Source organism: Mucilaginibacter panaciglaebae (assembly GCF_039539265.1).
GTDB lineage: Bacteria > Bacteroidota > Bacteroidia > Sphingobacteriales > Sphingobacteriaceae > Mucilaginibacter > Mucilaginibacter panaciglaebae.
Window position 1 is genome coordinate 1 of the sequence record NZ_BAABCV010000009.1, and the last position, 56,937, is coordinate 56,937.

The 56,937-nt window shown below is 43.5% G+C and carries 61 protein-coding genes (1 of these 61 only partly in view); 25 read left to right on the plus strand and 36 right to left on the minus strand.

Annotated features, from left to right (window positions below):
- The 5 genes from ABD772_RS12795 to ABD772_RS12815 all read left to right on the plus strand — a co-directional run.
- On the plus strand, window positions 1–1,103 hold a 1,103-nt coding region (locus ABD772_RS12795), incomplete at its 5' end, for an RHS repeat-associated core domain-containing protein (RefSeq protein WP_345104992.1).
- Entirely contained in the window at window positions 1,081–1,629 is a 549-nt protein-coding gene (locus tag ABD772_RS12800) for a PH domain-containing protein (protein WP_345104995.1), read from the plus strand. The genes ABD772_RS12795 and ABD772_RS12800, both read left to right, overlap by 23 nt.
- 246 nt (window positions 1,630–1,875) lie before the next feature.
- Entirely contained in the window at window positions 1,876–2,214 is a 339-nt protein-coding gene (locus tag ABD772_RS12805) for a hypothetical protein (RefSeq protein ID WP_345104997.1), read from the plus strand.
- A 470-nt stretch (window positions 2,215–2,684) separates the two neighbouring features.
- Entirely contained in the window at window positions 2,685–3,560 is an 876-nt protein-coding gene (locus tag ABD772_RS12810; RefSeq protein ID WP_345105000.1) for an AraC family transcriptional regulator, read from the plus strand.
- Window positions 3,553–3,999 (plus strand): DUF983 domain-containing protein, encoded by a 447-nt coding sequence (locus ABD772_RS12815; RefSeq protein WP_345105003.1) that lies wholly within the window; start codon window positions 3,553–3,555, stop codon window positions 3,997–3,999. The genes ABD772_RS12810 and ABD772_RS12815 overlap by 8 nt, the downstream gene beginning before the upstream one ends.
- On the opposite strand, the gene ABD772_RS12820 is transcribed toward ABD772_RS12815, so the two are convergent.
- From ABD772_RS12820 to ABD772_RS12830, 3 genes are read right to left on the minus strand one after another with little or no spacing between them, the layout of a single operon-like run.
- A complete protein-coding gene (locus tag ABD772_RS12820) occupies window positions 3,984–4,769 on the minus strand; it encodes a molybdopterin-dependent oxidoreductase (RefSeq protein WP_345105005.1) in 786 nt (261 codons plus the stop codon). The two genes, ABD772_RS12815 and ABD772_RS12820, sit on opposite strands and share 16 nt — an antisense overlap.
- Window positions 4,750–5,439, minus strand: coding sequence for a cytochrome b/b6 domain-containing protein (locus ABD772_RS12825; RefSeq protein ID WP_345105008.1), 690 nt, complete (start codon window positions 5,437–5,439; stop codon window positions 4,750–4,752). The genes ABD772_RS12820 and ABD772_RS12825 overlap by 20 nt, the downstream gene beginning before the upstream one ends.
- A complete protein-coding gene (locus tag ABD772_RS12830; protein ID WP_345105010.1) occupies window positions 5,436–6,197 on the minus strand; it encodes a DUF1223 domain-containing protein in 762 nt (253 codons plus the stop codon). The genes ABD772_RS12825 and ABD772_RS12830 overlap by 4 nt, the downstream gene beginning before the upstream one ends.
- A 124-nt stretch (window positions 6,198–6,321) precedes the next feature.
- Between ABD772_RS12830 and ABD772_RS12835 the strand changes: the two genes are divergently transcribed.
- From ABD772_RS12835 to ABD772_RS12850, 4 genes are all read left to right on the plus strand, one after another.
- Entirely contained in the window at window positions 6,322–6,900 is a 579-nt protein-coding gene (locus ABD772_RS12835; protein WP_345105013.1) for a sigma-70 family RNA polymerase sigma factor, read from the plus strand.
- The gene (locus ABD772_RS12840; protein WP_345105016.1) at window positions 6,901–7,176 is read left to right on the plus strand and encodes a hypothetical protein; all 276 of its coding nucleotides are present in this window, start codon (window positions 6,901–6,903) and stop codon (window positions 7,174–7,176) included. It begins immediately after the preceding gene.
- A gap of 68 nt (window positions 7,177–7,244) precedes the next feature.
- Window positions 7,245–7,457, plus strand: a complete 213-nt coding sequence (locus ABD772_RS12845) for a hypothetical protein (RefSeq protein ID WP_345105018.1) — start codon at window positions 7,245–7,247, stop codon at window positions 7,455–7,457.
- 54 nt (window positions 7,458–7,511) lie between these two features.
- Window positions 7,512–8,090 (plus strand): peroxiredoxin-like family protein, encoded by a 579-nt coding sequence (locus ABD772_RS12850; protein WP_345105021.1) that lies wholly within the window; start codon window positions 7,512–7,514, stop codon window positions 8,088–8,090.
- 41 nt (window positions 8,091–8,131) lie between these two features.
- Here ABD772_RS12850 and ABD772_RS12855 read toward each other — a convergent pair whose 3' ends face one another.
- The 6 genes from ABD772_RS12855 to ABD772_RS12880 all read right to left on the minus strand — a co-directional run bounded on the left by ABD772_RS12855 (window position 8,132) and on the right by ABD772_RS12880 (window position 13,258).
- Window positions 8,132–8,749 carry an ATP-binding cassette domain-containing protein gene (locus ABD772_RS12855; RefSeq protein ID WP_345105024.1) on the minus strand — a complete coding sequence of 206 codons (618 nt, stop codon included), beginning with the start codon at window positions 8,747–8,749 and terminating at the stop codon, window positions 8,132–8,134.
- The gene (gene modB, locus ABD772_RS12860) at window positions 8,746–9,417 is read right to left on the minus strand and encodes a molybdate ABC transporter permease subunit (protein WP_345105027.1); all 672 of its coding nucleotides are present in this window, start codon (window positions 9,415–9,417) and stop codon (window positions 8,746–8,748) included. Before modB ends, ABD772_RS12855 begins: the two co-directional genes overlap by 4 nt.
- Before the next feature lie 14 nt (window positions 9,418–9,431).
- Window positions 9,432–10,205 (minus strand): molybdate ABC transporter substrate-binding protein, encoded by a 774-nt coding sequence (gene modA / locus ABD772_RS12865; RefSeq protein ID WP_345105029.1) that lies wholly within the window; start codon window positions 10,203–10,205, stop codon window positions 9,432–9,434.
- Window positions 10,206–10,348: 143 nt separating this feature from the next.
- Window positions 10,349–11,431 carry a DUF6515 family protein gene (locus ABD772_RS12870; RefSeq protein WP_345105031.1) on the minus strand — a complete coding sequence of 361 codons (1,083 nt, stop codon included), beginning with the start codon at window positions 11,429–11,431 and terminating at the stop codon, window positions 10,349–10,351.
- A 129-nt stretch (window positions 11,432–11,560) separates the two neighbouring features.
- Complete coding sequence (locus ABD772_RS12875; RefSeq protein ID WP_345105033.1) at window positions 11,561–12,130, minus strand: thiamine diphosphokinase; 570 nt, start codon at window positions 12,128–12,130, stop codon at window positions 11,561–11,563.
- A 42-nt stretch (window positions 12,131–12,172) separates the two neighbouring features.
- A complete protein-coding gene (locus ABD772_RS12880; protein ID WP_345105035.1) occupies window positions 12,173–13,258 on the minus strand; it encodes a metallophosphoesterase in 1,086 nt (361 codons plus the stop codon).
- A gap of 145 nt (window positions 13,259–13,403) precedes the next feature.
- Between ABD772_RS12880 and ABD772_RS12885 the strand changes: the two genes are divergently transcribed.
- Window positions 13,404–14,474 (plus strand): PA0069 family radical SAM protein, encoded by a 1,071-nt coding sequence (locus ABD772_RS12885; RefSeq protein WP_345105038.1) that lies wholly within the window; start codon window positions 13,404–13,406, stop codon window positions 14,472–14,474.
- A gap of 23 nt (window positions 14,475–14,497) precedes the next feature.
- On the opposite strand, the gene ABD772_RS12890 is transcribed toward ABD772_RS12885, so the two are convergent.
- From ABD772_RS12890 to ABD772_RS12915, 6 genes are all read right to left on the minus strand, one after another.
- On the minus strand, window positions 14,498–14,896 hold the full coding sequence (locus ABD772_RS12890; RefSeq protein ID WP_345105041.1) for a ribosomal maturation YjgA family protein: 399 nt from the start codon (window positions 14,894–14,896) through the stop codon (window positions 14,498–14,500).
- A 92-nt stretch (window positions 14,897–14,988) separates the two neighbouring features.
- Entirely contained in the window at window positions 14,989–15,738 is a 750-nt protein-coding gene (locus ABD772_RS12895; RefSeq protein WP_345105044.1) for a zinc ribbon domain-containing protein, read from the minus strand.
- Between the two features lie 135 nt (window positions 15,739–15,873).
- Window positions 15,874–16,971, minus strand: a complete 1,098-nt coding sequence (locus tag ABD772_RS12900; protein WP_345105047.1) for a Nif3-like dinuclear metal center hexameric protein — start codon at window positions 16,969–16,971, stop codon at window positions 15,874–15,876.
- Window positions 16,972–17,127: 156 nt separating this feature from the next.
- The gene (locus ABD772_RS12905; protein ID WP_345105050.1) at window positions 17,128–17,490 is read right to left on the minus strand and encodes a TM2 domain-containing protein; all 363 of its coding nucleotides are present in this window, start codon (window positions 17,488–17,490) and stop codon (window positions 17,128–17,130) included.
- 182 nt (window positions 17,491–17,672) lie between these two features.
- Window positions 17,673–17,972 (minus strand): DUF2752 domain-containing protein, encoded by a 300-nt coding sequence (locus ABD772_RS12910; protein WP_345105053.1) that lies wholly within the window; start codon window positions 17,970–17,972, stop codon window positions 17,673–17,675.
- The gene (locus ABD772_RS12915) at window positions 17,965–18,375 is read right to left on the minus strand and encodes a DUF4199 domain-containing protein (RefSeq protein WP_345105056.1); all 411 of its coding nucleotides are present in this window, start codon (window positions 18,373–18,375) and stop codon (window positions 17,965–17,967) included. Before ABD772_RS12915 ends, ABD772_RS12910 begins: the two co-directional genes overlap by 8 nt.
- A 245-nt stretch (window positions 18,376–18,620) precedes the next feature.
- Between ABD772_RS12915 and mfd the strand changes: the two genes are divergently transcribed.
- Window positions 18,621–21,971, plus strand: a complete 3,351-nt coding sequence (mfd, locus tag ABD772_RS12920; protein WP_345105059.1) for a transcription-repair coupling factor — start codon at window positions 18,621–18,623, stop codon at window positions 21,969–21,971.
- A 100-nt stretch (window positions 21,972–22,071) separates the two neighbouring features.
- Here mfd and hpt read toward each other — a convergent pair whose 3' ends face one another.
- Window positions 22,072–22,611 carry a hypoxanthine phosphoribosyltransferase gene (hpt, locus tag ABD772_RS12925; RefSeq protein WP_345105062.1) on the minus strand — a complete coding sequence of 180 codons (540 nt, stop codon included), beginning with the start codon at window positions 22,609–22,611 and terminating at the stop codon, window positions 22,072–22,074.
- A gap of 132 nt (window positions 22,612–22,743) precedes the next feature.
- Here hpt and ABD772_RS12930 point away from each other — a divergent pair, with 132 nt between their 5' ends.
- Together ABD772_RS12930 and def are read left to right on the plus strand one after the other, a co-directional pair.
- Window positions 22,744–23,973 carry a M16 family metallopeptidase gene (locus tag ABD772_RS12930; RefSeq protein ID WP_345105585.1) on the plus strand — a complete coding sequence of 410 codons (1,230 nt, stop codon included), beginning with the start codon at window positions 22,744–22,746 and terminating at the stop codon, window positions 23,971–23,973.
- Window positions 23,974–24,092: 119 nt separating this feature from the next.
- Entirely contained in the window at window positions 24,093–24,665 is a 573-nt protein-coding gene (gene def, locus ABD772_RS12935; RefSeq protein WP_345105064.1) for a peptide deformylase, read from the plus strand.
- A gap of 76 nt (window positions 24,666–24,741) precedes the next feature.
- On the opposite strand, the gene ABD772_RS12940 is transcribed toward def, so the two are convergent.
- The 4 genes from ABD772_RS12940 to ABD772_RS12955 all read right to left on the minus strand — a co-directional run bounded on the left by ABD772_RS12940 (window position 24,742) and on the right by ABD772_RS12955 (window position 28,555).
- On the minus strand, window positions 24,742–25,371 hold the full coding sequence (locus tag ABD772_RS12940) for a peptidase associated/transthyretin-like domain-containing protein (protein WP_345105067.1): 630 nt from the start codon (window positions 25,369–25,371) through the stop codon (window positions 24,742–24,744).
- Window positions 25,372–25,481: 110 nt separating this feature from the next.
- Window positions 25,482–25,760: a NifU family protein gene (locus ABD772_RS12945; RefSeq protein WP_345105069.1), complete on the minus strand. Its 279-nt coding sequence runs from the start codon at window positions 25,758–25,760 to the stop codon at window positions 25,482–25,484.
- Between the two features lie 24 nt (window positions 25,761–25,784).
- Window positions 25,785–26,873, minus strand: coding sequence for an Mrp/NBP35 family ATP-binding protein (locus tag ABD772_RS12950; protein WP_345105072.1), 1,089 nt, complete (start codon window positions 26,871–26,873; stop codon window positions 25,785–25,787).
- A 218-nt stretch (window positions 26,874–27,091) separates the two neighbouring features.
- The gene (locus tag ABD772_RS12955) at window positions 27,092–28,555 is read right to left on the minus strand and encodes a hypothetical protein (RefSeq protein WP_345105075.1); all 1,464 of its coding nucleotides are present in this window, start codon (window positions 28,553–28,555) and stop codon (window positions 27,092–27,094) included.
- Between the two features lie 276 nt (window positions 28,556–28,831).
- Here ABD772_RS12955 and ABD772_RS12960 point away from each other — a divergent pair, with 276 nt between their 5' ends.
- Window positions 28,832–29,410 (plus strand): PAS domain-containing protein, encoded by a 579-nt coding sequence (locus ABD772_RS12960; protein WP_345105077.1) that lies wholly within the window; start codon window positions 28,832–28,834, stop codon window positions 29,408–29,410.
- Between the two features lie 402 nt (window positions 29,411–29,812).
- On the opposite strand, the gene ABD772_RS12965 is transcribed toward ABD772_RS12960, so the two are convergent.
- The 4 genes from ABD772_RS12965 to ABD772_RS12980 all read right to left on the minus strand — a co-directional run bounded on the left by ABD772_RS12965 (window position 29,813) and on the right by ABD772_RS12980 (window position 32,892).
- The gene (locus tag ABD772_RS12965; RefSeq protein ID WP_345105079.1) at window positions 29,813–30,091 is read right to left on the minus strand and encodes a hypothetical protein; all 279 of its coding nucleotides are present in this window, start codon (window positions 30,089–30,091) and stop codon (window positions 29,813–29,815) included.
- Window positions 30,092–30,144: 53 nt separating this feature from the next.
- On the minus strand, window positions 30,145–30,918 hold the full coding sequence (locus tag ABD772_RS12970) for an HNH endonuclease (protein WP_345105082.1): 774 nt from the start codon (window positions 30,916–30,918) through the stop codon (window positions 30,145–30,147).
- Window positions 30,919–31,154: 236 nt separating this feature from the next.
- Window positions 31,155–32,057, minus strand: a complete 903-nt coding sequence (locus ABD772_RS12975) for a DNA-processing protein DprA (protein ID WP_345105084.1) — start codon at window positions 32,055–32,057, stop codon at window positions 31,155–31,157.
- Entirely contained in the window at window positions 32,047–32,892 is an 846-nt protein-coding gene (locus ABD772_RS12980) for a phosphoribosyltransferase (protein ID WP_345105087.1), read from the minus strand. Before ABD772_RS12980 ends, ABD772_RS12975 begins: the two co-directional genes overlap by 11 nt.
- Window positions 32,893–33,208: 316 nt before the next feature.
- On the opposite strand from ABD772_RS12980, the gene ABD772_RS12985 reads away from it, so the two are divergent.
- The gene (locus ABD772_RS12985; RefSeq protein ID WP_345105090.1) at window positions 33,209–33,580 is read left to right on the plus strand and encodes a hypothetical protein; all 372 of its coding nucleotides are present in this window, start codon (window positions 33,209–33,211) and stop codon (window positions 33,578–33,580) included.
- A gap of 131 nt (window positions 33,581–33,711) precedes the next feature.
- Here ABD772_RS12985 and ABD772_RS12990 read toward each other — a convergent pair whose 3' ends face one another.
- From ABD772_RS12990 to ABD772_RS13010, 5 genes are all read right to left on the minus strand, one after another.
- Window positions 33,712–34,842: an acyltransferase family protein gene (locus ABD772_RS12990; protein WP_345105093.1), complete on the minus strand. Its 1,131-nt coding sequence runs from the start codon at window positions 34,840–34,842 to the stop codon at window positions 33,712–33,714.
- A gap of 75 nt (window positions 34,843–34,917) precedes the next feature.
- A complete protein-coding gene (locus ABD772_RS12995) occupies window positions 34,918–35,853 on the minus strand; it encodes a hydrogen peroxide-inducible genes activator (RefSeq protein WP_345105096.1) in 936 nt (311 codons plus the stop codon).
- A 192-nt stretch (window positions 35,854–36,045) separates the two neighbouring features.
- Window positions 36,046–37,881 (minus strand): glutamine--fructose-6-phosphate transaminase (isomerizing), encoded by a 1,836-nt coding sequence (gene glmS / locus ABD772_RS13000; protein ID WP_345105099.1) that lies wholly within the window; start codon window positions 37,879–37,881, stop codon window positions 36,046–36,048.
- Between the two features lie 126 nt (window positions 37,882–38,007).
- Window positions 38,008–39,390: a DUF4270 family protein gene (locus tag ABD772_RS13005; RefSeq protein WP_345105101.1), complete on the minus strand. Its 1,383-nt coding sequence runs from the start codon at window positions 39,388–39,390 to the stop codon at window positions 38,008–38,010.
- 19 nt (window positions 39,391–39,409) lie between these two features.
- A complete protein-coding gene (locus ABD772_RS13010) occupies window positions 39,410–40,234 on the minus strand; it encodes a glycogen/starch synthase (protein WP_345105104.1) in 825 nt (274 codons plus the stop codon).
- A 150-nt stretch (window positions 40,235–40,384) separates the two neighbouring features.
- On the opposite strand from ABD772_RS13010, the gene panC reads away from it, so the two are divergent.
- The 4 genes from panC (at window position 40,385) to carB (ending at window position 45,675) form a co-directional block, all read left to right on the plus strand.
- Window positions 40,385–41,224, plus strand: coding sequence for a pantoate--beta-alanine ligase (gene panC, locus ABD772_RS13015; RefSeq protein WP_345105106.1), 840 nt, complete (start codon window positions 40,385–40,387; stop codon window positions 41,222–41,224).
- 111 nt (window positions 41,225–41,335) lie between these two features.
- Window positions 41,336–41,686 carry an aspartate 1-decarboxylase gene (panD, locus tag ABD772_RS13020; RefSeq protein WP_345105108.1) on the plus strand — a complete coding sequence of 117 codons (351 nt, stop codon included), beginning with the start codon at window positions 41,336–41,338 and terminating at the stop codon, window positions 41,684–41,686.
- Between the two features lie 155 nt (window positions 41,687–41,841).
- Window positions 41,842–42,498: a DUF4397 domain-containing protein gene (locus ABD772_RS13025; RefSeq protein WP_345105111.1), complete on the plus strand. Its 657-nt coding sequence runs from the start codon at window positions 41,842–41,844 to the stop codon at window positions 42,496–42,498.
- Between the two features lie 357 nt (window positions 42,499–42,855).
- Entirely contained in the window at window positions 42,856–45,675 is a 2,820-nt protein-coding gene (gene carB, locus ABD772_RS13030; RefSeq protein WP_345105113.1) for a carbamoyl-phosphate synthase large subunit, read from the plus strand.
- Between the two features lie 84 nt (window positions 45,676–45,759).
- Here carB and ABD772_RS13035 read toward each other — a convergent pair whose 3' ends face one another.
- Complete coding sequence (locus tag ABD772_RS13035; protein ID WP_345105115.1) at window positions 45,760–46,221, minus strand: DUF4920 domain-containing protein; 462 nt, start codon at window positions 46,219–46,221, stop codon at window positions 45,760–45,762.
- Between the two features lie 312 nt (window positions 46,222–46,533).
- Between ABD772_RS13035 and ABD772_RS13040 the strand changes: the two genes are divergently transcribed.
- Window positions 46,534–47,925 carry an NHL repeat-containing protein gene (locus ABD772_RS13040; protein ID WP_345105117.1) on the plus strand — a complete coding sequence of 464 codons (1,392 nt, stop codon included), beginning with the start codon at window positions 46,534–46,536 and terminating at the stop codon, window positions 47,923–47,925.
- A gap of 107 nt (window positions 47,926–48,032) precedes the next feature.
- On the opposite strand, the gene radA is transcribed toward ABD772_RS13040, so the two are convergent.
- Window positions 48,033–49,478, minus strand: a complete 1,446-nt coding sequence (gene radA, locus ABD772_RS13045) for a DNA repair protein RadA (protein WP_345105119.1) — start codon at window positions 49,476–49,478, stop codon at window positions 48,033–48,035.
- 215 nt (window positions 49,479–49,693) lie between these two features.
- On the opposite strand from radA, the gene ABD772_RS13050 reads away from it, so the two are divergent.
- Window positions 49,694–50,422, plus strand: coding sequence for a zinc metallopeptidase (locus tag ABD772_RS13050; RefSeq protein WP_425562831.1), 729 nt, complete (start codon window positions 49,694–49,696; stop codon window positions 50,420–50,422).
- A gap of 103 nt (window positions 50,423–50,525) precedes the next feature.
- On the opposite strand, the gene apaG is transcribed toward ABD772_RS13050, so the two are convergent.
- On the minus strand, window positions 50,526–50,912 hold the full coding sequence (gene apaG, locus ABD772_RS13055) for a Co2+/Mg2+ efflux protein ApaG (protein ID WP_345105121.1): 387 nt from the start codon (window positions 50,910–50,912) through the stop codon (window positions 50,526–50,528).
- A gap of 113 nt (window positions 50,913–51,025) precedes the next feature.
- Entirely contained in the window at window positions 51,026–52,036 is a 1,011-nt protein-coding gene (dusB, locus tag ABD772_RS13060) for a tRNA dihydrouridine synthase DusB (RefSeq protein WP_345105123.1), read from the minus strand.
- A 42-nt stretch (window positions 52,037–52,078) separates the two neighbouring features.
- Between dusB and ABD772_RS13065 the strand changes: the two genes are divergently transcribed.
- From ABD772_RS13065 to ABD772_RS13080, 4 genes are all read left to right on the plus strand, one after another.
- A complete protein-coding gene (locus ABD772_RS13065) occupies window positions 52,079–53,005 on the plus strand; it encodes a CPBP family intramembrane glutamic endopeptidase (RefSeq protein WP_345105125.1) in 927 nt (308 codons plus the stop codon).
- Complete coding sequence (locus ABD772_RS13070) at window positions 53,006–53,212, plus strand: hypothetical protein (RefSeq protein ID WP_345105127.1); 207 nt, start codon at window positions 53,006–53,008, stop codon at window positions 53,210–53,212. It begins immediately after the preceding gene.
- Window positions 53,213–53,286: 74 nt separating this feature from the next.
- Entirely contained in the window at window positions 53,287–54,096 is an 810-nt protein-coding gene (locus ABD772_RS13075) for a phosphatidate cytidylyltransferase (protein ID WP_345105130.1), read from the plus strand.
- Between the two features lie 94 nt (window positions 54,097–54,190).
- Window positions 54,191–54,853, plus strand: coding sequence for a phosphatidylserine decarboxylase family protein (locus tag ABD772_RS13080; protein WP_345105590.1), 663 nt, complete (start codon window positions 54,191–54,193; stop codon window positions 54,851–54,853).
- 63 nt (window positions 54,854–54,916) lie between these two features.
- Here the strand turns inward: ABD772_RS13080 and ABD772_RS13085 are convergent, their stop codons facing one another.
- The 3 genes from ABD772_RS13085 to rplS form a co-directional block, all read right to left on the minus strand.
- Window positions 54,917–55,591 (minus strand): bactofilin family protein, encoded by a 675-nt coding sequence (locus ABD772_RS13085; RefSeq protein ID WP_345105133.1) that lies wholly within the window; start codon window positions 55,589–55,591, stop codon window positions 54,917–54,919.
- A 20-nt stretch (window positions 55,592–55,611) separates the two neighbouring features.
- Window positions 55,612–56,631 (minus strand): ParM/StbA family protein, encoded by a 1,020-nt coding sequence (locus ABD772_RS13090; RefSeq protein WP_345105135.1) that lies wholly within the window; start codon window positions 56,629–56,631, stop codon window positions 55,612–55,614.
- Between the two features lie 241 nt (window positions 56,632–56,872).
- Window positions 56,873–56,937: the 3' portion of a 50S ribosomal protein L19 gene (gene rplS / locus ABD772_RS13095; RefSeq protein WP_345105138.1), read on the minus strand. 283 nt of this gene lie beyond the right edge of the window; 65 of the gene's 348 nt are visible here — the last part of the coding sequence; its start codon lies off the right edge, out of view — the gene reads right to left on this strand; its stop codon occupies window positions 56,873–56,875.

Here is a 56,937-nt window from a genome sequence, read left to right on the forward strand (position 1 = left end):
TTAACAACCGGGTCAACTTCCGGGTGGAGCATAACGGCACGGTGAACCTGAGCCAGGTGCAAAACTATTACCCCTTTGGGGAAACGATGGGCGACAGCACCATGAACTACACGACCACACCAGTGGATCTGTACCAATATAGCGGCAAGGAATTACAGCCCGAGCTGAGTTTAAATACCTATGACTTCGGAGCCAGGAATTATAACCCGGTTTTAGCGAGATGGCTGACTATGGACCCGCTATCCGTCACTTACGAAGATGAAACGCCTTATGGATATGTGGGGAATAATCCTTTAAATATGATCGATCCCGATGGGATGCAGTATAACGGTAACGGCATCAGCCCGGGCCAACTGGCTTCGAGTGATCTTACCATTCATAGTGGGAGTGGTGGTAGTGCGGCAGCTGGTAGTGCAGCAACCGGTAGCGGCGGTTCGTGGGGATCCTGGGGCTGGGTTGGCGCCGGCGCAAGTGCCGTAGGGCAAGGCATCAGTGCTTTTAATGCTACTAATCTGAGAACCACGACAGCCACGGATTTTAATGCCTCTAAAAATGTGCAGGGGAATGTAATAAGTCCTAATAGTCCACCATCGCAGGTTATTTCAAATAAAAGCACCTTTGCTAATAACATTGAGGGAAGATTAAATATGACTAATAATTGGTTAACTTACGCTGGCTATGGGGAAGCCGCTCTGAAAGCGACACAAATTGGAATGCTTAAATATAGGCAAACATTATCGATTACTGAAAAAGTAGGTACCTTTTCTAGGTTTAGTGGTACGTACCGGGTTGTTGGTGTAACCGGTAAAGTACTAGGTGGAGCAGCAACCTACGTTGGTGCTCCTTTAAATACGTATTTGGACTACAGATCAATGCAAAGTGGTAAAATTGGAGCCGGTAGGTTTTCTTATCGTACAGCAGTTACTGCTACAGGGATTGGTGTAGCTTCGTATTTCGGACCTATACCAGGGGCAATTGTTGGAGGACTCGGTTGGGCGGGAGAAAAATCCTATAATGGATTTATGCTTTGGCTTAATGCAACAAGTAAATACCTATCAGATTTTAATAGGGGATTATCAAATGGATGGTATCCTGGGAGATAATATTATGGAATATAAAATCACTTTTAAAAATCAATTCAAAACTTTAGAGTTCTTAATTTACGGAAGCGTATTATTTTGCGGATTAGTCTATTTTTTATACCAGACCGAAGGATTTAGCTGGGATTTACTAAAGTTTTTTTTCATTTACTATTTAATATTGTTCATCCCAACCATTCTTCTTCATTGTGAATACTATCTAATAAATAAAAATGATATCATTATAATAAACATATACCAAAAAAATATTTCGTTCAATTTTAATCCAGCAATTTATTTTTCCGAATTAGAAAAAATAACCTTGTATATGCCACCTGTTTGGTATAGGAAAAGCTTTATAAGGTTTTTACCTTTTGAAGATTATCGCTATGCAACAATAAAATTAAAGTCTGGAAATCAATACATTATAACCTGCTTGATGATGTATGATTTGGAAAAGGTTATGTCCACAATCTCAGGAGTCTCTATCGAGAAAAAGAAAAGATTTATAGCAAGCCCCTTGTTGGAACGATTGTTCTCCAATGAATAATGGAATATTGGGTCATATACCTCCCCCCCCTCACTGGTCAAAATTCCCTCTAATTCGAAGTCGAGTGCTACATTTAAACTATTAAAAAATGGCGAATATCTATTTGAAGCCACATCGCCAGGCAAAGTTCCAGGATCAAAAGCTATATATCAAAAGTGGGTTAATTCGGAGGGAGCATCGGTAAAAATGTTAAAAACTACCGTAGACCCTCAAGGTAATATATTCACGTTAAATCCAAATTATAACATGAGAGACAGAAGAGACATTTTATATGATTTGATACATTTCCATGGGCGTTTAAATGATATTTTGAAAGAAATCAGCCAATTTACATGGGATGCAGAAACGCCAGTAATTACAATGACAGATTCTGATTTTCGAACTGTTTTGGAAAAATGTATAGAAGACATAATATCTGTTCGTGATATAGAAGAATGGGCAAATGCATTAGAGTGCAGAGATGACATAGAATTTGCGGATAAAAAAATTCATGATGCAATTTTTGATTTAGCCAACCCTGAAATCAATGGAGTAATTACTAAAAAAGGATTATATGAAATAATTCGATCTTTGGAACTTCGGTAACTGCCACAGCCGTTGATGTAAGCCCAAACCGACAGCCTTCCCGTTACTGGCTAAAGTTTATAAACTTCCCCTCCCTAGTTGAAGTTTACAAACTTCGACCTAAAATGCCGCAAGTTTTCAACTTGCTGACAGGCCTCTGCATAATTTTAGCTGATCCAAAACTAACTTAGAAGTCAGGAAAAGTGATCCAAAGTGATCCAGACGAAATTGTTAGTTTTCATAAGCAATTGATTTTAAGAAACATAGGATTCCGAAGTGATCCAACTGATCCAAAGTGATACACATTCTCGCGTGGATCAGCGCGCAGATCCGCGTTAGCGATAGAAGCGGATACCGGCACTTCAAGAGCTTCGGTGCAGTCGCCGTGGCATGGTTTGCCTAAGACACAAGTGGGCACAATCAGTAAATAGTGCCATAATCGCTATAAACAGTGCCACTGGGGGTGATTAATCCTGCGTATCTTTGTATTGATGAAAGCGGCTATCCCTATATATGACATCTGCAGCCTGACCCAGCGTCAGGATGATCTGCTTATCAGTCGCTTTGCGCCTTATTTAAAAAGCCATCGCAATTTGCATCTGGCGCACAAACATTCGTTTTATCACTTGGTATTTTTTACCCAGGGTGACGGTTCGCAGACTATCGACTTCAAGCAAGTGCCGGTAAAACCGTTCCAGATCTATTTCATGATCCCCGGACAGGTACATAACTGGGCCTTTAGGGGCAAGGTGGATGGTTATATCATTAATTTCTCGGTGCCATTTTTTCAGTCGTTTTTATTGAAGGCCAATTATCTGGAAGACTTTCCATTCTTTACAGGCATCGTAGCTGATTCGGTAATCGATGTTCCGGCAGGTATGCAACAACAGATAACGGGCTTGTTCGAACAATTGATCCACGAAACGGAAGAGCCGAAACCATTGGCCGATGATATGGTGCGCTCGATCATGTTGCAATTATTTATCGCTATAGCTCGTTTAGGGTTCACATCGGTCAATAAAACGATACCGTCATACAATTATACCTTACTGCGTAGTTTCCAGAAATTGATTGAAAAGAATTACGCCACCCTGCGCTTACCGAAACAATATGCAGAGTTATTATACATCACCCCCAATCATTTAAATGCTTTGTGTAACGATGTGCTTGGTATCCCGGCCGGTGAGGTAATACGTAACCGGATAGCACTAGAGGCTAAAAGGCTGCTGATAAACAATGATTTGACCGTACAGGAAATTGCAAATCAGCTCAATTTCGCCGACAACTCCTACTTTACCAGGTTTTTCAAGAAGCAGGTAGGCAGTACTCCGGAAGAATTTAGAAAAACAACTAATAGTCATGACTAGTTCAATTATAAAACCCACAGCTATGCCAACTTCTCAATTATCAGCAGCTATACATGCCAAGTGCCCCAAATGTCGCAGAGGCGATATGTTTACCAATAACAGCTATAGCTTATTCTCACAAAAAATGAATCAGGCTTGCCCGCATTGTGGCTTTACCTTCGAGATTGAGCCGGGCTATTTTTATGTAGCTATGTTTGTAAGCTACGCTTTCAACGTAGCCCAAATGGTGGCCATGGCCGTGGGTATCTACATCCTTTTTGACAGCCGCAATCCATGGGTATATGTGGCAGCATTATTAGGAATATCTGTGGTCTTATCTCCCTTTAACTTCAGATATTCGCGGGTAGTATTATTATATTGGTTAACCCCGGGCGTTAATTATGACCCCAACCGAGATCGCGATGATTATAAAAGGCCGGGCCTTTACAAACCCGAATAATAGTCATAACCCAGCTCCGCCCAATAATCGCGCGGGCGGGTGTTGCTGAAAGTTATAGTGCCAATACGTTTAAGGTTTTTAATGCCATATTTTACCGGGATAATGAGCCGCAAGGGAGCGCCATTTTCCAGCGGTAGCGGCATGGAATTAACCTCATACGCCATAATGGTTTGCGGATGAATGGCACTGGGCATATCAACTCCTACATAGTAAGATTTATCCGGCGTTTCCATGCCGACATATTGGAACAGCGTTTGGTCGTCCAGCTTGTAATGGCGTAAGAAATCGCTAAATTTTACGCCACCCCAATGCGAAATCTGGTCCCAGCCTTCAACGCATTTAAAGTCATAAACGATTTCGGTTTTGGGTAGCATTTTCAGTTCGTCCAAACTTACTTTAAGGGTGTCGCCGTTTTGTTTTTTTACTTCAAGCATCCAGTCAGCCACATCAAATTTCTTTTCAGCTTCTATACCGATGTCACTATTCACCCGCACATTTTTGGCGGCCATATGTTTTGGGTAGGTTTTAACCAGGTGATTTTCGTTATAAAGTAACCGGCGCACCGCTATCTCTGTTTTATTAAGTGCGCGTCGCAGGGGTACGCGCTGGCCTCCTGTTATTGCTGTGGCTTCCTCCGGCGCATGATAAAGCCAGCGCCAACTCAATACGCCGCCAACGGCTGCTGCGCCAAACACGCCAAAAGAAATAAAGGTTCGGCGATTGATTTTTTGCTGTATAGTCAGCGGCTTTTTAACTTTCTTTTTCGCCATTTGTTTTTTTTATGGGCCGCGTTTCTGCTACCTCAAATCCGGTTACCACAGAACTGAAGTTTTTCCATCCTGCCAGGAAAACCTGCACCACATGTACCACAAAGAAAAAGACATAGCCGATGGTAAGTACAAAGTGAATAATGCGAGCCGAGTGGTAACCGCCGCATAGCCATGTTAAATAATAACATTGTACAGGTTTATAAATAGCCAGCCCGCTTATTACAGAACCAATGCCCATTATGATTATAGCTGTATAGGCAATCCGCTGGGCGGCATTATACTTGTTTTGTGGTGGTGCCATTTTTCGGATGTGCAGATCGTGTAACAAAACTTGCCAGGCGTCTCTGAAAGAATGCTTTTTAGGGAACAGCTCACGCCACTCGCCTGATATCAAGGTGTACAACACATAAAACACGCCATTCAGAATGAAGAACCACATGAATAGAAAATGAAACGCCATTCCTTCTGACAGCCGGTGTGTAATGTTGAAGTATTTATAGAACCCTTCGGGAAAAAACTTAAAATAAGTATGGCCAAACAAGGTGATGCTATATTCATCATCGGCCCAATAGATCAGCATTCCGCTCCAGATCATGATGCTGAGCATAGGGAAATTTACCCAATGGCACCACCGCATAGCTAACGAATGCTTTTCTTTGATCTGTTTCATGAGGCAATGGGCAAGGGCTGTTTTGTAGCTCCGGTAATTTGTCCGCAAGCGTTATCCTGCACTAAGGCGATAACTTCGATGTTTTGCGAACTAACGCCTTTTGGAAGCATTAATTGGGTTGTACCATCTTTATTACCAACTGCAAAACGCTGCATTTGACGAACAATTTGCACGTGCGACAAGATATGTCCTTTATTTTCGCCCGCCTTTACATTGGTTTGCGCCGATTTTTGTACTAATGCCAAAATCACTTCGCTGTATTTTGAAGTGCCAACGGTATGGTAATGTATGGTTATCTTCGTGCCGCTATTTATGATATTACTTAATGATATCTGCGCCGAACCAGTATTGTGTAATGCCGCTTTAATAGCGTTACGTAAAACACCGTCCTGCGAACCGACGAATTCCTTGCTGCCATTAACGACAATTTGGGGCGTATACACCGACGGAATATGCAAAGACTTGGCATATGCTTCCTGGCGTTTGGAATAATCGGCGTTGCTATAAACATCCTTCCACCCCAGGCGATTCCAATAATCTACATGAAAAGACAGGATGTAAACCGGCTCATTTTGATATTCCTTCTGCACTTTTGCTACCAGCTCATCTGCCGGCGGGCAACTTGAGCAGCCTTCGGAGGTAAATAGTTCGATGACAGCAAAGCCGCTTTTTGCCGGATTTGGCTGATTACAAAAAGCTGACAAGAAAGATCCTATCAGGCACAGTCCCGGCAATGTGATGATTTTGATATATTTCATAACGCGGTATATAAATCGATATACGGAATTGGTCGGGGGGACAGACTTGTCCTTACAATAAATTTAATAATTTTATTTCATCTGTAAGGTTTTATACGAGCGCGCGTCTAATGTGTCAACAACAATGTCAAACCAAATATTAGTTCCCCACACAATTAACCCTCACAAATGGGTGGATAATTATGCCGACTACCTGTATGCGTATGCCCTAAGCCGCATTAATGATGAAGAGCAGGCGCGCGACCTGGTTCAAGAGGTATTTCTGGCGGCCCTTGAAAAGGCCGACCACTTTGAGGGCAGAAGCAGCGAGCGTACCTGGCTAACAGCCATTTTGAAAAATAAGATCATCGACATCTACCGCAAACGGTCGCCAGGTTTAAACAATAAAACGTCAAAAACGGATGACAAAACCTATGATGATTTCTTTTATGAAGATGGTCATTGGCGCGAAGAGCATTGGCCAAAAGAGTTAGGTGTAGAGGATCAGGACCCATTACACAACAAAGAACTTAACCGGGTGCTACAGCAGTGTATGCAAAAACTACCCGCACTTTGGCTGGCCGTATTCACCATGAAGCATATGGAAGAGGAGTCATCAGAAAACATTTGTAAGCAATTAAAGGTGACATCGGCTAATTTTTGGGTAATTATCCATCGTGCTAAACTTAACCTGAGGGCCTGCCTTCAAAAAAACTGGATATAGATGGGACCGATAAAGAAAATCCAATACAACTGCAGGAAAGCGACGCTTCTTATTGAAAAGAAATTGATAAGCGGTTTAAGTATTAGCGAAAAGGTAGAGTTGCATATCCATTTGGCTGGCTGCTTGGTATGTCGTGTTTTTGAGAATCAAAGCGGCATCATCAATAAAATGGTACGGCAAATGTTTACAGATGTTGACGTGAGTAACGTTCGGTTAGATGACGATTTTAAGCAAGATCTGCAGCATCGCATTGAGGACGAATTAAACAAAAGTTAATTTGATTGTAAGGTTTGGTTTGGATGGTCGACAAAGTGCCCAAAAACACATTTAAAACCACAATCAAAATGAAGACAATTGTTTCAAAAATCCTGATCGCAGGCACGATCGCAACAACACTTTCTTTAAATCTTCAAGCCGGAGCGGTACGCCCAATGGCAGCCGATACAGGGCAAATGTCTAAAATGGACAAAAAAACGGATAAGAAGATGAGCAAAAAAATGGCGCCGAAAAAGATGACCAAAGACACCGGCAAAATGAAAAAGATGTCAAAAATGTAATAGGTGGGCCTGTGGCTCCCTTCGTTTGACATTTTTAAATTAAAGAAAATCAACATGAAAAAAGTACTACTAATAGCCTTTTTTATATTAAGTTCTGCAGCTTTATACGCACAAGCTGGTTTAAAAAAAGGCGGACAAGCCCCGGTTTTTACAGCCAAAGACAATTATGGTAAAATAATAAGTCTTAAAACCTTGCTTAAGACCCATAAGGCTGTCGTATTGTTTTTTTACCGCGGACAATGGTGTCCATACTGTAACAAACATTTACAGCAGTTACAGGACTCCTTGCAAATGCTTACCGGTAAAGGGGCATATGTGGTTGGTGTTACTCCTGAAACTGCGGAGAATATCAACAAGACAATTGGTAAAACGCATGCATCATTTTCTATCGTCCAGGATAAGGACTATAAGATCATGAAAGCGTATGACGTTAACTATGTGCTGGATGACAAAACGGTTGGTGCCTACAAAAAGTACGGTATAGACCTTGATCAAAATAATGGGAATACTGACCATGTACTTCCTGTTCCGGCCACCTACGTTATTGATAAAAGCGGCAAGCTGGTTTTTGTACATTTTGACAAAGACTATCGTAACAGGCCATCTATCCGCGCGATAGCTGATGCCATTTAATAAACTAATAAAACGGCGATGAAGTTCATCGCCGTTTTATTTTAAGCGATATACAGTTCATCGTCAGCCCAGCCGTCCAACTCCTGTGGATTGTGGCTCACAATGAGAACCGTAGGAACAATCTCCTTGAAAAGAATTTTCAGCCCGTTAATCAGTTCGCTTTTGGTCTCCGGATCGAGTGCCGAAAAAGGCTCATCCATTAATAACAATTTGGGTCGTATGGCTAAAGCCCGTAAAACAGCCAACCGCTGTTGTTGCCCGCCCGACAGATAAATGGGTTTATGATCGGCCAGTGAATCCAGCTTTCCCAGTTGTAATAATCTTTCAATCCAGGCCCGGTCTGTGCTTGCGTAAGCTAAATGCTCAGCAACAGTCATGTTTGGAAACAGGGCATAATCCTGAAAAACGAAGCCGGGCATACGTTTTTGTGGCGTCAAATTGATTCCGGCCGTAGTATCCAGCCAGGTTTCCTTGCCGGCTATTATCTTACCTTGTTCGGGGTGGATTAATCCGGCAATGATTTTTAAGAGCGTGGTTTTCCCGGCGCCTGATGGTCCGTATATTTTGGTAACGCTACCAGGGGCAAATTGATAATTAACCTTCAGGATGTGCCGCCCTCTGTAAACTTTCAGTTCTTTCTCTATTGCTACGCTGATCATTCTAAAGGAGATTTAGCCTGGTGCTTATTAAAAATAAACACACCGGTCACCAAAACAAACGTAATGGCAAAGAGGATTATTGAATAGCTATTGGCGGCCGCGTAGTCCATTTGCTCAACCGAATCGTAAACAGCGATTGATGCTACCCGGGTGATGTTTGGGATACTGCCGCCTATCATCAGCACTACGCCAAACTCGCCCAATGTATGAGCGAAGGTCAGTACAGCGGCAGTGAGCAACGATGGCTTAATATTAGGCACCAGCACGCTTTTAAACGTCTGCCAGCGCGTTTTGCCGAGTGTATAAGATGCTTGTGCCAGTGAGGTGGGTAATTGCTGCAGGGCCGATTTAATAGGCCCTGTCATAAAGGGCATGCTATAAATAAAAGATGCCAGCACTAAGCCGTTAAATGAAAAAACAAACTGGATATCGAAAACGTCGTGAAGCCATTTTCCCAAGCCGTGCTGCGGACTAAAAGCCAGCAGCAAATAAAATCCGAGTACCGAAGGCGGCAAAACCAGCGGCATAGTGATTATAGCTTCCACAATGGTTTTAAAGAAGGACCGTCGGCCCGATAACCACCAGGCTAAAGGTAGCCCGGTTATAAAGAGCAACGAAGTGGTTATCGTTGACAGTTTTAAGCTAAGCCAGATCGGTGACAAGTCCATAGTTACTGTGGCTGCTAAATGCGGTAGCCGTATTTTACAAATATCTTTTTAGCATTGGCACTCAAAAGATATTTGTAAAATTTTTCTGCGTTTGAGTTGCCTGCGGCATGTTTTAAAATTACCATTCCCTGTTTAATGGGCGAATAACTTTTAGGATCAATAATTTTCCAATATATGATGGTTTTATTGGCCTGGTCTTTCAACAGGGCTTGTGTAGTAAAACCTACTTCAACCACAGCTGTAGTGATATAAGTATTTACCTGCGAAATGCTTTCGCCATAAACCATTTTATTTTGAACGTTGTCAAAAACACCCTTTTGTTGCAGAACTTCTTTGGCTGCTTCGCCATACGGCGCAACCGCCGGATTAGCGATAGCGATTTTTTTGATGCGGGGAGTAAGCAATGTACGCTCCCAGTTTTCAAAACCAATGTTTTTTGTACTGCAAATAATCAGGCTACCATAAGCATAAACCACAGGTGGCCTGGTGGAAAAGCCCTCTTTGTACAAAGATTCAGGTAAAGTCATATCTGCCGATAAGAAAACGTCAAAAGGAGCACCATTTTTGATCTGAGCTGCCAGTTTGCCTGACGAACTGATTATAGGTTGAATAGTGATATGAGTTTTTTGCTTAAAGTCTTTTTGCAAAACCTTGATGACAGATTGCAGATTGGCGGCGGCAGCTACCCTTAAAACCTGCGCGAATGATGACCCGCACAACAGCAGGTTAAGGATGATGACTAAGGCAATAGGTTTAGTTAATGCGGCAATAACTTTTCTCCGGTACATGTTACAAGCTAAAGATGTAAAGATAAAACGAATTATTATAAACAATAGTGCCAGCTCATGTATGCTATTTAAAGATGATCTCGCAATAAAAAGGGGCGATAGTTCCAAACCATCGCCCCTCATTCTATATAATTCGACTTTTTTTAATTTTCAGGCTCCTCGTCCGGTGTGCCTACAATTTTAAATACCTTGTCGCCATTGGTATCAACTGCGTCCTGGAAGTAATACCCTTCTTCAGATACATAATATTTCTGGCCGTTCAGTCGCAAAATTTTGCAGCCCTCAGGCAGCGTATCTACCAGGTCGCCCACTTGCGGCAGGTCTTCCTGCGAGCCACCCGCATCGTCGACATTTAACTCGCCATCTTTGCCGGCTATCTGGTAAACCAGTGTGCCATCGTCGCGGGTTACCGGCTGATAGTAAACGCCATTAAGCTCATAATACTGCATACCGTTTATAACAATTGACTGTGCATTAGAAGGTAACTTTTCAATAGTAGCACCAACTGGCGGTTCAACTACAGTATAGTTATTGTCTTCCATCTGACGATAGTATAAGCCCTCGCTATAGTAATATTGATAAGGCCCGTAATAAAATGGGTAATAATCTCTTGGTAAAATGTTTATACTAAAACCAAGCCGTGGTGTATAGTAGGTTCTGTAATAGCCGCGGTTTCGGTAATAAAACCCTCTTGGGCGCGGTGATACATAGTTTCGGCCGAAGCGCAAACCTGGATAACTACGGTAGCCACTACGTGATGAACTACCATATCCGCGTGGGGTGTAGGTGCCGTTAGATCTTGGTGTGCCACCAATGGTGGGGTAACGGCGGGTACCCGGATTGTTCGGTGTAAACGAGCCAATCTGTCTGTGCTGGATACCCCGCGGATCGCTGCCCGGTGTGCTGGTCGCATTATTACGCTGACCGCCAAAGCCATTGTTTTGGCTACTGCGCTGCATTTGTGGTTGCGACTGTTGCGGCTGCGGATTGCTGCGCTGGGATTGTGGGTTGGTGCGCTGAATCTGCTGTTGTGGCGGCGGGCTACTTCGTTGAACCTGAGGCTGGGGCGAAGGGGGCGGCTGTGAAGGGGGCGGAGTAGAACCACCGCCAGAGCTTTTGCCATCGCTATGCTGTATACCGCGCTGAGAATAGGCCGGCATGCTCAAGCCAACGCACAATAGCGCTATTAAGCCCGTTCCGATTAGGTTGTTATATCTTTTCTTCATGTTTCAGTTTGCATTATACCGCTGCCGGTTATTTAATTTATAGACTAACAAATGTACAAACGGTTTAATCAATATATCATAACGTTTAAGCACTTATTGAAGTATAACAAATTGCTTTATAGGCTGTATTTATAAATCTTCTGCTATAAATAGCGGCCCATTATCAAAGTGAAGGCCGAAAAAGCCATCGGCAATAGTTACATAGACATTTTCGGCTATTTGTTGCAGGCCGTGTGTTTTTAAATTTTTTACCTGCGATATGATTCGGATAACATCGCCCCCCGGTTTCCATTTGCTGAATCCCGATTCGATTCTATATATTTTTTGCTGCTGATAAAATATTACCAGGGTTATTTTATCGGCATATGGTTGGTATTGCTCCAGGTTAAACTCGTCAGTTACTATATTTACGGCCGGGTATCCTTTTTCCACCAAGTAGTCAAGCGCCGCAGCGTTTGCTTGTTTGTTGTTAGTTGATAGATATTTGATATCTGATTGCAAATTATTGGCGACGTCATCGGTGATAATCCAGTCTATCTTGATACCAAAGGCATGCAACTGCTCTGCAACCGGTGAAGTTGACATCACCGTAGGGCTCCACTCCAATAACTGGCCAAGCTGTTCGTCATCAAACCCATCAAGGCTTAGTATTAGTAAAGCCGGTTCTTGTTTTTCTCTGACAATGTGGTGCGATGACATAACAGATTTTTTAAATGTCAACTAAAATAAATAAAGCAAATGCTATTCAGACCAGTTTAACTTTAAATCTTTCAAATAAGCTTCTTCTAACACCATACGCACACTTTTTTTACTGTGATATTCCCATTTGATCAATCGGATACACTCATCAGCGATCTCTATTCCGGTGATGTCGCCATCATCAAAACAACAGCAGCCACTATTAAAATAGCTGTCCAGATAGCCTTTAAAATCAGGTTGACGCGAAGTTTTTAAATGCAGTTTATCAATTCTGCGCTGCAGTTCTATGGCATCATCGCCCAGGGCCATCCTCTGTTTCTCGTACAATATCTCCAGCTCGGTCAAAGAGCGAAATACCGGTTGGTGTGTATGCCCGGTAATAAGTATGGTGTTCTTTCGTTTAGAACTCCACTCGTACATGATGCGGTTGTGGTCGGTCTTTAAAGTATCATTATTGGCCGGGGTGTTCGGGTTGATGCGCAAATAAGCCTGAAACGGCGCCCAAATATCAGACACAAACCATTTGCTAAACCAATTTCCGTCGCTTTGCAGATCACCCTGATGGCCGTGGGTTAAATAAATAGCCAGTTTGTTTTTGCCGACAACAGTTTGCAAAATAGCCCCTTCGTAAACCTTTAGGGGTTGATCATAGATCTTGGCCAGATTTACAATTGCCAGCGGGTCGTTATCCCAATACAAGTCATGATTGCCAAATATTTTGATAAAAGCACCACGATCAAGAAATCGTTGCTCTGCTTCGAAAGTTTTTTTGTTATGTTTTTTAACAGTAAGAAATGTGTTTTCCCAAAGCTCTTCGCTATCACCCAAGTTGATGTAAAAGAATTTCTCTTTGTTGTAATAGTTTAATGCTGCTAAATAATTGCCGGCAGCTTTGGCAAAAATGTCTGAGCCATCTCGGGCGCCTTTATGCTGGTCTGATAAGATGATGAACCGGTCTTTTTTGGCGTCAAAGTTTATGATTTGCCCGCGTTTACCCGGATTTTTGCTGACGTTTTGATAAAGCCCTGAAAGCGCTTTATCAACCCGCATTTTATTTGGCCTCGATGACCATCTGTTAGCGAGCGTAATAACTGGTTTAGTGAACAGGCGTTGCAAAAATTTGCGCATGTTAAATTAACAGGTTTTGACGCTTTTTGTGTGTTGAAATATTGGCAATCAAGATAAGGACTTCGATGTTCGACATTGAATTCATTATTCTATCTTAAAACAATTAACCCTTGCGATTTGCTAAAAATATTAGCAAATTTGTGCCATGGGTCATCAGGAGAATTCGGATTTTTTTAAGGGCCGCGGAGCACAGGTTAATACGGATAACAAATTCTTGCAGCGGAAATACGTATTGGATCATATTGAGGGTTTAGACGAGCCGCTGCTGGAAAACACGGGCACGCAGTTATTTATCGAAACGCCGAAAAAGATCGTTAGTGAATCAAATAGTCCCGATCTAAGTCACATGTATTCCATCAACCCCTATCAGGGTTGTGAGCACGGCTGTATTTATTGCTATGCCCGTAATTCGCATGAGTATTATGGCTTTAGCGCCGGTTTGGATTTCGAGCGTAAGATCATCGTTAAACAAAATGCGCCAGAACTGCTCGAGAAATATTTTAATAAAAGGAACTATGAGCCTGTTGCTATCCTGATGTCTGGTAATACCGATTGTTACCAGCCCATTGAAAGAACACTCAAGATAACCCGTAGCCTGCTTGAGGTATTTTTAAAGTACCGCAACCCGGTAAGCATCATCACTAAAAACAATGTGATACTGCGCGATATGGATATCATCAGCGAGCTGGCCAAACTGAACCTGGTGCACGTTAATGTATCTATAACTTCGCTTAATGAATCATTGCGCCAAAAGCTTGAACCACGTACAGTTACGGCCAGCGGAAGACTGAATGTGATACAACGTATGTCAGAAAATGGGGTGCCCGTAAGGGTGATGGCGGCGCCGATCATTCCCGGGCTGAATAGTAATGAAATACCTGACATTATTAAAGCAGCTGCCGACAGGGGCGCGCTATCTGCAGGCTTTACTATAGTCAGGCTAAACGGCAGCATTGGCGAGATTTTTACCGATTGGGTGCATAAAGCGTATCCCGACCGTGCAGAAAAGGTATTAAACATGATCAAACAGTGCCATGGCGGTAATTTAAACGACAGTGAGTTTGGCCGCCGCATGAGCGGCGACGGCCCGGTAGCGCAATCCATTCATCAATTGTATCGCATGGCCTGTAACCGTTTCCTGGCCGACCGGGAAATGCCGGTGCATGACTATAGTTTGTTTACTCCAAAAAGAGGCAAGCAAATCAATTTGTTTTGATATAGATAATTAGAAAGCCGTTATCAGGCCTCTTTGGGATACATTGTCGTCACCAATTTGCGCAGCGAAAGCTCTACTAAAACACCCAAACCTATGCCTATGGTGTAGCTGACAATATCCGCCAATAAAAAAGTTTCACCGAGCATTAACTTGCCGAAGAGCGTTTGACGCACGTTGTCGATCCACGGCGCGCTGTAAAGTTGACTAAACTCGGTGACCCAGGTATAAATAAGGCTGATGATAACAATAAACCCCAAAGGTTTTCTGATAAAGATGAACTTCAACAACAGAAATACAGCCAGACCCCATAAAATATCGCCCACAAATAAGGGTACAACTGATGACGATAATTCGCGCGACAGCAGTCCGGCAATAACGGTGACAATTAATATAGATAAATAAATTAACCGGGCTTTTACCATCAGTTAAATATATAGATATTAAAATAGTTATAATCGAAGAGACATAAAAAAAGCGCCTTTAAGGGCGCTTTTATATTTTGATCGCTTAATAATTAAGCAATTGCAGTTTCTGCTTCCAAAGCCATTTGCTCGTCTATCAGGATACGGCCGCAATGCTCGCAAACGATAACTTTTTTGCGCTGGCGGATATCTGACTGACGTTGAGGCGGAATCTGGTTAAAGCAACCAGAGCAAGAATCGCGCTGAATAGTTACTACAGCCAGGCCGTTTTTAGCGTTTTTGCGTAAACGATTGTAAGCAATCAATAAACGATCATCGATAGTTTTTACAGCGGTATCCGCTTGTTCTGTGAGGGCAAGCTCGTCTTTTTCAGTTTCGGCAGTAATGGTATCTAATTCGTCCTTTTTTGCCTGTAAGTCACTTCTGCGGGATTCTAAGTCAGCAAGAGCTTTTTCATAGATCTGAGTTTTGGAGGTTATCTCAAAACCAAATTCACGAATTTTTTTCTCGCTTACCTGTATGTCCAAACCTTGAATCTCGATCTCTTTAGAGATGGCGTCATACTCGCGGTTGTTTTTTACTTCGTTGAGTTGAGCCTCGTATTTCTTTATATTAGCCTGAGCGTCTTTGATTAGGTTTTTACGGGTAACTATATCATCCTCCAGATCATCAAGCTCATTTTTAATTTTCTGTATACGGGTTTCCAAACCGGCAACATCGTCTTCCAGGTCGGCAACCTCCATAGGTAATTCGCCTCTTATCTGTCTGATTTTATCAATTTTGGTATGGATGGTTTGTAATTCGTATAACGCTTTAAGCTTTTGTTCTACGGTTTGTTCCATTATTTTGACGGGATTTTATACTGTTTTATTTTTATAAACGGATGGCAAAGATACAAAAAATTTAAAATATTTTATAATGCAAATGTAATTTACTGTTTTTCAGAGCCCTCCCTGAGTAGGGAGGATTGGAATAGGTCAGATAAAATACTTAACCGGGTTGGTATTTACGCTCGTCAATCGCAATTGCAAGTCGGCAAAGCGTTTATTAATTAGTTCATAGAGTAACTGTTGCGTAAACTGCTCGCTTTCAAAATGGCCTATGTCGGCTATGACTATCTTACCGTCTGCGTCAAAAAATTCATGGTATTTATAATCGGCTGTGATAAAAATATCAGCCCCGGCACCAATGGCCTGTTTCAGCAAAAAGCCGCCAGAGCCCCCACACACAGCCACTTTTTTGATGGATTTGCCTGTAAGGGCAGTATGTCGGATCACATGCGCTTGCATTTTTTCTTTCAGGTGATATAAAAATTCTTCGGCATCCATAGCCTGTTCCAGCTCGCCTACCATGCCAGAGCCCACGTGCTGATGCTGATTAGTGAGCGCGTACAGATCGTATGCCACTTCCTCGTACGGATGAGCCAACATGAGCGCCATTAATATTTTGCTTTCCAGGTTAGACGGATAGACCGTTTCTATACGGGTCTCTTGTTCGGTATGGCGTACACCGGGCTCTCCAACGTAAGGGTCGCTATCTTCGTCCCCCTTAAAAGTACCCGAGCCATCGGCATTAAAGCTGCATTCGCTGTAATTGCCAATGTTGCCTGCTCCGGCGTGAAATAACGCGTTACGCACCTGGTCGGCGTGGCTGGTAGGAACATAAGTTACCAGTTTTTTAAGTACGCCCTGTTTTGGTGATAGTATACGAAGATTTTCCAGTCCAAGCGTTTCACAGATCCTGGCATTCACGCCCGGCAAAACGCTATCCAGGTTGGTATGAATGGCGTACAGCGCAATGTTATGCTTAATGGCTTTCTCAACCACCCGCTCTACATACGTTTTTCCATTGAATCGCTGTAAGCCTTTAAAAACTATCGGGTGGTGCGATATAATGACCTGGCAATTGGTAGCTATAGCTTCATCAACTACCGCCTCTATACAGTCCAACGATATCAATACCTGGTGGATTTCCTGGTCGGGGTAGCCTACAATCAGGCCGGCATTATCATAATCCTCCTGGTAAGCCAGCGGGGCAATGGTCTCGAGATAGGCAGTAAGTTGCGATAGTTTCATAACGATGATTACACCGATTTGTTGATTACACCGATGACTTTATAAAAGTATCAAAAACCTATAAACGCGCAAAGACGCAAATGTCTTTTGCGTCTCCACACCCTCTTGAGTGATGTATGATAGGTCGAGGCAATATCAATAAACCTCTACGTAATATCAGTTACCAAACTTTGACAGTTGAAAGCTTTCAAAAGCCATTTTTTGATTGTACTCCAAGGCCAGTTTTTTATGGTTTACCAGGTCGATGATAGTACCTATCAGGCAAAATCCACCGGTGAAAAAGAATAACAGGCCCATACCTATCTGACCTAACATAAAGCGCTGTACACCTGCAACAAAACCGAAACCTAACAAGGTGTAGATCAACACTTCCTGCGGTGTTCTGCGTTTACTTGAATAAATCATGAAGAAATGTTTTTTCTGATCGTCAGTAAGGCCGGCGGTACCTTGCTGTAACATGCTTAATTCTTCGGCGCTAATACCTGAAAGGCTCATATAAGGGTTGTTTTGGAAATCCATAATGTTTAGTTTTTTTAGTGATTGTTAATTGTTTATGATCCAAAACTAATATAGGATTAAAAATCAGCCAACGCAAAATGGGCAGGGACGCGAAACAAATCGGTAAGTAAAGGAAATATGGCGGTGAACGCCCGCCGGTGAATCCTCCCCGGTAGGGTGGACCTTAAAACTTAAGGGCGACATTAAAAAGTCTCCACTACCGGGGAGGATTTAGAGAGGGCTGCTAATGAAACTATCCTGTATCCAATCATAGCCAAAGCCGGAACTCCAAGCCAATGCGCGTGCCAGGAATTAGTTAAATTGCCGTGTAGCAGCCATGATATGGCATGCCCGATACCGCAGCCGGGGCACCAGGTTATGCCCATTAGCTTAAATGGGCACAGTGTGTATTGCGACTTGGACGATGGGTCGGCAACCGCCAATGCAATAATGGCGGCTATCCAGAAAAGAAGTTCTAAATTGTTTTTTAAAAATTTAATCAACTTTGTTGGATTTGTTGGCAAGTACCAAAGATACACCTAATGCCGACAATAAACCAACCAGCAAGGCACCAAACATACGGCCAGAGAAGGCCATAAAGTTGCCGTCGTTTTGTTGTATATAGTTAATGTATACTATGGCTACAAATACGGCTAGTATGCCACCAAATAATAATATCTTAAAGCTTTGTACCAAAGCTTCCAGGAAACCCATTTGCCCGCCCAAATCAATGTCGCGATAGCTTTTTATGCCGAGTAATAAACCTATGATGGGTATTAAAATAGAGAGATATTCAAAAGGAGCTGTTTTATCATCATAGGTATCATAACCCAGAGCGTGAGTGATAAATAACCAGGCTGCGCTAAGCACGCCAATTACAAAGCCCCATATCAATGCGTTTTTCATCTTATTTAAGTATTAGGTTAAAAAGTTGTGAGTCTAATTTAAATACGCAGCAATGATATCATACGTCGTTAAACTATCATAAAAAGTATTAAGATACTGATTTTGTTTTCGGAAAGGTGATATTTTTAGGAATAACTGCGTCGAAAATTTGCTATGTTGGGTATTGATGACAAACAAAACTAATGAAATACTGTAAATAAGATGGCGGCTAAATAAACCGCTATTTTAGCTATCTTTGCACAGTTTTGAACATCCGTGATATATTAGAAAGATATAAAGCTGATGACAGGATAAAGGCGCTTGCTACGGCTCTGAATGCGTCAAAAAATCCAAGAATACAGCTCCGTGGTTTGGTTGGGTCGGGCGATGCAACCCTGGCGGTAGCATTGTATTTTTTACAGCATAAGCACATGGTTTTTGTGCTGCCCGAGCGTGAAGAAGCCGGTTATTTCCAGGCTGATCTGGAAAACCTGACCGGTAAAGAAGTGCTGCTTTTTCCGTCATCATACCGCAAGCCATTTGAATTTACCCAGCCCGATAGCAGCAATGTTTTAGCGCGCGCCGAGGTATTAAACGAGTTGAATCATCCGTCAGACTTTGGCCAGCTCATCGTAACTTATCCTGAGGCTTTAGCCGAAAAGGTGATCGATCGTGCATCGCTGGAAAAAAACACATTAGAGATATCGGTTGGCAATAAGCTTAGCATCGATTTTATCAACGAGTTTTTAGTTGATTATGATTTTGACCGCGTAGATTTCGTTTATGAGCCGGGACAGTTTTCTATTCGTGGCGGCATTGTCGATATCTTCTCCTTTTCGCACGATCTGCCTTACAGGGTCGAGTTTTTTGGCGATGTGATCGAATCTATCCGCACTTTTGAGATTGAAAGCCAGCTGTCGGTCGAGCAAGTCAAAAGCATCACCATCGTTCCTAATGTTCAATCTAAATTCCTGACTGAAAGCAATATCTCGTTATTAGAATATATAGATGCAGATACTCAGGTATGGATAAAGGATGTACAGTTTACCTTTGATATCATTAAGTCGGGCTATAAAAAAGCAACCCAATTGTGGAATGCGCTGTCGGCCGATGAAAAGAATCGAAACCCGGATTGGATAGACCCTAAATTTGGATTCACCGACGAAAAACTAATTGCCGACCAGTTACATGATTTCGCCGTGGTTGAGTTTGGTAAGCAGTTCTTTTACCAGGCCGATGCTGTTATCAACTTCGACATGCGCCCGCAGCCGTCGTTCAATAAAGACTTTACGCTGCTCATTCATAATTTCAAAAATAACGAGGCGGAGAAGATCGAGAATTATATCCTGACCGATTCGGCCCGACAGGTTGAGCGGCTTTATGCTATTCTGGACGATTTGGACAGATCGGTAAAATTTACCCCGATCAGCATATCTATTCGCGAAGGGTTTATAGACCGCGAGCAGAACCTTGCCTGCTATACCGATCATCAAATATTTGACCGCTACTACAAATACAAACTCAAAAAAGGCTATCAGCGCTCACAAGCCATCACCTTAAAAGAATTGCGTGAACTTAAACCCGGCGACTACGTTACGCACATCGATCACGGCATAGGCAAATACGCCGGACTGGAGAAAGTGGAGGTGGCAGGCAAGCAGCAAGAAATGATCCGCCTGATTTATGCGGATAACGATTTACTGTATGTCAATATCAATTCGCTTAACCGTATCTCGAAGTACAGCGGTAAAGAAGGCACCATACCTAAAATGAATAAATTAGGTACCGACGCCTGGGAGAAGCTGAAGAAAACAACAAAAAAAAAAGTTAAAGATATAGCCCGCGATCTGATCAAGCTTTACGCACTGCGCAAATCGCAGGAGGGTAACGCTTTTTCGCCGGACAGTTATCTACAAACCGAGCTTGAAGCTTCGTTTATTTACGAAGATACCCCTGATCAGGAAAAAGCCACCGCCGATTTTAAGCGCGATATGGAGTCGCCACACCCTATGGATCGCCTGATTTGTGGCGACGTGGGTTTTGGCAAGACCGAAGTTGCTGTACGTGCTGCTTTTAAAGCAGTTGCTGATAGCAAACAAGTAGCCATCCTGGTGCCGACGACCATCCTGGCTGCTCAGCACTTTAAAACTTTTAGCGACAGGTTGAAAGGCTTTCCTTGTAATATAGATTATGTCAACCGCTTCAAATCGAGCAAGCAGATCAAGGAAACCTTAGAAAAGCTGAAAGAAGGTAAGGTAGATATTATCATTGGTACGCATCGGTTGGTGAGCAAAGACGTCAAGTTTAAAGATCTGGGGCTTATGATCATTGATGAGGAGCAGAAATTTGGTGTAAGTACCAAAGAAAAGCTGAAACAAATGCGTGCTAACGTGGATACGCTGACCCTGACTGCGACGCCGATACCACGTACGCTGCATTTCTCGCTGATGGGTGCCAGGGATTTGTCTATCATATCTACACCACCCCCAAACCGCCAGCCGGTAGTTACAGAGCTACATGTGTTTAATGATAAACTGATCAAAGAAGCAGTGGCTTACGAGATTGACCGTGGCGGACAGGTATTCTTCATTCATAATCGCGTTCAGGATTTGCCTCAATTGGGAGGGATGATCCATAAGTTAGTTCCGGGTGCTCGGGTGGGTATAGCTCATGGCCAGCTGGAGGGCGATGCATTGGAAGACGTGATGCTTAAGTTTGTGAACCATGAGTATGATGTATTAGTAGCTACTACCATCATCGAGGCCGGTTTAGATATCCCGAATGCCAATACCATTATCATAAACCATGCGCATATGTTTGGTTTGAGCGACCTGCACCAGATGCGTGGCCGGGTTGGTCGTAGTAATAAAAAGGCTTATTGTTATTTACTGAGCCCGCCATTATCAACACTTACCAACGAGGCCCGCAAGCGCCTGAGCGCTATTGAAGAGTTCAGTGATCTGGGCAGCGGCTTCAACGTAGCTATGCGCGACCTGGACATTAGGGGCAGCGGTAATCTATTGGGTGCCGAGCAAAGCGGTTTTATTGCTGAGATTGGTTTTGAAATGTACCATAAGATCTTGGACGAAGCCATCCACGAACTGAAGGACGAAGAGTTTAAAGGCCTGTTCCCAGAAGATAAAACGCGCTCATATATCACCTTCACCCAAATTGATACAGACCTGGAGATATTGATCCCGAATGAATATGTAACCAGCCTGTCAGAACGCTATAACCTGTACTCTGAGCTATCCAAACTGGAAAACGAAGCCGAGCTGCAAGCCTTCCAGCAACAATTACATGACCGCTTTGGCCCGATACCGACCCAGGTAAGCGATTTGCTGAATACCATGCGACTGCAATGGATGGGCAAGACTATTGGCTTTGAAAAGATATCACTTAAAAAAGGCGTTCTATGCGGTTATTTCATCGCCAATCAAAAATCAGCATATTATGAGTCGCAGCAATTTCGCAATGTGCTCAATTTTGTGCAGGCTAATCCGCGGCGCACTAATTTGAAAGAGGTGAAAGATACATTGCGCCTAAGTATTGACGGGGTGCAGACCGTTGATGAGGCTGTAGAGTTGTTGGGGGGTATGGTGGAAGAGGCCGTATAACAAATTTGTCATTGCGAGGAGGAACGACGAAGCAATCGCAAAGAAGCAATGTTCGCGATTGCCACGCTACGCTCACAAGGACACGAGGGTAAGAACGATATTACACCACCCGCTTATAAATCCCGTTCAAATTCCTGCCCAGCTCCATATAATCCAACCCATAACCTACCACAAATTCATTAGGTATCCGGAAGGCTACATGCTTTAATTCTTCAATGGTATATTCAAGTGCGTCGGGTTTCAGCAGCAACGTGCAAACGGTAATAGAAGCCGGTTTACGGTGACTCAACTTGGCTACTAAGTAATCAAGTGTGTTGCCGGTATCTACAATGTCTTCGATCAGGATGACATGGCGGTTGGTAATATCAGTCATTAAATCAAAATCATCACGGATGCGGCGGGTACTGCTTACACCACCGTGATATGACGAGAGTTTGGTAAAAGCAACTTCGCAGGGTATAGTGATCTCTTTCATCAAATCGGCCATAAACATAAAGCAGCCGTTGAGCACGCCGACAAATACCGGTGCTTTGTCTGCATAATCTTTATTTAGCCCGGCTGCGATTTCTTTGATGCGGGTTTGTATGTCGCCGGCAGCTATAAGGGGCTCGAACTCTAAGTCGGCTATTTTGACGTTCATAGTAGAGCTAATATAATCGGATTGAACAACATCGCAAAGTAAAAGTGTCCGTCCGTTTGCTTGCCTTAACAGATTGAAATAATCGGACACCTTTGAGTGATGCATATTTCCCTATCTTTGTCCCCTCAAATGATGGAATATCAGCTCTATACTCTCCCTAACGGCATCCGCATCATGTATAAGTATGCCCCTTCAACGGTTACCCATGCGTGTATATTAATTAATGCCGGCTCACGCGATGAACTCCCTAACCAGGAGGGACTGGCGCATTTCATAGAGCACTTATTATTTAAGGAAACAGAGCGACGCAGCACCACGCAGATCTTGAATCGGCTGGAATTGGTTGGGGCTGATCTGAATGCCTATACAACGAAAGAGTATACCTGTATACACGCTTCATTTTTGAATCCGTACCTGGAGCGGACTATTGATCTGTTTGAAGATATTGTATTCCATTCTACTTTCCCTGAAGATGAATTGGAGAAAGAGCGTGGTGTGATCCAGGACGAAATAGCCTCATACCTCGATCAGCCGGAAGAAGCTATCATGGACGATTTTGAAGAACTGCTTTTCAAAGATCATCCGATAGGAAAAAACATTCTGGGAACTACAGAGACCGTTAGCTGCTTAAGTCGCGATGATATGAAGCAATTCATCGCCACAAATTATAATACTAATGAGATCATTTTCGCGGTTGTAGGCGATTATGATTTTAAAAAGGTAAGCAAGCTAGGCGACAAGTATTTTGGCGGTATAGCGCCTAATTATACACATAAACATAGGGTAACTCCGTCTTTAGCAACTGTAGGCAGGCACATCATTCATAAACCAATATCGCAAACCCATTGCGTTATAGGTAATACGGCTTATGCATCGTCACACAGAAACAAAACAGGCTTGCTGCTGCTGAATAATTTATTAGGAGGCATGGGCATGAGTAATCGTCTCAATCTCGAGATACGCGAGAAGTACGGCATCGCGTACACCATTGAGTCGAATTATACTGCCTTGACCGATACCGGGATATTTTCCATCTACTTTGGTACCGATGCGGAGAAAGCAGACAAAGCCGCACGGCTGGTGCATAAAGAGCTCAAGAAACTACGAGAGCAGAAACTGAGCACATTGGCACTGCATCAAAACAAACAGAAATTCATTGGCCAAATAGCCCTGGCCGAAGAGAACCGCATGAGCCTGATCATATCCATGGCTAAAAGTTTGGTCGATTTCAATTACGTGGATACGCTGCCGCAATTATTCGAGAAGATCAACAATGTAACGGCATCGCAATTGCTGGAGATAAGCAATGAGATATTTGACGAAAGTAAAATGATGACCTTGCTATTTGAGCCTAAGCAGTAATACTAGAAATATCGAATCATGAATTTAGAATGCCGACATCGAAGTGCTTCATGATTCATTAATCGGCATTCGATGTTACAGAGTTTTATCCGAAAAAATAAAAGCGTATTTTTGCAAGCATGAAATTACCTATAATAGCCTACGGCGACCCGGTTTTAAGAAAAAAAGCAACAGCTATTGAACCTGCAGAATATCCGCATATCAAGCAACTGTGCGACGATATGTTTGAAACCATGTATGCTGCACGTGGTGTTGGCCTGGCTGCCCCACAGGTTGGCTTGTCTATGCGTTTGTTTGTGGTTGATGCTTCGGTATTTGACGACGACGAGCCTGAGCTTAAGGATTTCAAAAAAGTATTTATTAATGCCTGCATTTTGGAAGAGAGCGGCAAAGAATGGTCGTTTAACGAAGGCTGCCTGAGCATTCCGGATATCCGCGAAGATGTAAGCCGCAAAGCGACCATTAAAATATCTTACTACGACGAGAACTGGCATCACCACGAAGAAACCTTCTCTGGCATGGCTGCCCGCATCATTCAGCATGAGTATGACCATATTGAGGGTAAACTGTTTACTGACAAATTGAGCCCATTGCGTAAACGGTTACTTGAAAAACGACTGAACGATATTTCAAGAGGCCTGGTGGATGTTGATTATAAGATGAAATTCCCGGCAGTTAAAAAAGGACGTTAGTTTAGAGTTTAAGTCAGTAGCCGTGAGTTCTGAGTCTTGAATAAACCGACTTAGCACTAAGACTAAGCGCTCCGACTTAATTCGAAGCGTTAGATTTATCGCCGGCGGCGATATCTTTGATCAGGCTACCCCAGGCAAATGGGTTAAGCAAGGGGTTGGTAATAGAGTGCGAGTTGACGATGTTGTTATGCATCTCTTGTGCATTGATGCTTTCATACACGGTATGGGGATAGGTTGCACCCGCCTCCTTGATGGTTTTTGGGTTTAAGTTTTTGCGGATGATCTCCAGGTCATCATCGGCGATCTTCATCGCCAGAAAATCGCGTTTAAACTCATCGGCCGTTGCCCATGGGAATACCCTGACGGCGGGCAGGTTGAAAATTTGCGGTTTCAGCAGCACATTAGTTACCAGGCTATGATTGGGCACATTTTCCGGCACTACAATAGTTACGGGGAAATAGCCCACACTCGAGAATGTCAGTGTATCGCGCTCATGCGCCACAAATGAAAAATAACCTTCAAAGTCGCTTATAAATACCTGTTTGTTGGTGCTAACGTTTTTTACGCTCACATAAGGTACTATAACAAGCTTCGCACTATCGGCATTACGCGTAATACCGCTAAACTGCACTAAAGGGCGCTCGGTTTGTTGTGCAAAAACCGCTGCGGTGCAACATAACAATAGTAAGCTAAAAAGGTATTTCATTGTGCCGTAATCTATCCTATAATTACTTTCAACGGGTAAAAATAGTTTTTAGTTTTTAAACCAAATGGTATTGCCGCTGCGCAGAGGGCGCATTTAACAATACTTAACAATTAGCGCATGTTTTCAGGAAGCACGGCGTCGGGGTCGTCAATATCGGTTAGGTTAATAGCCTCAACTGCGGTAATCTCGGGTACTGCTTTTTGAATGGCGCCTTCAATCCCCGCTTTAAGGGTCATGATGCTCATAGGGCAAGAACCGCATGAGCCCAATAACTTTAACTTAACTACGTTGTCGGGTGTAATCTCCTCAATCGACACATTACCACCGTCTGTCTCCAGGTACGGACGAATGGAATCTAACGCTGCTTCAACCCTCTCTAATAAACTCATTTTTATATATTTATAGTAAAGTTATTAATTATTTATAATATCTCCACGTAATACCTGCGCATTATTGATAGATACCTGCTGTGCCACTCGGTTGGCCATTTCGGTAAAAGCATCAACCATCAGCTCATGTTCTTCGCTCAGTACAATGGGTTTACCGGCATCGCCACTGTCGCTGATGCCTTTAACCAGCGGAATTTCGCCCAAAAAAGGCACCTCCAGTTGCTCAGCCAGTTTCTTGCCGCCGCCCTGGCCAAAAATATAATACTTGTTCTCAGGCAGCTCGGCAGGGGTAAAGTAGGCCATATTTTCTACAATGCCCAGTAAGGGCACATTGATGCTCTCCATCAAAAACATACCGATACCTTTCTTCGCGTCGGCCAGTGCTACGGCCTGCGGTGTGGTTACGATAACCGCGCCTGTTACCGGGAAGGTTTGGGTAATGGTAATATGGATGTCGCCGGTTCCGGGTGGTAAATCTACTACCAGGTAGTCCAGCTCGCCCCAGTCGGCATCATTAAATAGCTGCTTAACGGCGGTCGACACCATTGGCCCACGCCATGGCACGGGTTGATTAGGGTCTGTAAAAAAGCCAATCGACAGCAGCTTGATACCATACTTTTCAATAGGCTCAATACGTGTCTTGCCGTTCACCTGGCTGGCCAGAGGCCGCGCCCCTTCCAGGCCGAACATAATGGGGATGCTCGGGCCGTAGATGTCGGCATCGATCAAACCTACCTTAGCGCCGCTTTTAGCAAGCCCCAGCGCCAGGTTGACCGACACGGTACTCTTACCCACGCCGCCCTTGCCCGACGCCACGGCGATAATATTTTTAACCCCCGGCACGCCGGTGTTCTTCTGCGTAGTAACTCGCGACGTCATATTGACCGTCACCTCGATATCCTTGCTGATAAAATGGCTGATGGCATTGCGGCAGGCATTCTCGATCAAAGCCTTTAGCGGACAAGCCGGCGTAGTCAGAATAACCGAAAAACTAAGGCGATTCCCATCGATCACGATATCCTGGATCATGTTCAGTGTCACCAGGTCCTTTTTCAGATCCGGCTCTTCGACATTGCTCAAAGCTTGCAGTACTTGTTCTTTAGTAATGGTCATAGCGCGTTATGAATAGCAAAGCTACTAAATAGCCAAGCAAGGTTTGTCATGATAGTTTGGTTTTTTGGTGGGCGGGAGCTTCAATAGGCCTATCCTAATAAGCTTGTCCAGGATAGGCTTGGGCGTTCATGTCCACGTATAACATTCTTTAGAACGACAAAATTAAATCTCCGCCGCGTTGGCAGGTGTCATCCAGCAACCTGATGCTTGTCACTACATTAATCGTTCAGTTTATCGGCTATGTACAGAATACTGTTATCAAGGTCTTTGGCAGCTTTAAGTAAATGCCTCTCGGCCTCTACATAACTTTGATATTTGTCGTCGCTATTGCTTATGGTGTCAATGATACCCAGTATATTGGAGAGATGCCGTCGTATCTCGTGCGAGTTAATAAAAGACAACTCATTTCGCTTAGTTTCAAAAAGCAGTTTTTCGAGCTCCCTTTTCTGGCGGATGTTGCGATATAACATCGCCCCGACCACCAGCACCAGCGTAATGGTAACCATGCTGAAAATAAGCCATAAGCGCTCGCGCTTAAAGCCCTCCTCGCGCCTTACATAACCATTTTGCATCTCATCCAGTCTTAAACCTGCGGCAATAGGGTCTACAGCCACAAGGCGGGTAATTTGCATCTTAGCTTGTTGCAGCGACTTGTCAAAATACTGGATAGCCAGATCATTCTCTGAATTGGCCGCGGCAATGCGGGCCAGCATTTCATATAATGGCAGCGTCTCTTCCGGGTGGTTTTGCAAGGCAGAATCGGCAATAAGGCGCCGAGCTACAACACGTGCGGAATCAATCTGTCCGCTACGAAAAAGCATGGTAGCCCGGTTTTTTTCATCCGTTTCGTCATAATTGTAACGCTTGTCCTTTTGCAGCTTAGCCAGTCGTCTGAGCGCATCGCTGTAATACCCCTGCAACAGTTCAAGGGTATAAATACCCCGTTGCTGAAAAGTATATAATCGCTGACTAGGTAGTTTCAGCCCGAGTAATAGTTTGGTGTATTTCGCCAGCGAATCTACCCGGGCCATACTAAAATAATTTTCGGCCTTATTAGCCAGGATCATCATGGTAAATGAAGGTTCACCAAGCTTTTGCCGGCGCATCAGCGCTGTCGCCTGGTCCAAATATAGCAGCGACTGATTGTATAGCTTATTGCGGTGATAAATGTCTGAAATATTGATGTCAACCAGCGTCTGCAGGTAAGCGTCGTTTAAGGTAACCGCCTCTTTTCTTGCCTGCCTGAAACTTGTTATCGCTTCTGTTGCATTACCTTCAACGCCTTGTAAAAAGGCCAGCTGCGTAAAACAGGCAAAAAGCAGGCAATGATCATCCTTCTGTTCAGCAAGCCTAATGGCGCGCACCAGCACTTTTTCTGCCGCTATATATTGCTTCTGTTCCATCCGGTACATGGTTTCGGCAAACAAGCGTACCGCCTCTGCGTCTGGTACCGCGAAAACAGTCAATAAACTATCCAGGCTTTTTTTGGCCGCGGGCAAGTTCCTGGGCAGGCGTCCGCCGAAATAATAGCGGATAGACAAGATCAGTTGTTTGTCTTTTTGCGGCCCGTCTTTTTGTTTCAGGATAGTTAGCAAGCTGTCGGTGCTAACCAGTTCCGTCGCCCGCGCTGTGCCAACTAAAAACAGGGCAAACAACAGGATAAGGTAGATTTTTCGCATCATCTAAAAGGTATACGCTAATCTACAACCAGCCATTTAAAAAACATAAAATTAGTTTGATTGTCACAAGGGCGTTACCGCGGTATTGGTCTGCGTTATTATCACTAACACGAGACGGGGGGTATTCGTGCTGAAATATAGACAAAAGCAAACCGTCAGAAGGGTTACAGCTTGCTATTCCTGTCACGAATATATTGGCAAACAGTATTGCGTTTACGGCCAAACAAATTTGAATAAGCCGCTGTATTTACTTTATTTGAGTATTAAAGATAACTTAAGATGTCAACCAGTTCCCCTAATATTGACCTTACGTTGCTGGCTAATGCCGTTGCCGCAACAAATACCAGTTTTATTATAGCCGATCATACCGCGCCGGACCACCCCATTATTTTTTGTAACGAGGCCTTTGAGCAGCTTACCGGCTACCCGCGCGAAGAGGTGTTAGGCAAAAACTGCCGCTTTTTGCAGGGCGACGACCGTGACCAAACAGAACTGGAGCGCCTACGCGACGCGGTACGTTGCGGACAGAGCGTCACCGTTACTTTGCGCAATTATCGTAAAGACGGCTCTCCGTTCCGTAACGAGCTGAATATTTCTCCGGTGCATGGCCCAGACGGCGCCATTACGCATCTCATTGGCATACAAAGGCTGGCAGCTTCGGTATTGCCCCCGTTAGAAGATCAATTTCATCATGAATGGCGTACGCCGCTCGCCATCATTAAAGGCACCCTACAGATACTGCGACAAAAAGGACATACCATTGACCCCAATTTCCTGAATAAAAGCTTAGGCGCGGCGGTAAAGGCTATCGACCGCCTGGAGAACCTGGGGCTCGATGTCAAGGAAAAGAACGCTTGATTGTACGTGAGGCCAGTGACATTTAATACCGGTAATGAGCCGGATGCGTGCTTTGATCATACCGGTACAGGCTAACGCAACCGACGCGGTGATCCACGCGCGAATGTGTATCAATTTGGATCAGTTGGATCGCTTCAAAAAGGCAATATTCTGAATTTCAGCTATTTGAAAAATTTTGTTCGTCTGCGTGGATCAGTTTGGATCACGTTTCCTGACTTTTAAGTTGGTATTTGGATCAGCCGAAATTATGACCCGCAGCGCCATTGCGAGAAACGAAGACAACCGACCGAAGGAGATCTTAATACCTTTGAAAAATTAAATAATTAATAATCTATGGATATGTTAGTTCCCTTGGGTTGGTGCGGTGATAACACCGACCAGAGGCTGAATGAACAATGCAACCTACACGCTCGGTCCGACCCAATTTGCCGGCTCATTCGTAAACTTGACACTTTCAAATTCATGCCAGGTTGGATCATTATAGGGGTCAAAACTGTCGGGGAACAAAGTTGGCACTTGCCAATCGTTGGCGTAAAACCACAACTCATCAATCAACTTAAAGCGGATTGAACTTTCGATGTCCAATAACGAACTCGCACCGTTGTCGGTAAAGACGACCGAGCCGTGTTTTTTGTAGTTGCCACTATCACGATACAGGTACGAAAATTTGATGTTAGCCATCTGGGCTAAGTTAGCCAGACCGTATATAGCGGTCAATCGGAAATAAGTGAACTTTACGATTTAAACCGTTGATTGTGCACTCTCAAAAACGCTACATCTGGCGAAAACTTTTTTGGTTCAATTAATGCCTTGCCATCGTAAGCGATAAAATTTTGCTGGATGCTCTCAACATCCTTGCCTTTATAAAGTTTCGGAGAGACCTTGATCTTTAAATCTTCGGTCACCGTAATCAAGCCGCAATCAAAAGCCCTATCATGTAATGTGTTTAACGCCAATCCGTTCTTTGGGTTAAGGCGATTCCCGGCATCTGCGCTCCAGGGCAAAATGTGGCTGGCGACGATCAACTCCGGCACATCAATGCCGGTGATGCAGCACTGATTATTGAAATTAGTCAATACAATTTTTCGGAACAACGATTGGTTGACGCGCACTTTTACTAAACGTTCGCGCTCCTTGCCTTCAACGTCTTTCAGGTTTTCTAAGTCGACGTTGTTGAGTTGTTCAATGGTAGTTTGTTTCTTTTTAGCCAGCAGCTTTTCACCTTCAATAAACTCCTCATCCCAATTTTGCATGTATTCATGCCACACCTGCGTATCTAATTTGCTGATGTTCTCCAATCCTTTGATGCCGCGTTCACGCAACTTAGGGTCGAGGCTGGCAAAGTTTCCTAATTTTCTGGCAATGGCTGAGGGACTTCGATTTATCAACGTAGATAATTCGATCACATCTTTATTGCGCGAATGCATCTGGCCAAATGGGATTTTGCAATAGAGGTTTATGGCTAGAACAGCCTCTTCTTTGGTCCATAAACTTTGGCCTTCTTTCATTATGCGGTTTATTCTACCTCTAAAAGTACATGTTTGCAGTTGATATTTAAACATTCATTGACAAACAAGCGTAGGTCGGTGTGGTAGAAATCAGCAGTGATATCGGTTCTGGCGCCGCAGATAGGGCAGATTGTGGGTTGGTCGGTGCTGAAATAGAACATAAAGTACAGCAATTAAACACCTAAAACCGATGGAAAAAAATGCTTACAACCTATTTGCATAACATGCAATGTCAATTAGCCTATGGCTACGGCTTTTAATAATTGATTTAAATTAGCTCGCATTGTTTTAGAGCTTTTTCTAATGGGATAGGCACCTTTATTTAATAGTATCTCGTTTCCTATGGCATGTTCGGGCATGCCTTCATAAATAGGCGCAAATAAATATTTATGCATTCTCAAGGCTTTTTCACCAGCATCAATACTTCCTCCCTTTTCGCCAGCTTCTATTAATACCATAGCATTGCTCAGCGCAATAATTGTGTTATTTCGCTGCATAGCTCGGCTTGTACTCCAAATAGAATTTGGCTCAAACTCACTAATTATTAATACTCTGTTCCAATCCCATACCTCTTTAAGTTCCTTTTTGATATAGAAGTGGTTTATACCCTCGGGGAGTACTATAATAGTCGCTCCATTACTTTTTAATGCCCAATAATGTGTTTGAATATCGACGCCTGACGCATATCCAGAAACGACAGCAATTTTTCTTTCAGAAAGTTGAATCGCGCAATCCTTCGCCACTTCTAAGCCCTTTTCACTTGCTTTTCTGGAACCACAAAAGCCGACTTTATAAGTGTTTAATAGATTGACATTGCCTATATAAGATAATACCGGTGGCGTACTATTCGTTAATGATTTCTTTAATGAAATCGGATATTGATGATTTAAAACGTTAATGAATTTCACCTTTTTATCGCAGGCAAAATTCAACATTTTATTTAGGTCATCATCTGGCTCAAAAAAACGATCTGTAAATTCTTTTCTAATCCATTTTTTTAATGGTTCTATAGAGTGATCTTCATTAGAAAATAACGCTTCATTATGAGATAAGGTAAGTAATGCTTTGTTCATGCTTACTGCACCATAACCCTTGATTCGTAAAACTTTGTAAATCAAATATGTTAATTCATCGAACATAATCACCATTGTTTCTAGCTTTAACAAAAGATAATCCAAATATGTGTGAAGACCCTGCTTCTTTTAATTTCATAGCGATATACTGCATTGTCGTGCCCGACTGATAAAGATCATCAACTAAAATGATTTTTTTATCTTTTAGATCTCTTTTTATGGAAAGGTTAACTGCCGTTAATGCATCCCATTTTTGTTCTAACACAAGTTCTTTCAACTGTTGCTTTTTTCTTTCCCAATTGACCGATAAAGATATATTTTCACATTTAACATTACTAAGTTGCTCTATAACCTTTCTTGGTAAATTATTTGTTAAAGGATCGCTAGGCGGAACGGCGCAAATAAAGTCTGCGTTGTTATAAAACGGTGTATTATTGATAAAACTGGCGCAAATTTCAGAGAGCCTAGTAACAGAGTTTTCATCATTTTTATATTTAGCGCTATCCTCAAGTTGTCCAATTGTTGTCAGTTCGTCGTTTTCTGTTATGTTTTCGCTTAACGCCATTGACAAATCAAGCCTATCTCTCAAAAAAACGGTCTCTTTATATTTTTCAACAAAAACTTCAATAGTTTTAAAATCGTCTTCGGTATTAATTGACATAAAGTATTTACCGAAACTTGAAAATAATGTTAAACCGGTCTCTTGCTCAAATATAACTTTGATAGTTTCCTTAAACGGGACCACGAATTTTCCCACATATTTTTTATCTCGTCTTAATGCATCCTTATGACAGGAATTAAAGCAAATTCTTTTTGGCGAAATCTCAATCAAGCCTTGAACTAAGTCGTAAGTAATGATTTTGTTTTCTAAAATTGGAAATGAGCTAAAACTGAAATTCATACTGAAAATACTAACAAAATTAGCAAATTGTTTTATAGTTTAGGTGTTAGTAATTAATTATTTAAATTTAATTTATTGTTTGTATATAAGGCATTTGTTCCTGTGTTTTAGATTTCAACAATTATTTCTTTTTCAACAAAATGAATATCGGTGTCCTCAAACAAAACCTAGCTCTCTGATGCCGCAAGGGTCCGCTTTTGGTAATAGACTTTGTATAACCGAATGTCCTGTGTAGAGATCGCTTCGTTCCTCGTAATGACACGTCGGTAAATGTCCCCCTTCAAACAAAACCCACCCCTCAAACCTTTATCCCTACATGATAACAGTAATCGGAATTTTTGCAGACCTTAAGCTTGCCGAGCAGGCGGCCGACTATTTGCTGGCTAACGAGTTTGATAATGAAAGCATTGACGTGCACACCGACGGCGAGGGAGGGGCAGGAATAGATCGTATTGCCGATTTCTTTGGTCATCTGTATAATGAGGCCGACCGCGCCGGTCATTATGCATCGCTGGCGCGACAGGGCACGGTGATCACGGTCCATGCTGTGTCTACCCGCCAGGCGCAGGAGGCTGCGGATGTGTTCAATAATCACGGCGCCATCAGGGTAGATGCCGACGGAGGCCGTAGTTTGGTGATTGAGCAGATTGTTCCGCAGCAAAAGCGACTAAGGGGAAGCGAATTATAAACACAGTTCATTTCGAGTGTAAACGAGAACTATTCTCTTGAGCATAGCGAAAAATCTATACACGGATAGGCATGCCAGATCAGCGTATGTATAGATCTCTCACTATGTTCGAGATGACAAGTTAGTTAAAACTACACCCGCAAAAATATCTTATACTTATACAGGACATACAAAAACAGCCACTTGATACCCAGGTAGGTCACCGCGGCTATTACCAGGTTGAAGGGGTTGCCAATGAGCTGGAAGAGCCAGTTAAAGAAGGCGCTGTTGGTATGGTCCCAGTCGATAAAGTGATTGGACATGTAGATGAGTATCGAGTTCATGCCGATGACCTTGAAAAAGAAGGCCCATTTTACATAACCCAACACATCGATGATATAATAAAACAGCGCCATCAGTAGCAGGCTTATGCCGCCTACATTAAGCACGAACGAGCTTGTCCAGAGGTTTTTGTTAACGGGGAAGTCGAGGTTCCATATCCACGCCAGTATCAAAAACAGCACACCTACTACGGCCATGCGTGTCACCTTTTTCATTTGGCTCAGGCCGGTCTTTTTTAGGGTGATGCCGGTGAGTACGCCCAGCAGCCCGGTACTGATGGCCGGGATGGTGGAAAATATCCCCTCGGGGTCATGTATACCCAGGTAAAGCTTACCCGGCAGCAAACAACGGTCGACATACGAGGCGAAGTTGCCCGGCATGGTCAGGTCGCCAGCCGGAAAACCCGGTGCCGACAGGAATTTGAGTATCAGCCAATAGGCGATGATAAAAAACCAGAACCAGAATATCTGCCAGCGCTCGGCAGCGTACAGGTAAATAATAGCGGCAAACATATAGGCCAGACCAATGCGGCCCAGCACCGAACCAAAGCGAATGTCGGCAATGGGTTTAATATTGAGCCCGTTGTTATAAATGATACCGAACAGTACCAGGATAATGCCGCGTTTAACAACCCGCCAAAGCAGCTTATTGCGCGGGGTGCCGCGCTCCAAAGCGCGGCCCGCCGAAAACGGTGTCGACACGCCGGCCATGAACAGGAACAGCGGGAAAATGAGGTCGTAAAAATGGAAGCCGTTCCAGGCAGGGTGATCCAGCTGTATAGCCGCCCACTCAAAGGCCGGCCAGTGTGTGGCCTTTGCTATTTCTTTAACTACGGGTTCAAGCCCCATGATCCACACCATATCAAAGCCGCGCAGGGCGTCGAGTGATTGTAGCCGGGTGGGTGCTTGCTGAATGTCGTCAGCCTGAATTGTTGCTGCCATGGTTTAAATTGGTTAAGGAATTGATGATACAAGATAATGTTTTATTGGCGAATAAAACAAGAGGGGCTTTATCTCTCAAAACTCCATTAGATCCTTTTTCTTTTTATGCTTCATGCGCTTGGGCACAAAATCAAGGATCTCGTTTTTCAGGGCTTCTATCATGCGGCGTTTAAGGTGGTTACGAGGGATAACGATGCTAACCTCGCGGGCCGGCTCGGGCGATTTGAAATAGCGCACCCGGTCGAGCTGCTTGTCGCTCAGGTCAGACAGCGCCAGTTCGGGCAGGATGGTGGCGCCGTTGTTTTGGTCGACCATGCGTTTCAGGGTTTCTACGCTGCCGGTATTGTATTCGAAATGCTGAAACCCCTGTGTCGATTTGCGGCGCTGGCAAATGTTCAGTACCTGCTCGCGCATACAGTGGCCCTCGTTAAGTACCCAGATCTCTTCCATATCGATGTCGTCGGGCGTAATACTTTTCTTTTTGTAAAGCTTGCTGTGCTTAGAGGCATAGGCCACAAAGTTTTCGTAAAATACGGGTATCTCGGTCAGTGAGTTTTCGTGCAATGGGGTGGATAGAATGCCGCAGTCTATCATTCCCAGTTTTAGTTGCTGGATGATCTGCTCGGTAGTTTGCTCCCACACAATCAGTTTTACCTGGGGATATTTCTGGATAAAGCCGCTCAGTATTTTAGGTAGAATATAGGGCGACACCGTTGGAATGATCCCCACTTTCAGTTCGCCGGAAAGCTCCTTTTGGCGGTCGGATATGATCTCTTTGATCTTTTCGCTCTCGGCCAGCAATATTCGGGCCTGGTTGATGATATCGGCGCCTATCTCCGTTGGCGTTACCGGTTGTTTAGAGCGATCGAATAGTTTTACACCGAGGGTTTCTTCCAGCTTTTGTATCTGCATGCTCAGGGTAGGCTGCGTTACAAAGCATTTTTCGGCGGCAGCTACAAAGCTGCGATAGGTGTCGATAGCTACCAGGTATTCTAATTGGACGATCGTCATGGGTGTATAGATGGATTCTATACTAAGATAGGGAATTTATTTGTGTAGTCGATAGGTAGGATGGTCCATAGGCGATGGCCGATAGTCCATTAGTTAGCCCAAGCATCCGCTGCGGGAACGGACGAATAAAAAAGCCGCTCAGAAACTAAGCGGCTTTTACTATGGACTATGGCCTATCGGCCATGGACTAATCTATTCTACTGTAACGGATTTGGCCAGGTTACGTGGCTGATCCACATTACAACCCCGCATTACGGCTATATGATAGGCCAGAAACTGCAGTGGAATGGTAGCCAACAGCGGTACAAAAGCGTCGTCGGTTTGAGGTATCTCGATCACGTATTCTGCCATCTCTCTTACCTGGGTATCGCCTTCGGTAACAATAGCAATAACGTGTCCGCCGCGGGCTTTTACTTCCTGGATGTTGCTCACCACTTTTTCGTAAGATGAGTTTTTTGTGGCAATAAAAACTACCGGCAATTCGGCATCAATTAAGGCGATAGGGCCATGCTTCATTTCGGCTGCCGGATAACCCTCTGCATGCACGTACGATATTTCCTTGAGCTTTAAAGCGCCCTCTAAGGCCACAGGGAATGAACTTCCCCTCCCCAGGAACAAACAGTTGTTTGAATCTTTAAAACGGGCAGCAATTTCTTCGACCCGATCATTGCACTGCAGGGTGCGTTCAACCAGGGTTGGTATTTCGTTCAATTCCGTCAGGTATTCAATTAATTTGCTTTGCGTTAGTGTACCGCGTTGCTGGGCTATATAGAATGCAATCAGCGTCAAAACGGTTACCTGAGCAGTAAATGCTTTGGTTGATGCTACGCCGATCTCCGGCCCTGCGTGGGTGTAAACTCCGGCATCAGTAATACGGGGTATAGACGCCCCAACAACGTTACAAATACCGAATATAGTTGCGCCGCGCTCTTTGGCAATTTCTAAAGCAGCCATAGTATCGGCCGTTTCGCCCGATTGCGAAATGGCGATAACAATATCCTGTTCGGTAATGATGGGGTTGCGATACCTGAACTCAGAGGCGTATTCAACCTCAACCGGTACCCGGCCATATTCTTCGATCAGGTATTCGCCAACCAGGCCTGCATGCCATGAGGTACCACAAGCCACAATAATTATACGGTCGATATTTCTCAACTTGTCGGCATATTCTTTCACGCCGCCAAGCTGAACTTTCCCCTGGTCGGGATAGATGCGGCCACGTAGACAGTCGCGGATAGAACGGGCCTGCTCATAGATCTCTTTGAGCATGAAGTGATCATAGCCGCCTTTTTCAAGGGCTTCCAGCTTCATGTCCAGTTCGTGAATGTAGGGTGTTTGTATGGTATTGTCGATATGCTTGATCAGCAGATCGTCTCGTTTTACCTGGGCAATCTCGTTATCATTTAAGTAAATAACATTTTTGGTGTACTCTACTATCGGGGTAGCGTCAGACGCTATAAAGTATTCGCCTTTGCCAACACCAATAACCATTGGGCTGCCTTTGCGTGCGGCAATCAATACATCGGGTTCATCGGCACTCATAATTACGATAGCGTAAGCGCCGATAACTTTATTTAAGGTGATCCTTACTGCTTCATACAGATCAAGGCCGGTTTCTTCTTGAATATCTTCGACCAGGTGAATTAACACCTCTGTATCAGTATCGCTTTTAAAAGTGTGCCCTTTTGCTAAGAGCGTTTCCTTAATATTGGCGTAGTTCTCAATAATGCCGTTGTGGATAATGGTAAGCTTGCGGTCGCCCGATGAATGTGGGTGTGAGTTTCTGTCGCTTGGCGCACCGTGTGTAGCCCAGCGCGTATGCCCCATGCCTACAGTGCCTTTCAGGCTAACGTCTTTTACAAAATTTTCAAGGTCGCTTACCTTCCCGGCTTTTTTATAAACTTTAAGGTCTTTATCATATAAGGCAATGCCTGCGCTGTCATAACCCCGATATTCAAGGCGATGAAGCCCTTTTATAATAATTGGATAAGCGTCTCTATAGCCAATGTAGCCTACAATTCCACACATAAGGATGATTGTTGTTGTTGATTAATGTTTAACAAAAATAAGCAGCTGTACGATAATAACAAACGCAATCAGGGCCAGTTTGACACTAATTGCGTTTAATTGTAAATGTATAGGGGATAGTTGTTATTATCTAACAACCTTAGTATAAAACAAGTTAAGTTTAATCCGGTAAGGGGATGATGTATCATAGCCTACGGCTATAGTTCGCCCGTCAACCTGTGCGGTTGGTGTAACAGATATCGAATTTGTAGGCACTATCGGCGCTATAAACATACCATAATCATTAGTTACTCCGCGTAGCAGATCCTCAACATAGCCGGTGATGAGGAAATGATAGCTTTGCTGTTGTTTTATATAAAAACCTGCAGAAGTAGCTGCGTCAAAATAACGTGGGTCGCGCTGGGCCTGGTCTTGTATAAGTATAGGCGTATGGGCTATGTCCCAGCGGTAGATACCCAATTTAGGTAACGGTGCAAAAGGTATAGTTGAGCCTGGTGCAGCAGTAACAACCAATTCGGCGCGGTTAACAATCACATCGCTGCCAACAGTTTTTAGGATATTTTTAAGGTATGGAAAACTTATGCGGCTTTTTAACCCGCCTAAGCTCTGTAAATAAAATGTTTTGCTGTTACTTTTATCGGCGAGTGCAGCGTTTATGGTAGCAGAATGAACATGTTTAATTTCGGCCGCGTGCATGGTGCTTGGCAAAGTTAATATCCCTGTGTCAATGACCGTTCCGTTAGTGTTTCTGTAATAAATTTGTATAGCTGCTGCCGAATCTAAATTAAACATAAATGTTCCACCGGGGCCAGACTGATCCTGAGCTAAAGTAACATATAAACCTTTAACATTGTTTCTGAATACCAAATTTGAGCCCAGTTGCACAGAAGGCGCGTTAAAAAGTATTTTATTTACAAAAGCGGTGCTGATAGGTATACGCAACTGGGGCGGAGACTTAACCGCAGTATCAGGGCCGCCGGCAACCGGGTTAACTATCTTAATACTGTCGGCCGTTCTTGAGAAAAACGATTTGGTGCCCAGTAAAGTAGATTTGTCAACTGCCCAGGTTTTACTGCTGTAATAGTTTTGGCTGGCATACATGCGTTCGCCAAGCTGGTAAACATTGGCTTTGTATCTTGATGCGATAGAATCGCCAAAGAATGCATTAGGCGAATAACGTAATACTAAAACTGCCGAGTCAAGGTCAAAAGTACCATAAGGTAAAGTATAGGCGTCTCTGCCGGGCAGGTTAAGGTCCATAACCAGATTTGACTCGGTTGTGCCGAATACCGGGTCTTTGAAATAACCCAGCGGGGTTTGCGAAAGCCCGTTAGTGACTATGCTGTCTTCGCGGATAGTATTAACTACAATGGTTGACGTGTCTACGAGGTTACCTTGAATTTGGTTAGACGAAATAACACCTAAACCAATCGTGTCCTGATTTTTGCACCCATTCAAAATAAAAAGACTTATCAACAGCGTTAATAAGTCTAGTCTTATAAATTTCATATTATCGATCTCTCAATGCTTATACAACGTTCGCCAGCTCTTCGGTGGCAATTTCGTCGTAAAAATTGTAATAATTTTCGAAATCTGCGGTAGAATTAAATTCCAGAACCGATTTTTGGCTGTTTTTAACATTATTTAACACATCCCCGTCGATATTCTCACCTGCGAGTACAATAGCATCGCTGTATTGAATAGCGCCTTCGTATAAAGCAGTATTAGTGCCGGCTTTATAAGGTGCAGTATGTTTTTCGGTCATGTTACCCATAACCGCTTTTTGAGAAAAATCAGCATTTAACGCATCTTTAAAGTCATTTTCATAAATAGAGTAAACTATTTTTGAATGCTTAAAAGTAGGGTCGTCTTTATAGGTGGTTTTTAAATAAGCAGGCACTAATGCGCTCATCCAGCCGTGACAGTGAATAATGTCTGGCGCCCAACCCAATTTCTTTACCGTTTCTAATGCCCCTTTGCAAAAGAAGATCATACGCTCATCGTTATCAGCGTAGAATTTGCCATCCTTATCCTCAAATACATGCTTGCGCTGGAAATACTCTTCATTATCCAGAAAATAAACCTGCATACGTGCAGCCGGGATAGATGCAACTTTTATGATCAGCGGATTATCGTTATCATTAATAATAATATTCATGCCCGATAGCCTGATCACTTCATGAAGCCTGTTCCTGCGCTCATTAATATTTCCGAAACGGGGCATCAGGATACGTATTTCGTAGCCTTTTTCCTGCATCGCCTGCGGCAGCTGACGTGTTATTTCAGAAATTTTAGAGAGTTCAAGGAAAGGTGACATTTCATGAGTTATAAACAAAAGCTTAGATTTACTCATCTCCAAATCAGAATTTAAATTATGTAACACCTCAAAAAATTTGAGTTTGCAAATATAAGCATTATATATGAACTATCAATCAATTATGCAAGTAGTTTTGGTATTTTTATATCATTTATGCAACTTCGCCCACTTTTGTAATCTATAATATTGAAAAACTTCAAAAAAAGGGCCGATCTGCAGCAATATCTGGCAGGTTTAAAAGCCGCCGGCGCTGTTATAACCTTTGTGCCTACCATGGGCGCCCTGCACCTGGGGCATTTGTCGCTGATAGAGCAGGCAAAGCAATTAGGGGACGTTGTGGTGTGCAGCATTTTTGTCAACCCCACGCAGTTTAATGATCCTAAAGACCTGGAGATATATCCACGCCCTATACAGGACGATATTAAAAAACTGGAAGCAGTTAACTGCGATGTCTTGTTTAATCCTGAAGTTGCTGAAATGTATGCCGGCAATGAAAAATGGCATTTAGAGATCGGTGGGCTTGAGGAGTTATTGGAAGGGAAATTCAGGCCGGGACACTACCAGGGTGTTACCCAGGTGGTGTATAAATTATTTGATATTGTTAAGCCGGACATAGCTTTATTTGGACAAAAGGATTATCAGCAGTTTTTGGTGATTAACCGGATGGTTGATGTATTAAACCTGCCTGTTAAGCTGGTGATGTGCCCCATAGCCCGCGAGATGGATGGCCTTGCCATGAGTTCGCGGAATATTCACTTAACTGCAGACGATCGCAGGCACGCGCTTATCCTTTCACGGACTCTAAATAAGATAAAACAAAGCTTCGACCCCGAAAAAATAGATCAACTAAAGCAACATGCCGAAGCTGATATAGCTGCGGAGCCGGGTGTTACACCTGCTTATTTTGAAATAGCAGATGCCGAAACGCTGCTGGCTGCCAATAAAAATACTAAGAAAGTAGTTGCCCTGGTAGCCGCAACGGTTGGGAAAACCCGGTTGATTGATAACGTGATTATTAAAGACTAGTGGTTGAAGTGTAAACATCAGGCCTGCTTTTGCTGAGTAGCGTTTACCATCGCAAAGTCAACTAATCTTCAATCTTTGCTCTTTAATAACTAAAACCACTAATTTTGCACCATGATTATTGAAGTATTAAAATCAAAGATTCACAGAGCCCGGGTTACCCAGGCCGAGTTAAACTACGTTGGTAGTATAACTATTGATGAAGATTTGATGGATGCGGCAAACATAATTGCCAACGAGAAGGTGAATATTGTAAACAATAACAATGGTGCCCGTTTTGAAACCTATGTAATTAAAGGCGAGCGCGGCAGCGGTACTGTATGCTTAAATGGCGCCGCCGCAAGGTTAGCGCAGGTGGGCGACATTGTGATCATTATGTCCTATGCCCACATGGATATGGACGAGGCGCGTAATTATCAGCCTTTATTGGTTTTCCCCGACCCTGATAATAAGCTTTTAAAGTAAGCGTAACTCTTTAATAGCTAATATGCTATAATAATATTTAGATGGCCTTAATTGTTAAGGGCTGTTAAATAATTTCGGGTGAATAATTTAATCCATAATTTAGCGTTTTGGCTGCAGACCAATTTATTAATCGGCCATCTATTAATAGACATATGATGAAAAAGCTACTTTTTGTTTGTTTAAGCGCCATTGTATTTAGCGCTTGTGTTAAAAAGAAGAATGAAGTAACCGGCACTACGCACGTACGGTTTGTAAATGCCATTTCAAATTCTTATACCCAGGATGTTTATGTTAACGGTTCGTTGGTTTACGGTGGTAAACTGAGCGAAGGCAGTCAATCACCATATATTGATTATACTGCAGGCCTTAGCAATATCGGCCTAAGCAATACCGGCACTACCGATGCCAACATTTTGTTTAGTTACGGCACAACTATAGGCGAATATTCAACCGTTTTCTTTTTCCAGGATTTCGATCATGTTTTAGTTGCCGGAGGTATAAAAGACAATATGACCGCACCCCCTACAGGAAAAGCCAGGGTGCGCTTTGTAAATTTGGACAATTATTCGCAAACCTCATTCAAAATGGATATTGCCGGCGGCAGCAACTTGTTTCAATCGCTGGTGTTTGCAACAGCGTCTCAATATTTTGACGTTGATCCGGGTACCAAATTTACGGCCACTGCCGTTTCTGTTAAAGACCCTTTAACTATTGATATTAATCCGCAGGCAGGTAAGATCTACACGGTTTGGATGGCAGCTGATTCTGTTGAGGATTTGCATGCTCACGCTTTTATTCAAAATTATTTTTAACTTATTAAAGCCCCGTATGAAAGATGCCTGGTGATCAACCCGATCACCAGGCATCTTTATTTTTGACAACATGGAGAATAAGCTTTTTAAAACCAAACACACTTTTTGAAAAAAAGCGCAAAAAATAGCTATATTAATTCTATCTTTGCACCCCGACGCTGGGGTCGGAAAAACCTGCTAACAGCGCATAGTATTTACAGTTCATAGTCGATAGTCGGTAGCCGATAGTCCAAAGTCGATAGTCAGTAGTCAACAGCCCATATAATCAGTTACCTGGGCAGGCTCAAGGCTCAAGACCCAAGACTTAAAACTCAGAACTCAAGACTTTGGGCTCAAGACTCAAGACTTAAAAAAACTATGCCAAAAGACACCTCCATTAAACACATCCTGATTATCGGTTCTGGTCCTATTATTATTGGTCAGGCCTGCGAGTTTGATTATGCCGGTTCGCAAGCATCTTTGTCGCTAAAAGACGAAGGTATTACGGTATCTATTATCAACAGTAACCCGGCAACTATCATGACAGATAATGTTATTGCTGATCACGTATATCTGTTGCCGCTTACCTGCGAAAGCATTGAACAGATTTTAACCGAGCAAAAAATTGACGCTGTATTGCCTACTATGGGTGGCCAGACTGCGTTAAACCTTTGTATTGAAGCGGACGAGCGCGGACTTTGGAAAAAATATGATGTACGTATCATAGGTGTGGATATAGCTGCCATCGAGAAAACCGAAAACCGCGAAGAGTTCCGCCGGTTAATGGTTGACATTGGCGTAGGAGTGGCTAAGTCGAAAATTGCCAACTCCTTCCTTGAAGGTAAAGAAGCTGCGCAGGAAATTGGTTTCCCGCTGGTTATTCGTCCAAGCTATACATTAGGTGGTAAAGGCGCGGGCTTTGTACATAAAAAAGAAGATTTTGACGCAGCCTTAAGCCGCGGTTTGCAAGCATCGCCAACCCACGAGGTTTTGGTAGAGCAAGCTGTTTTAGGCTGGAAAGAATATGAGCTGGAGTTGCTGCGCGATAGTAATGATAACGTGATCATTATCTGCTCTATCGAAAACTTTGACCCGATGGGTATCCATACCGGCGACTCAATAACCGTGGCGCCTGCCATGACCTTAAGCGATCGTTGTTACCAGGAAATGCGCAACCAGGCTATTAAGATGATGCGAGCCATTGGTAATTTTGCAGGTGGTTGTAACGTGCAGTTTTCGGTTAACCCGGAAAATGAGGATATCATCGCTATTGAGATCAATCCGCGTGTATCGCGTTCATCGGCACTGGCATCAAAAGCTACCGGTTACCCCATCGCTAAAATTGCGGCTAAACTGGCCATAGGTTATAACCTTGACGAAATTGAAAATCAGATCACCAAAACCACATCGGCATATTTTGAGCCAACGCTGGATTACGTGATTGTTAAAATACCACGCTGGAACTTTGACAAATTTAAAGGCGCTAACCGCGAGTTAGGTCTGCAAATGAAATCTGTAGGTGAGGTGATGGGCATTGGCCGCAGCTTTATCGAGGCGTTGCAAAAAGCCTGTCAGAGTTTGGAAATTGGCCGTGCCGGTTTAGGTGCCGATGGCAAACAAAGCCGTAACCTTGACGAGATCATGCACAGTCTGGAGCATCCAAGCTGGGATAGATTGTTCCATATTTATGATGCCATGAGCTTAGGTGTGCCGATGGAGTCTATCCGCAAGGCAACTAAAATTGATCGCTGGTTTCTGAACCAGATACAGGACATTGTAAACCTGGAAAACGAATTACGCAGATATTCGATCAATAACATCCCTGAGGATTTCTTATATACGCTGAAACAAAAAGGTTTCTCTGACGCCCAGATTGCTTACATTTTGCATAATGATACTACCGAGGAGGATGTTTATCAGAAACGAAAAGAGCTTGGCATAAAACGCGTTTACAAAATGGTTGATACCTGCGCGGCCGAGTTCCCTGCTAAAACCCCTTACTACTATTCAACTTACGAAGGTGAGAATGAGTCGATAGTATCAGACAAGAAAAAGATCATTGTACTAGGCTCTGGCCCCAACCGTATTGGTCAGGGTATTGAGTTTGACTATAGCTGTGTACACGGCTTACTGGCCGCTAAAGAATCGGGCTTTGAAGCCATCATGGTTAACTGTAATCCTGAGACCGTATCAACCGACTTTAACATGGCCGACAAACTGTACTTTGAGCCGGTATTCTGGGAGCACGTTCGCGAGATCATCGAGCTGGAAAAACCTTACGGGGTGATTGTGCAGTTGGGTGGACAAACCGCCCTGAAGATGGCCGAGAAAATGCACGAGCACGGCATACGTATCATCGGCACATCATTCGATAATATGGATATTGCCGAAGACAGAGGACGTTTTTCTGATCTGTTAAAAGAGCTGGGAATTCCGTATCCAAAATATGGCGTTGCCGAAAGTGCAGAAGAAGCGCTGGTTGTGGCAAACCAGGTAGGTTATCCGGTACTGGTGCGCCCAAGTTACGTATTGGGCGGGCAAGGTATGAGCATTGTGATTAATGATGAGGACCTGGAGAAAGCCGTAGTAAGCCTGCTAAAAAATCTACCGGGTAACCGCGTGTTGATCGACCATTTCCTTGATCGGGCATCTGAGGCCGAGTCTGACTCCATTTGCGATGGCGAGGATGTACACATTATTGGTTTAATGGAACACATTGAGCCGGCCGGCATCCACTCGGGCGATTCCTATTCAGTATTGCCACCATTTGATCTGTCAGAAAACGTGATCGAAAAGATGGAAGAGTACACCGGCAAAATTGCCAGGGCATTAAACGTAAGTGGCTTGCTGAACATTCAGTTTGCTATCAAAAATGAAGATGTTTATGTCATCGAGGCTAACCCGCGTGCGTCGCGTACAGTGCCGTTCATCGCCAAAGCATACGATGTGCCTTACATCAACATTGCTGCGAAAGTAATGCTGGGCGTGAATAAACTGAAAGACTTTAACATCGTGCGCAAGCCAAAAGGCTACGCCATTAAAGAACCGGTGTTCTCTTTCGATAAATTCCCTGACGTAAACAAGGAACTGGGGCCTGAAATGAAATCAACCGGCGAAGCTATCCGCTTCATCCCCGATCTGGAAGACCCATATTTCAGACACTTATACAAAGAAAAGTCAATGTACTTGAGTAAATAAGCGAAAAGCTGAAAGCTAAAAGACCAAAACAAAGTTGTTTTGGTCTTTTTCATTTGAGGCTTTTAGCTTAGCTTCTGCTTTAAGCTATTTGTCCACTACCAATCCCTTAACCTCAAACGTCAATCTTTTTTTAGGATTTGTCCTTACCGTATGCTGTTTTTTGCCAGATACGGTATCGCCCGCAAAGTGTTGAAGATCGTCCGCCAAAAACTGTTTTGCAGCCACGCCCTCAGCAATGATGGTTTTACCTTTAAGGTTTACGGGGATAGTGATCCCGTAGTTTTTAAAATGAGCGGCTATACGCTTACCGCCGCCGGCATCAATATCAAACCATCCACCTTTTGCTTTAATTACTTTAGTCACCCGCCCGCGGATTGTAACGTTAATTCTGGTTTTCTTTGCCATGTATGTCTCTAAGCGGGTAGCTTCAATAACTTCTGTGGCCAAGGGTTTGCTGCCAAAAACGGTTCCATGCGGTAATGCAACATGTTGGGCATAAGCACTTACAGAAAAAAACAGGACGACAAGCAAAAAGCGGTATTTCATAACGGCAGTATTTGTTTAATGAACAAGATTTTAAAAGCTTGGTTTTAAAACGCCACACTAATAACGCATCGCAGGGCGTTTTAGGCTGTATTATGTTAATAATTGTTAAAAAGCGTATGGTTTACCCTGCCGGTTAATCAAATAAGCGCTAATGAAATTATATTTAGAAAATATTCGTTCAGTTGGCTGTCGCTAAATAACAGATTAGTTTTAAAGCCGTAATAAACTATCTTTGCAACTGCGTAAGTTTTGACATCGGTAATGCCCGGCAGTAGGATAGGACGAACAGACGTAACACAGAATATTACACACATGAAAAAAACGCTACAAGGCTCTTTTTTAATTTTTCTTTTTATTGCTGCTATAGCAACAATTACCGGATGTAGTAAGGATAAAGCGACGCTGGCGGTACCTACAGTAGAAATAAATCCTATTGTGCGGGGACTAACATCAACCACTATTACGGTTGCCGGCCGTGGCACAGCGGCTAACATCATTAATGAGAACGGTATCTGCTTTAGCCCTGCCAATAAAACACCCACTATCGCTGACATCAAAGTAACCGATACCGTTGGTGGCCGTTGGGAAGTAAACCTTACCGGCTTAAACCCCGGCAGCACTTATTATTTCAGAGCTTATGCGACAAATGATGCCGGCACCGGCTACAGCGACGTTTTAACAATTACTATGCCATCTAACAACGCTGTTCCGACAGGTACGGTTGTAACATTTGCCGGCAGCGTTTCAGGAACCGGGGGGTATGCCGAAGGGACCGGAACCGGCGCGCTATTTAACGGCCCGCAAAATATCACTTATAACCCGCTGAATAGTTTATTATATGTTAGCGATACCTACAACAACGCTATCAGAACAATTACTACAGGTGGTGCCACGGCTACTATCAATGTATCGCCAATTGGTTATGCTGACGGAGCACTAAGCGCAGCAAGTTTCTATGGTCCGCGCGGCATGTCTTTTGACGCTCAGGGCAACGCCTATGTGGCCGATTTAGGAAATAACATTATTCGTAAAATATCAACTACCGGTACGGTAAGCACCATTGCCGGCAACACTATTTCAGGCTATGTAAATGGCGATGCTGCCAAGGCTGAATTTTATAATCCAACCGCTACTGTTGTGGACCCGTCAGGTAATGTTTACGTGGCAGATCGCACTAACAACCTTATCCGTAAGATAACGTCTTCCGGTATTGTCAGCAAATTTGTTGGTTATGAAGCTAAAGGTGGTTATTCGCAAATAACTGTTCCGGGATATCTGGACGGCGATGCTTCGACTGCAATATTTAACTATCCGGTAGCATTGGCTATGGATAACGCCGGCAATATTTATGTAGCCGACTATAAAAACAAGGCTATCCGTAAGGTTACTGCAGCAGGTAATGTTACTACATATGCAGGCGGGTTAAATTACCCCGACCTTATAGGTAACCCGTCAAGCCTTGCTATAGATGCACAAGGCAATATGTTTATTGTTGATAGTAATGGGCGTATCCTTGAAATTACCAATCAAAAAGTATTGTATGTACTTGCAGGAGCTTCTGGTACCACCGGGTTGCAGGACGGCGTAGGTGCTGCAGCACGTTTTAGTAACCCGCAATCTATAGCTATCGACGGCCAGGGCAATTTATATGTCGCCGATTATAACAATAACGTTATCCGCAAGGTTACAGTAGCAGTGCAATAAAGCCTGCTGCGCCTCCCAACCCTCCCGCAAGGGAGGGCTTATCACTTTTGTTTAAAGCCGCTTTCAGAAGTCTCCCCTGCCGGGGGACATTTAGAGAGAATTGCCGACTACCCAAAGAGTAATTCAAAAACATCTTCGATATTCGCTACCATTTTAATGTCAATGGTATACCGCGACAGATCCATACGTTTTTTGTCTTGTGCTGCAGACGGCATGTTGTATTTAGAAATATAGATCTGTTCGAAGCCTAGTTTCTGAGCCTCGGCGATGCGTTGCTCCACCCGGTTTACGGCTCGTATCTCGCCGGATAAACCAATCTCGCCTGCAAAACAGGTTTTAAATGGAATAGGTATATTTTGGTACGAGGATATGATCGCAGCAGCCAGGCCCAGGTCAATCGCCGGGTCTTCAACCTTGATACCGCCTGTAATGTTCAGGAAAACGTCCTGCGCGCCCAATTTAAATCCGCAGCGTTTTTCCAACACAGCCAACAGCATACTCATCCGTTTGGCATCAAAGCCATTGGCGTTGCGTTGCGGTGTACCATAAACCGAGGTGCTAACTAATGCCTGGGTTTCAATAAGCATTGGGCGCATGCCCTCTAACGTTGCCGATATGGCTATGCCGCTCAAGGCTTCATCGCGTTGCGATAACAATATTTCTGAAGGGTTGGACACCTCGCGCAAGCCTTCACCCAGCATTTCGTAAATACCCAGTTCAGAAGCCGAACCAAAACGGTTTTTCACTGTGCGCAGAATGCGGTAAACATGATGTCTGTCGCCTTCAAACTGTAAAACAGTGTCAACCATGTGTTCCAGTATTTTAGGCCCTGCAATAGCTCCATCTTTGGTGATATGGCCTATCAGGAACACGGGGGTTGCGGTTTCCTTGGCAAAACGCAGTAACTCGGCGGTGCACTCACGTACCTGCGATACGCTCCCCGGTGTCGATTCAATATGTGCAGAATGCAATGTCTGTATAGAGTCGATCACTACCAGATCCGGCTCCAGTTCTTCAATCTGCTTAAATATATTTTGGGTCGACGTTTCTGTGAGTATAAAGCAGCCCTTATTTGTTTCAGAGCCATTTTGATTTTTAACTTTTGATTGTTGACTGGTCGACTCATTGATCCTTTCCGCTCTCATTTTGATCTGTTTCTCGCTTTCCTCGCCGGATACATAGAGCACTCTGACGTTGGGCATGTTAAGCGCCAGCTGCAGCATCAGTGTTGATTTACCAATACCCGGTTCACCGCCTATCAGTACCAATGAGCCGGCAACAATGCCACCACCCAGTACCCGGTTAAATTCTTTGTCCGGCGTAAACAAGCGGTCTTCCTCAGTAAAAGTGATGTGGGCAACCTCAACCGGTTTGTTAGACCGTTGGGTACTGGTGCTGTTGCTCACTTTCCAGGTGGGTACAGCTTTAGGATCTTTTTCGATGATCTCTTCGACAAAAGTATTCCATTGCTGGCATGACGGACATTTGCCCAGCCACTTAGCCGACTCAAAGCCACAACTTTGACAAAAATATGCGATCTTACTTTTAGCCATTTAATTAATTTGCTGATGTGCAAATGTGCAGATTAAATCGGCATCAACAAAACATTTTGCTAAATTAGTTAGCAAAGCTCGCGCCGGATTAACTGTAAATTTAGCATAGTAACTGCATAAATGTCAGGGCGCTGGGTGATAAACGGGCTTTAGACTGGCTTACAGGCACTTGGAATGCTTTTTGAATTACCCGTTTTAAATAAGAAATTTATAACATGAATCATTTAACCTTTATTTTGGGATATATTTCGATGGGCCCTGCCTGGTTATTGATGATAGCCATAGCTTTAATAAGCCTGATTGTACAATGGCGTTTTAAAAGCAAGTTTAATGAATATTCGCAAATAGCTTTAATGTCAGGCCTTTCGGGTCAGGAGGTAGCTGAGCGTATGCTACGCGACAACGGAATTTATGATGTCGAAGTAATTTCTGTCGAAGGGCAGTTAACAGACCATTACAATCCAGAAACTAAAACGGTAAACTTAAGCCCGGATGTGTATAACAGCCGAAGCGTTGCGGCTGCCGCGGTTGCTGCGCACGAGTGCGGTCACGCTGTTCAGCATGCTGCCGGATATAGCTGGTTAGGCTTACGTACCGCTATGGTACCTATTACCAATGCTGCGTCAACACTAATACAGGTGACGCTGTTTATAGGGGTAATGCTGTTGATTTTTGCAAATAGCCCTATTGTTTTGGCGATAGGTGTAGCCGGGCTGGCTATAGTAACTATATTTGCTTTTATTACTTTACCGGTAGAGTTTGATGCCAGCCGGCGGGCATTGGCCTGGTTAAACAACAATTACACGGTTATGCAAACCCGCGACGAGCACCAACAGGCCAAAGACGCCTTATGGTGGGCCGCCATGACGTATGTAGTCGCCGCGTTGGGCTCGTTAGCAACGCTGTTATATTATGCTTCAATGCTGAATAATCGTCGCAACTAAGCCTAGCCTGGTTAAACATTCGGTATAAATAACCTACTGTTTTAAAAGTAAAGGAGCAGAGAGTTATAAAAAAGTTGATCAGGATTATATCTTGCCTCCGCGGTTAATTCATCCTGTAAGGCGCAATTAAATAAAACTCGGGGATGTGTACGTCAAACATGGCGTTGTCAAGCAGGCGCATCATGTGATATTCGCCTTTCATGCTACCCATGTCGGTCTTAAGGTTACAGCCTGATACATATTCATGCGAGCTGCCCGGTTCAATTACCGGCTGCAGGCCAACTACGCCATCGCCTTCAACTTCGCGCTTGGCGCCGTTCGAATCAAATATATACCAGTGGCGACTCATCAGGCGTACTGCGTAGTCGCTCATATTTTCAATACTAACTTTATAGGCAAACATAAAATGATCGTTTGCCGGGTTTGAGTATTCGGGCTGATAAATGGTTTCAACCGACACCTTAACCCCGTCTGTTATAAACGTAACCATATGACATGTACTCGTTTAAGTAAATATAGAATCAGCTAATCAAAAATTAAGCCACTGCTTAATTAATTTTTGGCAATATATACCTTTTAGTTAAAAGCAAAAAAACAAAAATGTTAAATCGCTATAGAAGATACGGAATTATCGAACCTTGGGTTGTGTTCAATCTCGTGCAAAATATCCTGCAGCTCCTCAAAAGTGGTAGCGGTAACCAGTCGCATACGATATTCTTTGAAGTTTTCTATCCCCTTAAAATAGTTGGTATAGTGCCTTCTCATCTCAAAAACACCGGTTTTAGGCCCTTTCCACTCTATTGATTTGATCAGGTGTGTACGGCAGGCGTCAATGCGCTCGGCAAAAGTAGGTTTAGCCAGGTGTTCGCCGGTTTCAAAGTAATGTTTGATCTCGCGGAATATCCAGGGGTAGCCAATAGCTGCCCGGCCAATCATCATGCCGTCGACACCATATTCCATCCGCCAGGCTGCTGCCTTTTCGGGCGAATCGATATCACCATTCCCGAAAATGGGGATGTTTATCAACGGATTTCTTTTGATCTCGCGGATCAATGTCCAGTCGGCCTGGCCCTTATACATCTGCGCGCGGGTGCGTCCGTGTATAGTTAACGCTTTAATGCCGATGTCTTGCAAGCGCATGGCAACCTCTTCGACGTTCCTGGTATTGTCATCCCAGCCCAGGCGGGTTTTTACAGTTACGGGCAAGTGCGTAGCCTCCACAACCGCTTTGGTCATGGCAACCATTTTATCAATGTCCTGTAACAGGCTGGCTCCGGCACCACGGCAGGCCACATTTTTTACCGGGCAGCCATAGTTGATATCAATCAGGTCGGGGTTGGCTTTGGTAGATATTTCCGCAGCCTCGCGCATGTGCTCAATGTCGCTGCCAAAGATCTGTATGCCGATGGGCCTTTCGTACTCAAAGATGTCCAGCTTTTTCAGGCTTTTGGCGGCATCGCGTATTAATCCCTCTGACGAGATAAACTCGGTATACATCATATCCGCGCCATGCTGTTTGCACACATAACGGAAGGGTGGGTCAGTCACATCTTCCATCGGTGCCAGCAGCAGGGGGAACTCTCCTAAATCAATATTTCCAATTTGTACCGACATGGCTTATCTTTAAGCGCTGCAAAAATACGAAAATTACACCAAATGACAGAAAGTGCTATCAAACAACAACATCCATCTATACAATTATTAATTTTTGTCGGCATCATAGCTGGTATCATTGGTGCAGGTTATATTATTGGTGCCGGGGTTGTTATAGCGGTGTTTGGCGTGAACACGTTAGTGGAGATTGCCCAACTTAACCTGAATGACCCCCATGCAGCCGAAGGCCTATGGATAATGCAGATTGTAAGCACAACTATTCCCATTTTTGCAGCGGCATTTATTTTTGCCAAATATGTAGTAAAGGATACCGGCGGATATCTGCGAACTTCGTTTAAATTCCCCTGGTTTTTAATGGTTATTATTTTTTGTGTGATGCTGATGTCTGCGCCGCTGATAGAGGGATTGGCCAACATCAACCAAAAACTACAGCTGCCCGATTTTTTATCCGGACTGCAAAAATGGATGCGCGATACTGAAGATCAGGCACAAAAGCTAACCACTATTTTGTTGCAAATGAAATCAGCAGGCAGCATGATATTTAAACTGCTGGTGGTGGGCCTGTTTACCGCAGTAGTCGAAGAGTTTATGTTCAGAGGATGTATACAAACCATTCTGCTTAAATGGACGAAAAGCCCCCACGCGGCTGTATGGATAGCTGCCACATTGTTCAGCGCCTTTCACCTGGAGTTTTTTGGCTTTTTACCGCGATTAATGCTAGGCGTGTTGTTTGGTTATTTTGTGTTGTGGAGTGGCAGCATCTGGACATCGGTTTGGGCGCATTTTATTAATAATGGTACCGCAGTCATTGTAAGTTATCTGTACCAAAATAAAATGATCAGTATTAATCCTGACGACACACACGTATTTAATTTGCCGGTGTACCTCTTTAGCCTGATAATTATTTTATTTTTGCTGTATCTGTGCCGCAATATGGCAATGGGCAAATTAAAAATGCCCTTTAAATAAATGGAGAAAAACTGGATCAAATTTTTTTCGTCGTCTGATTTTTATGAATCAGAAATTGTAAAGCAGGTGCTTTGCGAGCATCAGATTGATGCCGTTTTATTAAACAAGCAAGCTTCGTCACATTGCGATTTTGGCGATGTTGAGGTTTATATACACCAACAAGATTTCGGTCAGGCCGTTGAAATAATGATCCTGAATCAATTATAAAACAAGAGTATCAGGCAAAATCTGAATGATCCCACTCATGATAGCCTTATTACTATAAAAAAACAATTTTACCAATGAAAACTCGCGCCATAACCGGCTTCTTCTTTATCATCGTGATGCTGGCCTCCGTTTTAATTAATGGCTATGTATTCGGCGTGTTTTATTTACTACTTAGCGGTTTGACTTTAATTGAGTTTTACCGGCTGGTTAAAAAAGCCGGAATTAACCCCGATGTGATAACCGGTGTGCTCAATGGCGCATTCATCTATATTGTATTTGCGTTAATTGCGGTTGACAGCGATTGTCATAGGCTGATCTTTCTGTTACCGGTTACGCTTAGCGCTATACCTATACAGGAGCTTTTTAAAAAAAACAGCGCGCCGTTCACCAATATCGGTTACACTTATTTGGGGCTGATATTTGCAATTATTCCGTTTACTTTTTTTTATGCCTTAGCTTATGTTGACAGGACCTCAGCCAACCTGCATTACCCAATGGGTTTCCTGCTGATGCTTTGGGCGAATGATACCGGTGCCTACCTGGTAGGCAGTAAACTGGGCCGGACTAAATTATTTGAACGCCATTCGCCTAAAAAAACCTGGGAGGGTTTGATTGGCGGTATTATTATCACCGCTATAGCCGCCTACATCATCAGCCTTTACTTTACCGAACTGCCGGTTGACCGATGGATATGTATAGGTGTGCTTATCAGTTGCTTTGGTACCATTGGCGACCTGATCGAGTCTATGTTTAAGCGCAGCATTGACGTTAAAGACTCGGGTGGCATATTGCCGGGCCACGGTGGTTTGCTTGACCGATTTGATGGCCTGCTTCTTGCGGCACCAGTTGTATATGCTTATTTATACTTTGTTACAAATGCTTAATTTAGCGGCATGAAACATCATGTGCTAACCCAATAGTCTATAAACACATGATAGCTTCATTGCCATTAAAAAACAGATTATACTAATGAAAAAAATGACTTTCCATAAAGAGGGATATACGTCCCTTGCGCTGTGTATCTTATTCATCTTTGTTTTAAACGCAGCTGTACAGTTTTATCTGCCACAGTATACCACGTTAAAATGGATAGTTTATATCTTATCATTTGCGCTGTTTGTAACCATCGTACAGTTTTTCCGTAACCCGCATTTTGATATTGCCCTGGATGAAAAGTCTGTACTATGCCCGGCCGACGGCAAGGTAGTAGTTATTGAAGAAATTACAGAAACAGAATACCTGAAAGACAAACGCATACAGGTGTCAGTGTTTATGTCGCCGGTTAATGTTCATGTTAACCGTAACCCCATTAGCGGCGTTGTTAAATATTTTAAATATCATCCCGGAAAATACCTGGTGGCCTGGCACCCAAAATCGTCAACAGAAAACGAGCGTACTACCGTAGTGACCGAAAACGCTGATGGAACGCAAATACTGTTCAGGCAAATTGCAGGTGCGCTGGCCCGCCGTATAGTTTGGTATGTAAAAGAAGGCGACAAGGTTAAGCAAGGCGATCAGTTTGGCTTTATAAAATTCGGCTCACGTGTTGATGTTTTCCTGCCGTTGGGCTCGAAAATTAATGTCGAAATAGGTGAGGTGGTTAAAGGTGGCCGTACCGTATTGGCCGAACTGCCGGCGTAGTTCAAAAATATTATAAATGAAAAAGGCCGGTGTATACATCGGCCTTTTTATGTTTAGGTTTGCTTACCACCAACGCTGGTTATTAACCGGCTCCTCTTTTTTAGGCGGAGCGGCGGCAGCTAACGGCTTGGTCACCGGCTTTTCTTCGGCGTCTGGCGCTTGTTTTGGCTCTGGTGGCGTTGTTGTTGCATCCGCAGGTTTTAATTCAACTACGGGTGTCTCCTGGCTTACAGCGGATGCTTGGTCAGTTGGTTTTTGATCTGGCGTAATTTGCACAACAACTGCCGACTTATTGACAGCCAATTGCTCTTTACCGGAGTTGACGTTGAGATACTGATCGGTTGAAAATTTGGTTTTATTCCATTGTTCGGTAAGCGCCTCTATGTCTTCGCCAACGGTTATATAGCCGTTTATTACTGCACCGGGCTCAATGTTTACTTTGGCCGACTGGATATTGCCTCTAACGATAGCTGTGGCCTTGATATCCAGTAAATCGAGCGAGAGGATATTACCATTAACCTGCCCGGTAACCAGGCAGGTTTTTGATGTTACATTTCCTTTAAGTATTCCATGCTGCTCTATCAGTACTTTTTCGGCACAAAACAGGTTGCCTGAAAGTGGTTCATCCAGCAGAATCAATTCATCCGAAAAGTAATTATGACCATCATGCGCCAGGTCTTTGATATTACTTGCGGGTTCATTTATTATCGGTGTTTCTTTTTTAAATATGCTTAGCATGGATATTAATACTGTATTATTTAGTCGTTACCGAAACGGGTCACAACAGTAGTTGCGTTACCAATATCGATACCAATTGAAGATTTTTCCAGCCCGCCTGAAATGCGTAATGAGTTCAGGGCATAACCTTTACTTGCCAATGATGCCGGGTCGCTCACTACTTCAAGTTGAGCAATTTCATCAAACTCGGCTTTAAAGCAGTCAACCAGGTCCTGGTAGTACATGCCACCCCCACACAGGTAAACTTTATTGGTTTTCATTAAATTTTTGTCAGTGATAACGTTTCTTAAGTTTGGCGATATTACCTCATTGTAATATGCTCTCAAAGCGTTTTTGCGGATCTCTCTGACATCGATATTCTTTTTATTGATGTACAGGTATCCTTTCTGAAAAGCATCGTCTAAGGTGCTGGCTGTGCGCAATTCCAGATAATGGCTTTTTTGCAGCTCGTTGATCATGTAGTTAATAGCATAACGTAAGCCATGCGTACTAACCATACTTTGCTCAACCACGCCCGAGTCCATACTTAATACAGATTCAAACGTACCAAAGCCGCAGCTTAGTATAAAGAAATTGCCTTTGGCCGCTTCTTCGCCTTTACGCAAAGCGATAGAGCAACCCACAATTTCAGGGATAACATCGACATTTTTAACATCAAGTATAGAAGTTCTTTTACCGTTACCGCCAAAAGTTGAGGCATCATACTCTACAATGTGGCTTTTTTTCAATTGCTCAATAGCCGCTTCTTTGTAAATACGGTAAGTAGCATATGGAAAGCCTGTGGTAATAGTAACCGGTTGTTCAACATCCTCAGTAACCAATAACATGGCGGCTTTAACCAGTAACTGGTAATCCAGGTCCTCTGGCGAAGAGTTTAGCAGTTTATGAGGGGCGAGGCCTTCATTTAGAGCCAGGTTGCCACAAATATACCATTGGTTGTTATGAAATACCTTCAATCCGTTTAACAGGTCAGAAGATGTGTTGTTTAACGAAGAGTTATTGTTTTCAATTAAACTGGAAAAGGTTTGCGTGACTAACATGCTATTTATTTAGGTTAAAGTTTGCTATCAATAAGTTAAATTAATAAGTATTGGTTTTTGATTTGAAAACGAGTGATTTATAGAATCAACCATATCAAAAATAGAAAATTAAGCTATAAAAAAAAATAAATACTAAGCTTGGCCCTGCTCTAAATGCAATTATACTTAAAACTCGCTAAACCGCAAGGCAAAAAAAAACCTTCCTGCATATGCAGGAAGGTTTTTAAAAGTATGATAGTGATTACACTCTTTTTGATTTGATACGAGCTGCTTTACCGGTAAGGGCACGCAGGTAGTAAAGTTTAG

Coding starts and splice junctions, on each gene's coding strand:
- ABD772_RS12825 (WP_345105008.1), bottom strand. CDS start 5,439: ATGAAACAGATCAAAGAAAAGCATTCGTTAGCTATGCGGTGGTGCCAT.
- ABD772_RS13035 (WP_345105115.1), bottom strand. CDS start 46,221: ATGAAATACCGCTTTTTGCTTGTCGTCCTGTTTTTTTCTGTAAGTGCT.
- ABD772_RS12895 (WP_345105044.1), bottom strand. CDS start 15,738: ATGGAACAAACCGTAGAACAAAAGCTTAAAGCGTTATACGAATTACAA.
- ABD772_RS12820 (WP_345105005.1), bottom strand. CDS start 4,769: ATGGCGAAAAAGAAAGTTAAAAAGCCGCTGACTATACAGCAAAAAATC.
- radA (WP_345105119.1), bottom strand. CDS start 49,478: ATGGCTAAAAGTAAGATCGCATATTTTTGTCAAAGTTGTGGCTTTGAG.
- ABD772_RS12930 (WP_345105585.1), top strand. CDS start 22,744: ATGGAATATCAGCTCTATACTCTCCCTAACGGCATCCGCATCATGTAT.
- ABD772_RS12810 (WP_345105000.1), top strand. CDS start 2,685: ATGAAAGCGGCTATCCCTATATATGACATCTGCAGCCTGACCCAGCGT.
- ABD772_RS13065 (WP_345105125.1), top strand. CDS start 52,079: ATGACAGAAAGTGCTATCAAACAACAACATCCATCTATACAATTATTA.
- ABD772_RS12975 (WP_345105084.1), bottom strand. CDS start 32,057: ATGTTCGATGAATTAACATATTTGATTTACAAAGTTTTACGAATCAAG.
- ABD772_RS13080 (WP_345105590.1), top strand. CDS start 54,191: ATGACTTTCCATAAAGAGGGATATACGTCCCTTGCGCTGTGTATCTTA.
- ABD772_RS12915 (WP_345105056.1), bottom strand. CDS start 18,375: ATGAAAAACGCATTGATATGGGGCTTTGTAATTGGCGTGCTTAGCGCA.
- ABD772_RS12990 (WP_345105093.1), bottom strand. CDS start 34,842: ATGGCAGCAACAATTCAGGCTGACGACATTCAGCAAGCACCCACCCGG.
- ABD772_RS12995 (WP_345105096.1), bottom strand. CDS start 35,853: ATGACGATCGTCCAATTAGAATACCTGGTAGCTATCGACACCTATCGC.
- panD (WP_345105108.1), top strand. CDS start 41,336: ATGATTATTGAAGTATTAAAATCAAAGATTCACAGAGCCCGGGTTACC.
- ABD772_RS12945 (WP_345105069.1), bottom strand. CDS start 25,760: ATGAGTTTATTAGAGAGGGTTGAAGCAGCGTTAGATTCCATTCGTCCG.
- ABD772_RS12885 (WP_345105038.1), top strand. CDS start 13,404: ATGGGTCATCAGGAGAATTCGGATTTTTTTAAGGGCCGCGGAGCACAG.
- ABD772_RS12815 (WP_345105003.1), top strand. CDS start 3,553: ATGACTAGTTCAATTATAAAACCCACAGCTATGCCAACTTCTCAATTA.
- ABD772_RS12855 (WP_345105024.1), bottom strand. CDS start 8,749: ATGATCAGCGTAGCAATAGAGAAAGAACTGAAAGTTTACAGAGGGCGG.
- dusB (WP_345105123.1), bottom strand. CDS start 52,036: ATGTCGGTACAAATTGGAAATATTGATTTAGGAGAGTTCCCCCTGCTG.
- ABD772_RS12900 (WP_345105047.1), bottom strand. CDS start 16,971: ATGAAACTATCGCAACTTACTGCCTATCTCGAGACCATTGCCCCGCTG.
- hpt (WP_345105062.1), bottom strand. CDS start 22,611: ATGAACGTCAAAATAGCCGACTTAGAGTTCGAGCCCCTTATAGCTGCC.
- ABD772_RS12970 (WP_345105082.1), bottom strand. CDS start 30,918: ATGAAAGAAGGCCAAAGTTTATGGACCAAAGAAGAGGCTGTTCTAGCC.
- carB (WP_345105113.1), top strand. CDS start 42,856: ATGCCAAAAGACACCTCCATTAAACACATCCTGATTATCGGTTCTGGT.
- ABD772_RS12985 (WP_345105090.1), top strand. CDS start 33,209: ATGATAACAGTAATCGGAATTTTTGCAGACCTTAAGCTTGCCGAGCAG.
- ABD772_RS12830 (WP_345105010.1), bottom strand. CDS start 6,197: ATGAAATATATCAAAATCATCACATTGCCGGGACTGTGCCTGATAGGA.
- ABD772_RS13090 (WP_345105135.1), bottom strand. CDS start 56,631: ATGTTAGTCACGCAAACCTTTTCCAGTTTAATTGAAAACAATAACTCT.
- ABD772_RS12875 (WP_345105033.1), bottom strand. CDS start 12,130: ATGTCATCGCACCACATTGTCAGAGAAAAACAAGAACCGGCTTTACTA.
- ABD772_RS12950 (WP_345105072.1), bottom strand. CDS start 26,873: ATGACCATTACTAAAGAACAAGTACTGCAAGCTTTGAGCAATGTCGAA.
- ABD772_RS12805 (WP_345104997.1), top strand. CDS start 1,876: ATGAGAGACAGAAGAGACATTTTATATGATTTGATACATTTCCATGGG.
- ABD772_RS12840 (WP_345105016.1), top strand. CDS start 6,901: ATGGGACCGATAAAGAAAATCCAATACAACTGCAGGAAAGCGACGCTT.
- ABD772_RS12880 (WP_345105035.1), bottom strand. CDS start 13,258: ATGCGCAAATTTTTGCAACGCCTGTTCACTAAACCAGTTATTACGCTC.
- apaG (WP_345105121.1), bottom strand. CDS start 50,912: ATGGTTACGTTTATAACAGACGGGGTTAAGGTGTCGGTTGAAACCATT.
- ABD772_RS13085 (WP_345105133.1), bottom strand. CDS start 55,591: ATGCTAAGCATATTTAAAAAAGAAACACCGATAATAAATGAACCCGCA.
- ABD772_RS12965 (WP_345105079.1), bottom strand. CDS start 30,091: ATGGCTAACATCAAATTTTCGTACCTGTATCGTGATAGTGGCAACTAC.
- ABD772_RS13050 (WP_425562831.1), top strand. CDS start 49,694: ATGAATCATTTAACCTTTATTTTGGGATATATTTCGATGGGCCCTGCC.
- glmS (WP_345105099.1), bottom strand. CDS start 37,881: ATGTGTGGAATTGTAGGCTACATTGGCTATAGAGACGCTTATCCAATT.
- ABD772_RS12960 (WP_345105077.1), top strand. CDS start 28,832: ATGTCAACCAGTTCCCCTAATATTGACCTTACGTTGCTGGCTAATGCC.
- ABD772_RS12905 (WP_345105050.1), bottom strand. CDS start 17,490: ATGGATTTCCAAAACAACCCTTATATGAGCCTTTCAGGTATTAGCGCC.
- ABD772_RS13005 (WP_345105101.1), bottom strand. CDS start 39,390: ATGAAATTTATAAGACTAGACTTATTAACGCTGTTGATAAGTCTTTTT.
- ABD772_RS13040 (WP_345105117.1), top strand. CDS start 46,534: ATGAAAAAAACGCTACAAGGCTCTTTTTTAATTTTTCTTTTTATTGCT.
- ABD772_RS12835 (WP_345105013.1), top strand. CDS start 6,322: ATGTCAAACCAAATATTAGTTCCCCACACAATTAACCCTCACAAATGG.
- ABD772_RS12870 (WP_345105031.1), bottom strand. CDS start 11,431: ATGAAGAAAAGATATAACAACCTAATCGGAACGGGCTTAATAGCGCTA.
- modB (WP_345105027.1), bottom strand. CDS start 9,417: ATGGACTTGTCACCGATCTGGCTTAGCTTAAAACTGTCAACGATAACC.
- ABD772_RS13070 (WP_345105127.1), top strand. CDS start 53,006: ATGGAGAAAAACTGGATCAAATTTTTTTCGTCGTCTGATTTTTATGAA.
- ABD772_RS12955 (WP_345105075.1), bottom strand. CDS start 28,555: ATGATGCGAAAAATCTACCTTATCCTGTTGTTTGCCCTGTTTTTAGTT.
- ABD772_RS12980 (WP_345105087.1), bottom strand. CDS start 32,892: ATGAATTTCAGTTTTAGCTCATTTCCAATTTTAGAAAACAAAATCATT.
- ABD772_RS13075 (WP_345105130.1), top strand. CDS start 53,287: ATGAAAACTCGCGCCATAACCGGCTTCTTCTTTATCATCGTGATGCTG.
- ABD772_RS12940 (WP_345105067.1), bottom strand. CDS start 25,371: ATGAAATACCTTTTTAGCTTACTATTGTTATGTTGCACCGCAGCGGTT.
- modA (WP_345105029.1), bottom strand. CDS start 10,205: ATGTACCGGAGAAAAGTTATTGCCGCATTAACTAAACCTATTGCCTTA.
- ABD772_RS12845 (WP_345105018.1), top strand. CDS start 7,245: ATGAAGACAATTGTTTCAAAAATCCTGATCGCAGGCACGATCGCAACA.
- ABD772_RS13010 (WP_345105104.1), bottom strand. CDS start 40,234: ATGAGTAAATCTAAGCTTTTGTTTATAACTCATGAAATGTCACCTTTC.
- ABD772_RS12800 (WP_345104995.1), top strand. CDS start 1,081: ATGGATGGTATCCTGGGAGATAATATTATGGAATATAAAATCACTTTT.
- def (WP_345105064.1), top strand. CDS start 24,093: ATGAAATTACCTATAATAGCCTACGGCGACCCGGTTTTAAGAAAAAAA.
- ABD772_RS12850 (WP_345105021.1), top strand. CDS start 7,512: ATGAAAAAAGTACTACTAATAGCCTTTTTTATATTAAGTTCTGCAGCT.
- ABD772_RS13025 (WP_345105111.1), top strand. CDS start 41,842: ATGAAAAAGCTACTTTTTGTTTGTTTAAGCGCCATTGTATTTAGCGCT.
- ABD772_RS12890 (WP_345105041.1), bottom strand. CDS start 14,896: ATGGTAAAAGCCCGGTTAATTTATTTATCTATATTAATTGTCACCGTT.